This is a genomic window from Maribacter forsetii DSM 18668, from assembly GCF_000744105.1.
GTDB lineage: Bacteria > Bacteroidota > Bacteroidia > Flavobacteriales > Flavobacteriaceae > Maribacter > Maribacter forsetii.
This window is the reverse complement of the sequence record NZ_JQLH01000001.1, coordinates 2,422,201-2,479,721: the sequence shown is the minus strand read 5'-3', so window position 1 is coordinate 2,479,721 and position 57,521 is coordinate 2,422,201. Positions and strand designations below refer to the sequence as shown.

Genomic DNA, 57,521 nt, shown 5'->3' with positions numbered 1-57,521 from the left:
TTCATCAAAATCTTGTACAATATGATCTGTAACATGCCATTCCCAAACTACCTCTTGGGTTAATGGGTTCATTTCTATAATAGCATCTGGATAAATATCAAAATTTCCAGAAAATCCCATTTCCGCAGCATCATCCTGGCTAACCTGTTCCCAAATAGGGAAAATGATATTTCCGTTAGAAAGGTAATTTACATCATGGTGCGATATATAGGTATCACTAGAGTAATCAACATTCCAAGCAATAGTTTGATCTGCGTTGATTTTTCTAAAACTACCACCATAACCACCATAGGTGATTTGTGGATTATCAACCTTAATAGTAGCTACTAAACTACCATCGCTAAGTAGCTCGGCATCATTACCCAGTTGGTCTCCATCAAAATCCCAATCGTACAGGGTATTACCATCGTGGTCAATTAAAAATACACCATTATCCGGAGCAACTGCTAGTATATAAGAATTGGAATCTACGGTACTACTAGCCTCTTCTGTTTCGTCGCTGTCGGTTGTGGTAGTATCTTCCGAAAGGGTTAAATCATCGCTATCATTACTACAAGAGGTTAATAATAGGATTGATACGCAAACAGAGGTAAAACTTACTTTAAATATAGATTTTCTCATAATTGGTTATTTTAAAAATGTGAATAATTTGGGTATGCCGTTTTAGCAACAGGATAAATATAGAATTTGGATTCAAGCAGATTTTAAACAATCAGTGTATTCGAATTAACAATAAGTGAAAAGGGGATTATTCACGGTAAATGCTTTAAGCCGAATTTATAAAACTGGTTTATGCACCTAAATTGAGCCACAGAGGAATCATTAAAAGTAAAACCTAAAAAAAGCAATATCTTTGAGAATAGAATTTGCAATTAAAACCTTACTTCAAAAATGGCAACTGAATCTCATATATCTGTAAACGGACACACGCATGTACTTTATAAAGAAAATGCATTGTCTAAAGAAGAACTCATTGTCAAAAGTGAGGCATTTTTTAAACATTTAGATGAAAGAAGATCTGTTAGAGAATATGCAAATACACTTGTACCAAAAGAAGTAATTGAAACTTTAATAAAAACGGCTTCTACGGCTCCGTCAGGTGCGCATAAACAACCTTGGACCTTCTGTGCTGTTTCTAATACTACATTAAAGGCAAAGATCAGAGAGGCTGCCGAAGCAGAAGAAAAGGAAAGTTATGAAAGTAGAATGAGCGACCGTTGGTTAAAAGATCTTGAGCCGATGGGTACAAACATGTATAAGCCCTTTTTAGAAGATGCACCTTGGCTTATTATCGTTTTTAAAAAAGTACATGATTTAGATAGCGATGGTAAAAAGGTAAATAATTACTACGTTAATGAATCTGTAGGTATTGCGGCAGGTATGTTGATTACTGCGATACACAATGCAGGTTTGGTAACATTAACTCATACTCCTAGCCCAATGAATTTTTTAGCAAAACTATTGAATCGTCCAAGTAATGAACGTGCATTTTTATTGTTACCGGTAGGCTACCCCAAGACACCAACATATGTGCCAGATATTGAAAGAAAGCCATTGGAATCTATATCAGAATTCTATGAGTAATACTTTAAGTAATGATACTTTAAATCCTATTTAATAATATTTTAGATAGGATTTTTTATTAGCACATTAGAAAGCAGGCATATTAATTCTAATATTTTTGGTAGATGGTTTAATATTCTGATTTACTCTAAATAAATTCTGTGGGTCATAGCTATTTTTAATTTTAACCAGTCTCACATAATTGTGTTTGTAACTAGCTTTAACACGCTCTTGACCTTCATTCATCATGAAATTTGAATATGCCCTAATTTAGAAATAGCCAATATATAAATTGGGTTTCTTATTACTTCATCAAACCTTCTAAGGCGTCAGGGGTTCTTGGTAAATCACTACTTAAAACTTCACAACCATCTTCAGTAATAAGAATCATATCTTCAGTAAATACTGAAATGTTTTCATCATGATTGTAGTACCAAGGCTCTACAGTAAAAATCATACCAGGTTTTAGCACTGTGGTAGATATATTAGGATCTCCGGTTGAGAGCCCTAAATGATGACCAAAAAACAAGCCTACTTGCATATATTTTTTTGCATCATCAGGAATAATACTATTAGTTAGTGTCTGTACATCTTTAAATGTAATACCGGGTTTTAGAAACTTAATTATCTCATCTGCTATTTTAGTTTCCATGACAAGAATCTCTTTCTGTCTATCGGTAAATTTACCAGATACGGGAAAGGTTCTACCAATATCACTAACATACTGCTCATACTCACAACCAACATCAAAAATAACCAAGTCGCCTTTTTCCATAACCCTATTTCTACGGTTATAGTGTGTAGCTAATATTCTCCAAGGCCAATGAGAATTTGGTCCTGATTTAATTATGGAACCAAAAGCAAGTCGTTGAGAACCGTTAATTTTGAAATCACCTTCCAAAATACCTTCTAGGTAACGCTCATCTACCCCAGGTTTAATCTTTTTAGCAGATTGCTTAATACCTTCTGCCGTAATGGTAGCAGCCTTTCGAATAATTTCAATTTCAGCTTCAGATTTAATCATACGAACATTTGCAACTGCATCGTACATATTTTCATGTTTCAATTTGGGATGTTTTTTGATCAAGGCCTGTAGCAGAACTTGAACAGGAGAATGCGTAGCTATATAGGCATCAGATGCATAAGTAATGTCACCCTTTCGTCCACTATTAATTAAAACGGTGTTTTCTTTTTTACTTTCAGCATCCATTAGAAAGGTAAAGTCGTCAATAGATGCAAGAGTTATTCCGGTTTTTTCTGTAATATTCTTATCATTCAATAAAGGTCTACCTGGAAAATCATTTATTCGAGAGCCATTTTCAAATCGTAAATCTCGTTCAGGGGTGTATATAGTTACTGATTTGGTGGCTACATTCATAACCAAAATGGCATTTGGTAATTCTAGTCCGGTGAAGTAATAAAAATCATCTGCCTGTCTAAATGTTTCTCCGAATGAAAATCCGTCATTAGCAGGTACAATCACTATTCCTGTTTTACCGTGTTCCGTTAAAATATTCATTAGGTTATCTCGTCGTTCTCTTAACTCTTCTTTTGCAAAAGGTAATGCTGTCCATTCAAAATAAGATTGCACGGGAGTTTGGCTAAAAAGAAAGCTTGTGTAGAAAAATAAGATAATGATAGAAGAGGTCGTTTTCATCTTGGTTTGTTATGGTTAGTCCGAATTTCGAGCTTTTTTCTAGAGGATCAACCACTAGGGATAACTATTGTCTAAGTATTAAAGATTTGATAAAATATAATCAAAATATCATATAATTTTAGATTTAATTAATCAATTTTTAGAATCCATTAAAATAATTACAACAAATACTTGATTTCATTAGGATATTTTTAAAAAATTGCTTAAATTATAACAACGATAAAAACTAAAATAATATATGAGGCAACTAAAGATCACTAAGCAAATTACAAACAGAGACACTAAATCATTAGAAAAGTACTTTCAAGAAATATCAAAAATTGATTTGATTACCGCAGATGAGGAAGTGGAACTAACTAGAAGAATACGCGAAGGAGATCAAAATGCCCTAAATACCTTAGTAAATGCTAACCTACGTTTTGTAGTATCTACAGCAAAACAATATCAAGGTAGCGGATTACGACTTTCAGATTTAATCAATGAAGGAAATATTGGTTTAGTGAAGGCTGCAAAACGTTTTGACGAAACCAGAGGTTTTAAGTTTATTTCATATGCCGTATGGTGGATCAGACAATCCATACTACAATCTATTTCTGAGCAATCTCGTATGGTACGTATTCCATTGAATAAAATTGGGGAAATAAGTAAGATAAATAAAGTATTTTCTACGCTAGAGCAATCTTTACAAAGACCACCAAGTACTACGGAAATAGCTAGAGAACTTGATATGAGCAGCACGCAAGTAAAACTTGCTTTAAAAAATTCAGGAAGACACTTGTCTATGGATGCCCCTTTTCAAGAAGGAGAATCATCTAATTTATATGATGTGGTTAGCTCTAAAGATGCAAACAGACCAGATGCCGGTATGATGATGGATTCACTTAAAACAGATCTTAATCAGGCATTAAATACATTACCAAGCAGAGAAAGTGAAATAATTAAACTCTACTATGGAATAGGTGAAAGTCACCCTAAAAGTTTAAGTGAAATTGGTGAGCTTTTTGATTTAACTAGAGAACGTGTTAGACAGCTAAGAGAAAAGGCTGTTCGTAAGCTTCGTAATAAATCACAAAACGAAGTACTAAAAGCATATTTGTAGAAGACAGTTTAAAATATTAAAAAAAGCCGACTTATTTAAGTCGGCTTTTTTATGCATTAAAATGTTGTAAATGAAAACTATTAGTTGTTCCCATTTTGATTTTTTTTCCTTTTCGGCTCTTCAGATTTTATATGTAGACTTGTGGTTTGGGCTATATGGTTTGCCAATATTTTCTCTACCAATTCTTCTTTGGTCAAGTGATGGAAAATGGTTCTTACTTTAGTTTTAAATTCTTCAGATACTTCGCGATTAGGCTTGGTTTTAAAGATTTTTTTAGCCCAAAGTAATGTGTTGTTTTCTTCGATACTCTGTGCATCTGCTTTTTGGTATTTTGAAAAAGAAATACCTAATTCCTTTTCAAAATCAAATACTTCCGCAACTTCTTCTTTTTGTAAAATGGTTAATGAAAGTCCCTTCGCTCCTGCTCTAGCTGTACGTCCGCTTCTATGAACATATGCATCATAGGTGTCCGGTAAATGGTAATTGACTACATAACCCAATTCTTTAACATCTAAGCCACGAGAAGCTAAATCTGTCGCTACAAGTATATTGATATTCCCTTCTCTAAACTGACCCATTATACGATCACGAATTCCTTGAGATAAACTACCGTGCAAAGCACCTGATGAAAATTTATTTATAGCTAATTTTTTAGCCAACTTGTTTACTGCCGCTTTTGTTTTACAGAAAATGATACCACGTTGCCCTTCTTTTGTATTTAAAAAGTGCATAAGCACATCTAATTTTTCAATAGGCTCAACTACCACATATTTATGATCAATACCTTTATGTCCAAGGGTTGCCATATCAGCCTCTTTATGTACTACATGTTTAGACATGTAGTTTTGAACCAGTTGTTTAATAGCTCCAGACATGGTAGCGGTAAAGAGAAAAGTACGTCTAGCTTTAGGTATACCGGCAATAATAGTATCTAGGTCTTCTTTTAGGGCAGTGACCATTTCATCAGCTTCATCTAAAACCAAGTACTTTAAATTTTTAATATTAATAGCCTCACGTTTTACCAAATCAACTAAACGACCAGGCGTAGCTACTACAATATGAGTATCTTCTTTTAAGCGTTCTATTTGAGGTTTTATAAGTATACCACCGCATACTGAAGCAATTGATATTGCAGGACTATGTTTGGCATATGAAATTAGGTTGGCATGTATTTGTTGTGCCAATTCTCTTGTTGGTGCTAAAATAACAGCTTGTACTGCTGTATTTTTTGTATTGATTAATTGCAGTAATGGTAAGCCAAATGCAGCAGTTTTACCAGTTCCTGTTTTTGCTAATGCAACAAGGTCATCTTTTTTATTTAGGACAACAGGAATACATTTTTTCTGTATATCTGTAGGTACTGTAATTTGTAATTCCTCTAAACTCTGTTGAATTTGTTTATTGATTCCTAAATCTGAAAACTGATTTGACATAAAATAATTTTCGGCAAAGATAGGTACAGTTATTCAGGGAGTAACAACAATCTATTTATAAGTGATGTAGATTCCCGGTAATGATTCATTTAATCTTCCCAACCCCACGGAGCTTCTGGTTCTTCAATCGGCTTAGTAATATCCATTACCACTTTAAAAACTCGGTCAGTTCCTAGTCTTCTTAAATTATAAGTAAAAGTAGTATCGTTTAATGTAATCCACCAAACATTGGTTGCAGCACCAGGTATCATTTTTTGAGTTGCGCCATCTGCTGAGAAAAACTGAATATCAGCTTTACCTGCATTACTTGCTGTACCACCATAAAAATTCACATCATCTTCAGCGCCGTCTTCATGCCTATGGTCATGTTTTAAGGTAAGTATACCATCATTTTTAGTTAAGACCCATGTTCTAGATTTATCGTCACCAACATAAAACGGAATCTTAATTTTGTTATCGCTACATGCTCTAACATGCATAACAAGTCTTTTGCCACCAAAATTTTCATCTTCTTCAGGTAAAGCTAAACTACCTTCGTATGCTTTACCGCAATGAGATTTTAAGTTGTTCCAAAATACTTCAGAAGGGCTAGTTTCTTGAGCTATAAGTGGTAATGCAAATAAAAAAGTAATGATGTAAAGATGTTGTTTTAGTGTCATGTTGCAGGGTTATCTAGTTTCTCAAAAATAGGTAAAAGGATTTATAAACTATACAACGATCGCAAAGCTGAGTATTCAATAAAATATGTTAGCTAAAACTAGGAAATTTAAAGATGGAAATTTATTCAGTAGCTTCCCAACTCCTCCACCTATCCATCCCCTCTTGATACCATTTATCGCCTTTAATAAAAGATAAATCGTTATTGCGCTCTACTTTAAATTCTATGGGTTGATTATATAATTGTCCGCTTTTCCAAGCGTAAAAACAATTGATTAACGTTTCAATTTCTTCATCTTTGGTTAGGTCCATATCTAATTTATATAAATCTTGAACTAAAGGAATTATTGATGTTTCGGTTTGTTCATCATAATGAATTAAGGGCGATAAGCGAATAATTTGCTCGTTAAGTAATTTGTCCGTAGCTACCTGTAAAAACATCATAGCAATATAGTTGGCCGTATCTGGTGGTTGGTATAAAATTGTTTTTGCTTGGTGTAACACCGTTTCTTTAAAGAAGTTGAATTGCGGTTTCCATTTAGAGAAAGCAAATTTCTTTCTTCTGAAAATTAGTGCAATCTGTTTCCAATCCCAAAAGTTTTTTTTCGCTTCAGACGACATTAATGAATTACTGGTGCCTAGAGATATAATCTGAACCGTTTTTAAGTCAACACCTAGTTTATAGGCTTCTATGATTCCAGCTAGAATAGGATTATTGAATCCGCCTAGAGCACCATCCCAAAGCTCATAGAATATATCGCTACCCTTTGCCTTAAAGCGTGCCGGAAAATCGAAATATTGAACAGGAGCGTTAGATGATCCGTTTATAGCTTGAGTAAGTCTAACGGAGTCATAAGAATCAAGGTTTGTTGAGAACGATTTAAAGAATTTAGCACGATTATTTAAGGCATCATATGTGGCAACTACTATTTTAAGGGATGCTTTACCAATCAGTTTTGGAATTTCATCCATCTGTATTTCATCAATCTGAGGAAATAGATTTTCAAAAGCTTCCTTTTTTTTAGTTGTACTATATTTTGGTCCAAATCCCGCATTAAAAAGTCCTAAATAGTCAACAGGAAAATAACGATCTTTAAAAGAGTTCTTATGAAAAATAAGTTCTCGGTTTTTCTTTTCCTTAAAAAGGGAAATGGCTTTGTCAATGGTATAATTTTCAGCTAAAGCAGCAAGGACGATACTACCACCCGAATTGGCAATTACAAGATCAAATTTCCTTAAAATATCGTGACCCGTTAAATTGCCATATCTATCTTTTAAAGTAAGTAATTGAATAATAGCCCAACTGCCACCACCGTCTAGAGATAGAATTTTGTACATCTTAAATAATAATTTAGGAAATTAAGTTAAGGGATTCAATTTAAAATTGAAAAGGACGTGGGAACTACCTGTATTGTACTTTTTAAAATTAGAGAATTAAGAAATAAGTTGTTTGTAGAATGTTCTTAGAAATTATAAGGATATTATGTTTTTTTTGATCCCTCCCCACTGTTTAAATTAAAGTTCTGTTAATAAAAAAGAATGAACGTTCATTTTTTGTAAATTTGTACCAAGAAATCATAGTTATGGCAGCATTACAGAAAAGCATAGACAAACGAAACGCATTAATTAATGCAACTATAGAGTTGGTAAACAATGATGGATTTCATGCCACACCAATGAGTAAGATTGCAAAAATGGCTTGTGTATCTCCCGCCACCATATATCTATATTTTGAAAACAAACAAGATCTGGTGAATAAAACCTATATAGAGGTTAAGGCTAATTATACGGCTTATGCATTTGCCACATATGATGAAACCATGCCGGTTGAAGAAGGTTTTAAAGTAATTTGGAAACGAATAGCTGAGTTTAAGTTAAAGGAAAGCGCCGATGCCATGTTTTTAGCGCAATGTGATAATACCCCAATGATAGATGAAGCTAGCAGACAAGAAGGCATAAAGCACTTGCAACCCCTACTAGATTTATGGGCACGTGGTAAAAAAGAAGGTGTTATAAAACCATTGTCAGATTATATGTTATATGCCTATTCAATTAATCCGCTTTCATTTTTAATGATTACTCAAAACCGAGGTTCTGTAACATTGGATAAGGAGCATTTAGACCAGGCCTACGAAGCTGCATGGAGCAGCATTAAAACGTGTAAGTAGAATGAAAAAGACAGCCATCATATTAGGAGCTTCAGGTTTAACAGGAGGATTATTGATGAAGAAATTACTTATTGACGATAGGTACGATACTATAAAATTATTTTCTAGATCAAGAATTGAGGGTTTGCCAAGTAAAGTACAGCAGTTTATAGGAAACCTTTTAGACTTAGAACAGTTTAGAAAAGAATTTACAGCAGACGAAGTGTATTGTTGTATAGGTACTACTGCAAAGAAAACTCCAGATAAAAAACGTTACAAAGACATTGATTACGGTATACCTGTTGCTGCGGCAAAATTGGCAAAAGAAAACGGAATATCCACCTACTTAGTGGTTTCTGCAATGGGTGCAAATAAAAAAAGTAAAGTGTTCTATAATAGAACAAAGGGAGAAATGGAGCAAGATGTTGTCAACCAAGGCATACCCCATACATCAATTTTAAGACCGTCATTAATTGGAGGAGAAAGAGATGAACAACGAACACTTGAAAAAATAGGACTAATAGTATTTAAAGCCATTCAGTTCTTATTTATTGGTCCGTTGAAAAAATATAGAATTATCAATGCAGAAAGCATTGCTCAGGCAATGTTGAATTTAGCAAATACAACGAGTAATACCGATGTTATCATAACATCCAACGATATAGAACAATTAGCAAAACGCAACTTAAAATAGAAAGATTAAAATGGAATTATTAGATAAATTAAATTGGAGATACGCCGCTAAGGCTATGAACGGTGAAAAAGTAGCCGAAGATAAAGTAGAACGTATTTTAGAAGCAGCGCGTTTGGCCCCAACTTCAAGCGGCTTACAGCCTTTTGAAATTATAGTGGTTAAAAACCAAGATATTAAGGAACAGATAAGACCTGTTGCTTGGAACCAATCTATGATTACAGATTGTTCACACCTACTTGTCTTTGCAGCTTGGGATACCTATACCGAAGATAGAATCAATTACATGTTCGATCTAACCAATGAAATTAGAGGTTTTAAGAACGAAGGATGGGAAAACTATCGTAAGATGTTGCTAGATTCTTATCCACAAAAAGATGAAGAAGAGAACTTTAACCATGCTGCAAAACAAGCATATATTGCTTTTTCACAAGCGATAACGGCAGCAGCTTTTGAAGAGGTAGATGCTACCCCAATTGAAGGTTTTGATCCTGCTGCAGTAGATAAAATTTTAGGCTTACGCGAAAAAGGATTACGTAGTGCTGTTTTGTTACCACTAGGTTATAGAAATGAAAGTGAAGATTGGTTGGTTAATCTAGTAAAGGTTAGAAAACCAATGAAAGATTTGGTAACGGTTATAGAGTAATCGTTTATCAAACCATAAATAGATATTACAAATTAAAAAGAAGAGAGAAAATGAACAATTTTGAATTTAAGAACCCTACCAAGATTATTTTTGGAAAGGATACCATAGCGAAATTAGAAAGTGAAATTCCTGCAGATGCTAAAGTATTAATGCTTTACGGTGGTGGTAGTATCAAGAAAAACGGTATTTACGAACAAGTTACCAAAGCATTGTCTAATATAGATGTAACAGAGTTTGGCGGTATACCTGCTAACCCTGAATATGCCTTACTTATGGAGGCCTTACAGGTAATAAAAGATAAAAACATTACTTATTTATTAGCAGTTGGTGGTGGGTCTGTAATAGACGGAACAAAATTTTTATCTGCAGCAGCGGTATATGATGGAGATACCCCTTGGGATATACTTACCAAAAATGTGAGAACCAAAAAAGGAATGCCTTTTGGGACCGTATTGACCTTGCCGGCAACAGGTTCTGAAATGAATTCAGGTGCTGTAATTACAAGAGCGGAAACCAAAGAGAAATTAGCCATGGGTGGTCCAGGATTGTTTCCTGAGTTTTCAATTTTAGATCCACAGGTTATTAGTTCAATTCCTGAACGTCAATTAGCAAACGGAATAACAGATGCTTTCACACATGTATTGGAGCAATACATGACCTACCCAATAGGTGCATCTTTACAAGATAGATTTGCAGAAAGTATTTTGCAGACATTAGTAGAAGTTGCTCCTAAAGTATTGAAAGATCCTACCGATTATACACCTGCCGCAGATTTTATGTGGAGCTGTACAATGGCATTGAACGGATTAATTCAAAAAGGAGTTCCTGGTGATTGGGCTGTGCATATGATGGGTCATGAGTTAACCGCATTGTTTGGTATTGACCACGCACGTACCTTAGCGGTAATTGCACCAAGTCACTATAAGTACAATTTTGAAGCTAAAAAAGAAAAATTAGCTCAGTACGGTGAACGTGTTTGGAATATTATCGAAGGTAGTATCGATGACAAAGCATATGCTGCTATTGAAAAGACCGAGGAATTCTTTCATGAATTAGGTATCGATACTAAGTTATCTGATTACACAAAAGAGTATGAAGGCACTGCCGAAGAAATATCTAAGCGATTTACAGATCGTGGATGGAAATTAGGTGAACGTCAGGCTTTAATGCCAGAAGATGCACAGAAAATTGTGAAAATGGCTTATTAGGTTAAGCGAAGTATTTTTAAAAAGGGCTGTCTAATTTAGACAGCCCTTTTTTATTTCCGGTTATACCAATTACAAATCACATATGAATGACTTATCTCGAAGGCAGAATAATCAAAAACCAATATCTTCGCGCGCATTATGTGGATGTACCTCGGACTTTTAGCAGCGCTCTTTTTAGGATTACACAACTTATGTAAAAAACATGCCGTACAAGGTAATGATGCCTTTTCTGTTCTTTTAGGCACCTTAATCGCTGGCTTTCTATTGTTTTTACCATTATTTATCGGTTCAAAATACTATCCTGAAGAATTACAAGAAATTGATTTATTTGTATCTGATATATCCTTGAAGACACATGGGTTTATAGTTATAAAAGCCATGATTATGGCTTCTTCTTGGATATTGGCATATCAAGCTTTAAAACATTTACCTATTACCATTGTAACCCCAATACGTTCTGCAGGTCCGTTTTTTACTTTTATCGGTGCGATTTTCATTTATCAAGAACGCCCTGATTTCTGGCAGTGGATTGGATTTTTCCTAATTATTTTTTCCGTATTTCTTTATTCTAGAATTGGCAAAAAAGAAGGTATTTATTTTAAAAGTAATAAATGGATATATGCAATTATTGGCGCTACTTTTTTAGGAGCTTCAAGTGGTTTGTATGATAAGTTCTTAATACAAAGTTTAAATCTGAATCCCCCTACCCTTCAATTTTGGTTCTGTACCTACACCATGTTGATTATAGGAATGGTAGTGGTCATTACAAGAGCTACCAATGCTAATTTAAAAGGATCTTTTAAATGGCGGTGGACGATACCTATGGTGGGTATACTTTTACAAACGGCAGACTATTTTTATTTTAAAGCATTACAAGATCCAGATGCATTGATAATACTACTTTCAGCCATAAAGCGTAGTCAAATATTGATAGCTGTAGTCGTTGGCGGTTTTATCTTTAAAGAACAAAATAAGCGTAAAAAATTAGTGCCGTTAGCGGGTATTATGCTTGGTGTCTTTCTTATTCTTTATTCATAAGAAATTCTGTATTGCTTTCTTGTTATAAGAAAATAGAGTGTTAAAATGGGGTTAGCCCGTTGGTAGGCTGTATCTTTGTAGCATTATAGTATGTTTAATTAGTTTAAAGTAGTATATGTCATTTAAGAAACTGAATCCACACTTATTAGAAAGACTAGAATACCTTTCCATTACAGAACCAACTTCTTTCCAGAAGAAAAGTATTCCCGTAATTAAAAGCGGAGCAAATGTATATTGTACAGCTCCAAAGGAAAGTGGTAAAACTACAACCTTAATATTGACAACATTACAGAAACTAAAATGTAAAGCCGAAGGCAATGCGCCAAGAGCTGTTGTTGTGGTTGAGAATAAAGAAAAGGTACTGGAACTTTATGATAAGTTTTTTGAATACACCAAGTATACGGATATGAGACTATATGCCAGTTATAAAGAATTGCATATCGATATTCAAAAATCTGAAATATTTGAAGGCATAGATATACTTATTACAACACCTACTACCCTACACAAGTTGTTTTTATTGAATGGGGTAAGTACATCACAATTGAAAATCTGTAGTATTGATGATGGTGATTTTTTAATTCAGAAATCGGATTATACAGCAATGATTACGGTTGCACAAAGTATTATGAAATGTCAATATGTGATATACTCAGAAAAAATGCATCCTAAATTAGAACGTTTTGAAGATTATTTTATGGAACGAGCAAGTCATGTAAAGCTATAATATGAGTTTTTATTGCTTAGAATATCCTTGTTTACGTAGCACGTCTATAGTACTATTATAGCCAATATCAAAAATGGCATCTATAGATCTCATATCAAAAGTTGCATATTCACAAAGCTCTTCGGGAGAAACTACAAACTCGCATTCTGAAAATTTTGCTATGGATTCTGATGCTGATTTTATTTTATACGCTCTTTCCAATACATTGTACGAATGTTTTAAATCTTTTATTTTAATAGATTTTAGTGCGTTTACATAGCTGCCTATTATTTTATCGCAGTGTGGTTGTAAAGGCTCAATAGGGAAATTGTTCAATACACCACCATCTACGTAGAAAGACCCATTAATATTGATAGGTGAAAAAACACCGGGAAAAGTTGCAGATGCAAGCACTGGTTTTATCAATTCTCCAGTATTAAAAATCTTTAATTCCCCTTTAACGATATCCGTAGCTGTTATAAAAAGCTCCTTAGGAAGTGATTCAAATTTATCGGTAGGAAAAAACTTTTTAAACTCATCATAAAACTTCTCGGTGTCTATAAAACCGGGTTTTTTACGGGCGAATCTGTTGGCATGAAAAATAGGAATTACTTTGAAGAATTCTAAAATATCTTCCCATTTTACACCACCTGCATATAAGGCACCAACAATAGCACCTGCACTAGTACCCGAAATATGAGTAGGGTAAATACCGTTTTCCTCTAAGGCTTTAATAACACCAATATGCGCTACTCCACGTATGCCACCGCCTGAAAGTACTAATCCGGTATTTGTCATAACTGTTTTATGTTATATTTTTTAAAAATCATTTTTGGGCAACAATGTCAAATTTTATCAACCCTCCATTAATTTCTGCTTTTTCTAAAAAGCCATCTTTATAATGATAAATATTCTCGTGGTTTTTAGCATTTATTTTTTTGTACGAATGATTGCCTAAAGGTATAATCGTATTAAAACTTCCATCTTGTTCAGAATAGCACCGTTCTATGTCTACTGGTTCCACAAAATATAGCAATATGGTAGCGTACTTGATATCTTCTTGTACCACTAACTCGTTTTTATCGTTTTTTGAAATCTGGTAATAATCTATTTCCCAATTGGTAAGAATGTCGGCATAGGGTTTATCGTTGACATCTATAAGTACATTAGCCCTCTTCAATTTATTATTTTCATAGATAACATTGTACAAATAATTTACATCTATTTCTTTGATAATGCGCGTGTTTATAGTAGTTACACTTTGATAATGAATTTTAGTGTCTTTAATGGTTTTAGAAGCTTTTAAACTACCTATTACATTGTCTTTATGTACAATATCAAAGAAAAGAGTGTTTTTTAGAGGCTTTACATCTTTTGATATAGAACCAATTGATCCTAAAAAAATAAACGTACATACTATAATGAAATGATTTATTGATGACATCTTTACGTGTAAAGGGGTTCTTGATTGCAATCTACTATACTAAGGTAAAAGTAAGTAATTCGGTTTTTTATAAACCTAACGAATATCATGTTTTATTGATTGGAATAAAAAAAGGGCTTACGAATATTTTCGTAAGCCCTTGACTTTTAAAACGTTTGTTTAATTACTCCATATCAATAATACCAACAACCTCATAAGCTCTTGATCCATTTACTTGTATTTTTTCATACAGTATATTAGAGTATTCATAATATGTAAATCCATCAATAGTAACTTTCTCATATCCATCAGGTAATTCGCTAACTACTGTACCAATTTCAGGATCTACAACTTCATATCCAGAATTGGCTTCAACATAGAAGGTGCCACCAACATTAAAATACAAATGGTTATTGAAACGTACCCTAGCATAGTTTGGAGGTAGGCTATTTATTCTAAATCCAATTTTAGGCGCTATGGCAATATATCTACCACCAGATGCTGTATAGTATTTATTATTTGAGTAGTAATAATTTTGCCCATTATGTTTTACTACAGTTTTATTAGGTACAGTCCTAACTGCTACTACTTTTTTCTTGGGTGTTTTATACTGAACTCTTTTACTTGATACTCTACCTGGTGTTTTTGTTACTGTAGTAGTCCTAGTAGTAGTTGTTTTTGTTGACGTTCTTTTACGTGTTTGTGCTGTACTTGGCAAAGCGAATGCCATTAAAAATAATCCTAGTACTACATATGTTTTAGTATTTGTTTTCATCGTTTTAAATTTAAAAGGTTAAACTTTTATTTTTACGTTCAATACTTTGACATGTAAATGCACTTGTGGTTTAATCGATATACTAGTTATTAAGTTAGAAATAGACGAATTGGCATATTCTGTCTATGAATTAGCCTATTTTATAGAAGTACAAAATAGGCTTTTAGAAGACTTTAGTTGGTAGATGAAGAATTGTTATTTTGTTGGTCTTTTAATACCTCTCTAATAGATTCACTGTCCCAATGATTATCGTATTCGACGATACCCCTTTTAAAATCTTCTTCCAATAATCGTTCCTGTTCCTCTAATTCTTTACGGACTTTAAATATATAATCTTCATTTCCCTTAGGTTCAGCTGCCAATCTTCTTAAGCTGGTCTCATCATATTTAATGAAATTCTGTACTTGTCTGTTCAATGTGTATTTTCTAAAGCCGAGTTTGCTTAATACGTCTTTTGCTAGAGATAAAGAGGTGTCCAATGATTCTCGGTAAATGTTTTCAAAGCCCATATTCAGCAATTCATAAGCGTCATTTCTATTTTGGGCACGTATCATTAATTCTACATGAGGATATTTTTCTTTAACAAGTTTGGTGATTTCTAGTGTTACCGGCGGATTATCTATGGCACATATCAAAATTTTAGCTTGAGCAATACCCGCAGCTTCAAGAAGTTCTAACCTAGTAGCATCCCCATAGTATACTTCAAATCCCATTTTACGTAGCACATCTACCCTATTTGAATCCTGGTCTAGAATAGTTGCCTCTATACCGTGAGAACGTAAAAACCGACCAACGGTACTACCAAAGTGACCAAAACCGACCAGAATAACATTTTGAGATTTTGCAATATGGTCCATGGGTCTTTTAATGGACTCTTTTGTGCCAATTTTTGGTAATATAAATCGTTCGTTTATAATACTTATGATTGGGGTAATGGACATGGTCAGGGCTGTTATTACAAGCATAATATCCATCTGTTCCTGATCTAGTATATTCAATTGAAATGCAAAGGATAGCAGAACAAATGCAAACTCCCCAATTTGTGCCAAGCTAAATGTTAGTAGTAGATTTTGGTCAAGCTTAAGTTTAAATACTTTACCTGTACTAAACAGTATTAATGCTTTAATCAATATTACTGCTAGTAATATACCGCCAATGGTCAACGGAATTTTAGCAATGACCACAAAATTAATAGATGCGCCAACAGCTATAAAAAATAAACCTAATAGCAGGTTTTTAAAAGGCTCAAGATTACTTTCAAGTTCATGTTTGTATTCGCTACTAGAAAGGACAACGCCACCTAAAAACGCACCTAAAGCAGGTGATAGACCAACGTATTCCATTAAATAGGATATACTGAATACAATTAACAAAGCAGAGGCGAATAACAATTCCCTAACTCCTGTTTTTGCAACTCTTCGTAACATGGGTACGATCAAATATTGACCTGCACCGATAATTAACACTACAGACAAGATAATAGCCAGTGTTTGGTAGCCCATGGGCAAGCCGTCTAAAAGATTACCGGATGCTTCATGACTGTCTATGGCAGCTTCACTATCAGAATTTGAAAGCAAAGGAATTGCACCTAACATGAATATTACGATGATATCTTGAAATAGCAATATAGAAAATGCCGAATTACCGAAGGTAGTCTCCATGAGTCCTTTTTCATCAATAGTCTGCATTGCAATGGCAGTTGAGGATAATGCTACTGCCATAGAAATAACCAAGGCAACTTTCCAGTCAAAATTAAGTAGTATAAAAAAAAGATAAGAGAGTATCATAGAGCCGGCAACTTGTAAACCACCCATTCCTGCAATAGATTTACGCATATTCCAGAAGTTTTTAGGCTCAATTTCCAATCCGATCAAAAAAAGCATCACCACCACCCCGAACTCAGCAAAATGAAGAATATCTTCTCCCTCTTCACCTATAAAACCTAAAACATACGGACCTATTAAAACACCGGCAATTAAATACCCTAAAACAGAACTTAGACCTAATCTTTTGGCTATTGAAACGCAAATGATTGCTCCCAATAAAAAAACAATGGCATCAAAAAGTAGACTTCCGGTCATAATTGGTTAGTTGGTTGGTGAAGGGTATTAAACTAAATACCTTTTATGTGGTTACAATGGCTTCTTTGCTTTGTAATTGATCTATTAACATGCTATAATTCTCCCCGTAAATCTTAAGATCTTCATCAGATAATTTGTAAGTGCCCATAACGGTAAATGGCTTTTGATAGTGCATTAAACACAAATTGGCAGTTTGTTCAAAAGGTCTTAAAAACTCGGTAATGGTATAGCTATTTGTTCCTTGGGTACAATATAATTCTTTGTTGCCCCCTGTGGTAATAGTGTTTAAACAAATTTTAGAAGATAATGCCTTTCCCTCTGGACCGTATGCCCAATTGAATTCCAACACCATATCTATCCATTGTTTTAATAACGGCGGACAACTGTACCAATACATAGGATGATGCCAAATAATAACATCATGTTCCGCTAACAGTTTTTTCTCAAAAGGAACATCTATATGAAAATCTGGATACTCTTCATATAAGTCATGAAAAGTAACACCTTCTTTATCTTTGATATAATTCACCAATACATTGTTCGCTCTTGATTTTTCAAACTTCGGATGGGCAAATAAAACAAGTACCTTCTTCATATTCCAATGCGTTTTAAAAAAAGTATCCTTTAATTTAGGTATTTATTTTGTAATCAGGTTAAAGGAAATTTTTATTCCTTCGATAATCATACCCGTTCCTATGATGGCAATAATTAAACCCATAATCTTACCGATAACAGAAATAACGTTGTAACCAACCAATCGTACAATTAAGTTACTAAGCCTAAAAGTCAGATAAGTAAGTATACTCATGAAACCGAAAACAGCGATAACGATTGCTATATGAACAGGTTGCGAATTAGAAACAAAGTTCATAGCGGTAACTATAGTACCAGGACCAGCTAGAATAGGAATTGCCAATGGTGATACAGCAATATTTTCATCAATATTTACGTGTTTTATATTCTTTACATTAGATTGTTTTGATTGCAGCATGTCAAAACCGATATAAAATATTAAGATACCACCTGTAATTTTAAAGGCGGGAATACTAATATTAAACAATTCGAAAATATATTTTCCTAAAAGGACAAATACCAATACAATGATAAAGGCAATAAAATTTGCTCTTTTATTGATATCGGCTTTGGTTTTTTCATCTGCCCCTTGGGTTAAAGATAGAAAAACGGTCATGTTAGATATTGGGTTAGTAATGGCAAAAAAACCAGTAAAAACAGCAATAGAAAACGTAATTAAATCATCCATTATTTTAAGCGAAATTTAATCGTGCAAGAACTTGATTTCTTACTGAAATTCCAAGAATATTTTGAAACTTTTACCAATTGTTAGAATATAAGAAAAGCTGAGACTAATTGGAATTAATCTCAGCTTTTAAAAATGTAACTTAAATTACTTTTGACTACTGAAAATCAGCTGCTTTAAAAGGATATTTCCTTGGTGTTTTTTGAATGGTAATCCAATGAGCTACTGTAAACGATTTTACACCCCATTGTCCATTAAAACGTCCTAGACCTGAATTTTTAACTCCTCCAAATGGTGCATAGGCACTATCATTAACTGGTTGGTCATTAATATGTGTCATACCAGCTTCAATACCTTGTGCAAATGCCATTCCTTTTCCCTCGTCTCGTGTAAATACAGAACTAGATAAACCGTAGTCTGTAGCATTTGCTAAACGTAAAGCATCTTCTGTATCTTTTGCTCTAGCAATAGACACTGCTGGTCCAAATATTTCATTTTGAAATAATGGGCAATTTTCGTCTACATCTACAAAAACGTATGGCGGCATATGTAAACCTTCTGCTTCTCCACCTAATGCCATTTTGTAACCTTGTTCTTTTGCATCGTCTATTAACCCTTTAACAGTATCAAACTGATTTTGATCAATAATAGGACCTACAAACGTATCCGGATCATTCATATCCAATCGTTTTAAGGTTTTTACTTTTGCTATAAACTTTTCTGTGAATTCATCATAGACTTTATCTTCAACGATAATTCTGTTGATAGCCATACAGATTTGACCTTGGTTCATAAATTTACCCCAAGCAGCAGCTTCAACCGCTTGATCAATATCTGCATCTTCTAGCACCACAAACGGACTGTTACCACCTAATTCTAACTCGATGTTTTTAATGATATCTGCCTCCAGAGCATTTTTACCAACTTGACGACCAACTGGTGTTGAGCCTGTAAACGAAATTAATTTTGATATTGGGTGTTTTGTAATTGCAGTACCAATAGTACTTCCTCCACCTGGTAAAACGCTTAATAACCCTTTCGGGAAACCTGCCTCTTCTAAAAAAGAAGCGAAAATTAATCCGCCTGTTACTATAGACGTTGATGCCGGTTTTAACACCACCGCATTACCTACTGCCAATGCTGGACCTAAAGTACGCGCGGTTAATTGACCCGGAAAATTCCAAGGAGAAATTAAACCAATAACACCTAATGGTTTTCTAACAGCCATAGATTCTTTGCCATCAATATCTTGTGGTAATATTTTACCTTCTACTTGTAATGGTAAATGCACAGCACTTTCAAAAACGCTAGCTACTAATTCTGCTTCAAAATACCCTTTTGCTAAGGTTGCTCCTACTTCTTTTCTTGCCCATTCTGCAAACTCTTGCTTTCGGCTTCTAACTACTTCGGCTAGTTTAAGCATCATTCTACTCTTTTCAGGAGGTAGTACAGCTGCCCATTTTTTCTGCGCAACTGCTGCTTGTTCAAAAGCTTCATTTACATCATCTGTAGTAGCTCCATTTAAAGAGAATAACTCCTCTTGGTTCCAAGGGTTAATATCCTTGATTGCTGGTCCTTTTCCGTCTTTCCATTCGCCACCAACAAATATTTTTCTCGTATAATGCGGTAATTTATCTTGTGTTTTCATTTTCATTGTGTTTTAATAATTGATACTAAAGTGTCACGATTACTTTACCCACTGTTCTTCCTTTTTCAACTTCGGTATGGGCATTAGCCATATCTTCAAAAGCAAACGTTTTGTAAATGTTTGGTCTAATGCTACCGTTTTCTAACATTTCTTTTAAGGTGTTCATATCTTTAGCACTAGAGTGTACTAAAATGTCTGAAACGGTTTTGTTCTCCTTTTTGGCTGATGCTTTTAAGTCATCTAAGTCCATACCTACTGTTGTGTAGGCTGTTCCACCGCTTTTTAAAACTTTTACTGCATTTTCTAATACTTCACCACCTTGCGTATCTAACACAAAGTCGATATCGGATAAAATTTCTTCAAACTTTTCAGTATGATAATCAATTACGTTATCTGCTCCAATAGAGGTAACAAATGCACTATTTTTTGCCGAGGCAGTAGTATTCACAAAAGCTCCCATTGCTTTTGCAATTTGGATAGCAAAATGACCAACACCACCAGAACCTGCTTGTATTAGTACTTTATCACCTTTATTAATCCTTCCTTCTAAGATTTGTAATGCAGTTAAAGCAGCTAAGGTTGTAGCAGCAGCCTCTTCAAAAGAAACGTTACTTGGCATTATAGCTAAATGTGCTTCTGGAGCAGCTACAAATTCCGCGTAAGCATTACCTACACCAGGAAAATTAACCATTCCGAAGACCTTATCTCCTACATTAAAATTGGTAACTGCTGCGCCAACTTCGGTAACTATACCGGCAATATCCCAACCTAAAATAACAGGTCGTTCTTTACCATACATCATACTTAACATCTCGTCGTTATACTTTGGTTTTACATCTGCAGGGTTTAATGAAATTGCCTTTACAGTAATTAACACTTCGTTCTCTTTTATAATCGGTTTTGCTATTTCTACTAAATGAAGGTTTTCGGGTCCTCCTGCTTTTTCTAATACTATTGCTTTCATAGTGTTTCTATTTTTAAATTATTTTTTATTATAGACAACGGTCATTCCCTTGCCTTGCTTAAGTGTTAAGCGCATTTTGGTATCTGTAACTTCAATTACAAGTTCATCATACCCTAAATCCATATCTCCGATTTTGCTGGTTCTGGTGAAGAAATTATTTTTCCAATCCCAAGTACCTGTCAAAACTTTACCTCCAAAAACTCCAAATATTTGTCCGTCGTGAGTAGCAACAGATTGCCCGTCTTTGTCACCATAAAAATTATCGGCAGCTATCTTTAAATATTCTTCTTTTGTGTTTATTCGTTTCCAATTTTCATCTACAGGTATAGCTTTACTAATAGTTGATGGAAGTGTGTAAGATGCTATTGAATTACTAAATAGAACCGGAGTAAATAACACATTGTTTTCTATGGTAATATCTGCTAAACCTTTCGGGAAGTTCCCAATTAATTGTCGCGTATTCTCATTTATAAAAAACAAGTCACTAACCGTACCTCCTGTTACTAAAAAACCATCATTAACAGCAGTTAAACCGTCTAAAGCTCCTAGTTGATAACTGCTTTTAAACCGTGTTATCCTTTTATCTTTTAAGTTGACTTTATATAGACTGCCAAACTTATCTGGTGAAATTTCTAAAGTCAATTCTTCACCAAAATTTGCAATAACTAAGTCTTCATTTTGAATATAAAGTCCGTTTGGATGCTTAATTTCTGGGGATTGAAACCAAACCTCTAATTTGTTATTTACTAATGTGAAAATCTTACCACTTGCTATATCAGAAATAAAAACCTGTCCGTTTTTAGAAACCACGACATCATTTAATGACACAACATCTGGAGAAGTAATGCTATTTACGACTTTACCATTTTTAACATTGATAATATGAAGCTCCTTACCATCGCCAACGTATAATTTGTCCCGATATAATGCCAAGCCTGCAGGCGAATTTAAACCAGTTACCCATTTATAATTATCAACTTTTCCGTCCTTTGAAATTCTACTTATATACCCTTTGTTATTTTGATTTACATTAGAAACATACAACCAATTCTCTGTTGGTGATGCCACAATAGACTCAGGCATAGAAAAGCCATCTAACTCCCAGTTTTTAACTAATTGTTGTGTTGTATTTATGTATTTAGATGCCGTATAGTTTGTTTCTTCTAAAACTTCCTTTAAAGTAAAAATGCCATTATTTGCAGCAGGAAAGCCCGTATACAAGCTTAATAAAATCATAGTTTCTGAAATCTCATTTGGCGTAGCACCTAAATTTAAGGCAGCCTTTATATGCGACTTTAACTGCGATTTTGCATTAGCTTGTGTAGTAAGACTAGCAATTATTAATAATTCTTTGGTTTTAAAATCTATGCCTTTTCTGTTATAAATTTCTCCAAAACCATAGCGAATAATATAATCTGCCATATCTGGAGAGACACTTTTAAAAGCTGCTTCTAATCCTTTTGAAGCGCCTTCACCATTAACCTCGTTAACAATTTTTACGCCTGTTTTATAGTTGTCTTCTTTAGTGTTTTGGGCATTACTGGAGTAAGCTAAAACTAAAGTGTATAATAAAATTAATTGCTTTTTCATAATCTTTGTTTTTAATAAAGTTGGGTATCTTTTAAATTTCTCTAACGAAATTCATATACTGCTTTAAATCACCAATGACAGCATCTTCCATTAGTTTGCCTGTTTTTACTGCATAAGGTTGATTAAAGTGAATGTCCCAAACATCAGATTCTTTTCTCCAATGCTCGTAAACTGCTAGGGTATCTTCTTGATTATCTACTGTATATAAATCAAAAAGAATGTTGCCTTCTTCCTCGTTTCTTGTGTGGATAATGTGATCTTCAAACTGTTCAAGAAGTGCTTCTCTAAATTCCGTTTTTAGTTTAAAAATGAAGAAAATAATAAATACGTCATCTTCAGGATTTTCAGATTTAGAATGGTCTGGAAGCGGATTTGTATCGCCTAAAAAGTAGAAATCAGGAGCCGACTGTAAGGCGGTCTGTCCTACTTCCATTAACTTCTTGGTATGTGGCTCGTTATCGTGAGCTGTAATAGCAGCTTTGTCTGCCCAACGTTCGTAAACAAAAAACACATTGTCTTCTGCTTTAGACACAAATACTCTAATCTCTTTATTACCAGCCTCTTTTTGTGTTGCCGCTTGTGCTTCTTTAAGCGTTGCTGCAAACGTGTATTTATGTTCTGGTTTTGCAGTAAATTTTACTATTGTACTTTTCATAATAATGTTCTTTAGAATTGAAGTACCTTTTATTTTAATGGAGTAAGTGGTACTTTTTGAATGATTGTAACCTCTTTTATTTTTGCAAATCTGTCATTTGGATTATCCTTTACAATCCAATGGTGAGAAGTAGTTGCGGTTAATTTTTGACCCTCTTTTGTTATCCCTTTCCAAACAAAATCTACATTGACTTCATATTCATTTTCTGAAATTACTTTTACTGTAAAATTCTCTGGAAAATGACTGCTTTCCTTCAATTGCTTTGGCGTTCCGTTTAACCATTGTTCTAATTGTTCTATGGTAACAATAGGCTCGCTATTTGTTGAAAAATTAAGTTTAAAACCATCTGCTAATACCTCTTTAAAAGGCGCAACATTACCATCTAACTGTTCCATATTTAAGAGCCAGTAATGCATAAGAGATAACATTCGGTTTTCTGGATATGCATCCTCAAACGTTGGGTCTTTAATCTCGCCAGTAGGGTTAATATTGATTTCTGTAAACACAGGTAAAAGCGCACCAGGAACCTCTTTTAAAAATGTGCTGTAATGCAAAGGATAACTGTCATTAGCACCGTCTGACTTTAAATTTTGATATATAATATCAGCTTCTAAATTAATAGCACCGTTCTCTAATTTATTTACTGTTATATTTTGAATATGATGCGCATTCTTCCATCCTTTATAAACTTTTAATCTTTCAGGATAATTTTCTTTGCCTTGCATTTCTCCAGCTACAGATTTCATTTTTATATCATCTGCTAAAATTTCTAACTGATTTTCTAGTCGTTGTTTATTTTCAAAATCACGTTCATAAAAAAGATACCAACGGTGATATTGTACGATAGCTGCGTGAATAATTTTTGTGTTAGTTTTCATCATTATTGGATTTTAAGACTGATTATAACTGTGTGATAACTGTTTCTTCAGGAAATCTAGATTTCGGTAATTTTGCATTAAAGTCACTGTCTTTTCTATAACCTAAAGACACAACCGCTAGAGCGGTGAAGCCTTTTTCGCGTAAGCTAAATTCTTCATCTAAAGCTTTTACATCTACACCTTCCATTGGGCAAGCATCAATACCTAAGGCAGCTGCACCTAATAAAAGTGCGCCCATATTTAAATACACTTGCTTTTCCATCCAGTGTGGTAAATCTTTAAGGTCGTAGCGGTGAATGTTTGCAAATAGCATACGACCACCGTGCATTTGATCTTTAAACTCTTGTGCTGCAAAGCGACCATCTTGGTCTTCTTGTTCTAGAACGCTGTTCATATAATCATCGTCTGCATCTGTGCGAGCTGCGATAACAATTACGTGAGATGCATCTAAAACTTTTGGTGTGTTGAAATGAAACGCGCCTTCTGTACCTTTTGCAATACGGGCTTTACCTTCTTGGGTATCTGCAATTAAAAAATGCCAAGGTTGTAGGTTTACACTAGAAGGACTTAAACGCAGTACATCTTTTATCTGTTGAAAATCTGCATCTGATATTTTCTTAGTTGCATCAAATTCTTTTGCTGAGTAGCGGTTGTTTAATATTTCTGTTAGATTCATTTTTGTTATTTCTTAACTTGTTGATTTATAATACTATCAAAATTATAGTACAAATGTAAGTGTAGAGTTGGTACGTGTCAATAACGGTCAAGAAGTATAGTATACAAAATAATTTGTAATAATCTGAATATCAATTATTTGAATACATAATATTTTACTATAAAAAGTATAGTTGCATACTATATTAAAGCTTATTATCTTTGTCATATATTTAATTTTAAAGAAATGGACAGAAAAGAACTGTTTGAAAAGAAACCAAAAATTAAAATCAATAATAAAATATCATTCTGCCCAACGAGCGCAGCAATGGAATTGATAGGTGGAAAATGGAAGAGTGTGATACTAACGCATTTAATAGGCGACAAAAAACGCTACAACGAGTTGCGTAAAGAAATTCCTGGTATTACTGAGCGCACGTTGAGTTTACAGTTAAAACAATTAGAAGCAGATGGTATGGTAAACAGAAAAGTGTTTACTAAAAAACCACCTTTAAAAGTAGAATACACTCTTACGGAGTTTGGACAAACATTGGTTCCAATTCTAAACCTAATTGTTGATTGGGGATTACACGCAGCAGAAACAAAAGGGGAGTTTTTGTTTGAGGAATAGAAATTCGGTTAAATAAGAGCCCTTTCTTATCATGAAATAAGAAGGGGTCAAAATTGATTCTCTGTATTTATTTCTCTACTTCAAAAAGTATAAACTGATTAAGTTGTGGACCATACAGGCTAAAATTATTATCGGCCACCACTATTAAGGAGCGATTACCGTTTGCAAAGTCAGGACCAAAAGAGATTCCTTCAATATTGTCGACAATACCGTTGGTTAATTCATTTCTAATATCCTCAAAATTGAATAAAAGCTTCTTTGTTACTTTGGTATAGCGCTCAACTTTTAAACTATTGATACCACTTACATCAGTCGCTTTATTTGCATCAACATCATAAATTTTAACTGTATTTCCTCCGTCCTCATATCCCATGGAATAAGAACGTTCTAGTACAAAAAATCTATTGGTATCGTACTCTAGAATCTCAACAATACCATTTAGTTCAAATGTAGCTCCGTCAATTGCAGGACGGGAAACTTTGTCCAATTCATACACTATTTCCTTTTCGGAATGCCCTGTTTTTTCATTAATATAAACTATTCTTACAGGTGAGTCTGTTTCTTCTAAAGTAGGTTCAACTCCGTCTTCTTTCAATGGTAATTCCATGGCAACCCAATACCCTTTTTTATGTTTACTTACAGATATTCCCTCAAAAACACCGTTATGGCGAGGTCCCAAATCTGGATTCTCATTAGGTAAGTAGCGACTAGCAAGATTCAATTCTTTAACAAAATTTCCGACTGAATCTGAAATGCGTACGAAAGGTCTCAGACCTTTCTTTATATTTCCTTCACTTGTCCAAATAAAACATCCATCATCATATCTAATAGATTCGGGATCGACAAATCCTTTTGGTATTACTTCGTCAATTGAATCTTTAAAATGAGTAACGGATGTTATTTCAATCGAATCAAATCCGTTAATATCATAAGAAATATTGGCGCTATAAAAGCGTGGAAAATCACTGTCATCACTAATGGCGTACCAAATTCCATTTGCATAATCTATACCTGATAACCCACCTACCCTAGTGTTGGCAAATGTTGTTTCATCAGGCAAAACATATTCATCTATAAAACGCAAATTGATATCGGTGTCATTTGGTGGTGATTTTTTAATATTACCACAAGCAGAAACAATAAATAATCCTATAATTAAAAGAAATGTTCGTACTGTAAAGCTCATGTATGAATTTTGAACAATAAATTTATACTTGCAAAATTACATCTATTTCTATGGTGATTTTAAATTATAGCAAGTGAAAATTATTTAATCAATTTCTTCGTTAACTCAACCAATTCTTTAATTTTTTCATCATCATAGGCATCTGGGTGTGCTTGAGAATAACCTCCTTTATCATTATCAAAATAAGCGTTTGTTTTCGCTTTGTCGGTCATACTTAAATCATAAAGAATATCTACTCCCTTTTCTGCAGGAGACCAATGTTGACCGTAGGCTTCCTTTGCCATCTTAGTATTCAATAACGAACCTGGGTTCACGGCAACAACCAAAATACTTGGTTCTTTTTTTGCTAAATCAAAACTCCACATGGTCAACGCTAATTTACTTTGTGCATAGGCATCATTAGCCCCTAAACTCATTTCACCTTTTAATGCACTTAAAGAAACTGGGGATTGTGCCGCAGAACTAAGATTTACAATTCTAGGTGTATCTGACTTTTTCAATAACGGTAATACCGCATTTGTAAATTGATATGGTGCTAAATAGTTTACTGTTAAACGAACATCTACTCCGTTCGAAGCAGTATCAGTTTTAGTTTTCAAAACACCGGCATTGTTTACCAAAACATCAATTTTCGGCATTTTTTGAGCAACTTCTTTTGCCATCTGTTTAACCTCTGACAAGTTTGAGAAATCGGCTAAAAAACCTACTATATTGTCATTCTTTGATTCCGCTTTGATTTCGGTTACAGTAGCCTTTAACTTAGTATCAGTTCTACCATGAACGCCAACTAAATGACCTTCTTTCGCCAAACGAAGCGCCAGTAGCTTTCCTATACCGTCTGTGCTTCCCGTAATTAATATATGTTTCATTTTTTAGACTTTAGTATTTTATAAATGGAATTTTGGCAGAATATGTTCTGCCAAAATTCTGTTTTCTTTTATTTTTAAAACGGTGCAAAGGTATCTTTGGGACCTTCTGGTAAACTCCAACGCTCGCGAGCCGTAATATTTTCTGCCGCAACAACTTTTGATGTTGAATTATCAACGCTGCCATAACTACTTGCACCTCCTCGTGGTATTTGCATACGATCTCCATACAGCCATACAACCAAGTTACTACGTTGTCCACTTGTAATTGGATGGGTAGCATGAGGTACTTTGCCAGTATGAATTATTGCCTTACCGGGTTCAAAGATAGTTTGAACCACTTTACCTGTTGATCGATCATGAAAATCGACTTGTGAACCTGTAAATTTTTCTTCAGGTAAGTTAATATTAATATTCAAGGTAGCTGCGGAAGCATCCGTATGGGCATGCAAATCTTTATCTTTATCTGGGTTATACTGAATAGAAAAACCAAAGGTTTGGTTATCGTAGCCATAAGTACCTAGTAATAAACGGGCGATCGGACGCATATAGTGATCCATGATTTCGTTGTAAAATGCCTGAAAATTGGGTGCAGCAAGATGACCTTCTGAACGTGGGTCTAACATAACGCCATAACGATTCAACTGAATGCCATAAGGTGCACGTCTTGGAATTTCAGAATTTACCGTAGCTTCTAGATATTTACGAAAATCTGCTAGACGTTCCAAATCAAAAAACTGAGCAGAATATACCCCAGGAATAATCTCTTCCCATAAATCAGCAACAGCATTTTCCTTTTCTGGATTTTCCCAAGCATCGTTTATAGCTTTTCTTAATTTTGGGTCAAGTAAGGTTTCATCAGGTACTAGCAAACTGTCTTTGTTTTCAATTTCCCATTCGCTCCAAGCATCTTTAAGCAACTCTCGGTTACTATTCCAAAATTGTGACACAGAAGGATCACGATTTAGTGAAGCTTCGCGAGTTGGTAGTGTAAGCGCACGAGCTTGTGCGAGTGCATTTGTATTTGTTATTGTTTTCATAATATATTTGTTTTTTACCAAAACCTCTTTAAAAGTATTTTTGGTTTTATTTACTTATTCTGATAACAAAGGTAGTATGAGACAGCAGTAATTTTTTGGTAGTAAAAACGGTTGTTTAGGTAAATTTCAAGGTTTTGTTTTAAAGCAAAAAAATGCCCCATTTCTGGGGCATTCAAAAGAACATATTCATCGACATGATTAGAGCGTGCAACTCTAATCCTACTACATATTTTATTTACTATTATTTAGTTTTCAACCACAACTTTACCAATAGCTGTACCACTAGCTAAGTGTGCATAAGCATCAACAACTTGCTCCAATGAAAATTGATTTTCATCAACAATCGGAGTTAAATGACCTTCGTTAGAAATTTCAGCTAATTTTTTTAAAATACTACCGTGATTTTCTCTTTTGAAGTTATGTAACATCGGAATCAACATAAAGACCACGTGTAATGATGCTCCTTTAAAGTGCAACGGAGTTAAATCGATTTCCAACAAGGAAACCGTTGTAGAAATGTGTCCGTTTAAGGCAACCGCTTCCATAGAATTGGTTAGGTTTGAACCACCAACGGTATCAAAAACAACGTCAAAACCTCCATCGGTATATTTTGCTGTATAATCTGCTACCTTTTCAGTTTTAAAATCGATAAACGTTGCCCCAAATTTTTCAACAATTGCTTTCTGCTTGTCACCAGTACCAGTAGCAAAAACCTCTGCACCAAAATATTTTGCCAATTGAACCGCTAAATGACCAACACCACCAGAACCACCATGTACCAATACTTTCTGACCTGCTTTTACGCCTGCTCTTGTCAAACCTTCATAAGCTGTAATTGCAACTAAAGGTAAAGCTGCAGTTTCGCGCATAGTCAATTCTTTTGGTTTGTGACCAATTAAACTACTATCGGCTACAATGTATTCTGTCAATGTTCCAGGTAAATCTGCTAATCCACCAGCACAACCGTATACTTCATCGCCTACAGCATAACCCTCTACACCTTCTCCAACAGCTTCAATTACTCCGGAAAAATCCATACCTAATAAAGCTGGAGTAGCAGGAGACAATGGTAAATCTGTCCCCATATTTTTAATCATCATATCAATAGTATTGACACTAGATGCCGCTATTTTCACTAAAACGTGATTTGCTTTTACTGCTGGTTTTGCTATTTCTGAAACTTCAAAATTTGCGTTTTCTCCGTAACTGTTTAATAACATTGCTTTCATAATCTTTCTTCTTTATTTATTTAGTTAATTTTTAATTGTTGTTCGTTGTTCGTTGTTCGTTGTTCGCTGTGCGCTATGCGCTCTACATAAAAATTGAAAAGCGATATGCGAAATGCGCTTGGCGCAAGGCGTATGGCGCTCAGCGCCTTAATTCACTTCTTGAATATCCATAACCATTTGTTCCCAGTTCTTCTGGTTTTCGTGGTCAAATTGTGCTCCGTTATCATCTGCATAGGCAAATCTTTTTATTGCAGGAGTTTTACTCGTAGCTTGAAATAATTGGTATGCTTCTTCTTTTAAAGCTTCTTTTATTGGTAAATCTATAGATGCATATACTGCACGTTTACTAGCGGCAATAGAATCTGCTGGAAATTGAGATATACGTTCTGCCAAAGCATCAACATAAGCACCAATTTTATCGGCATCTAAAGCTTTATTGATGGTTCCGAATTTTTCGGCTTCATCGGCATCCCAATCTCTTGCTCCTAGAATAATTTCTAGTGCTTTTCCTAATCCTGTTTGTCTAGCCATACGAGACGCTCCACCTCCACATGGTAAAATTCCCATGCCAACTTCCATCTGCATGAACTTAGCCTTTCCTCTAGCTGCAAAACGCATATCTAACGCCAACGCCATTTCATGTCCGCCTCCTCTTGCAAAACCTTCAATTTTTGCTATAGTTGCTTGTGGTACGTTGCTTAAGCGTTCTAATACAGCTTGTAAGTCCAATAACTGTACTTCGTTTCTTGGAACAGCTTCTGTAGACATATCTTTTAATAAGTTCGTATCATAATGACATACCCAATATCCTGGATTTGAAGATTCAAAAACCACAACTTTTACGCTTCTATCTCTTTCTAATCGTAAGCATAAGCTGCTTAAATCTGCTAGCATTTCTTGTCCCTGTACGTTTACTGGTCCGAAGTTGATGTCTACGGTTAAAATTCCGCCTTTTTGTTCTGCTTTAAATGTTTGAAAGTTCTTGTAGTCCATAATATTTGTTTTTGGTTGATATTCGTTCTGTATTAATTACAGTACAAAGGTATTTGGGGACACCAGCTTAAAATGGGTAAAAAACAAAGTGCTTTAGGTAAAAAAAGAGGTAATTGATGATTTTTTAAGTTTATGTAAGTAAATTACTCCAATATAATTGAGACTAACATGAGTACATCTTGCGAACCAGCACCTCAGAATAAAAAAGAATTCATTTCTGATATTGGAGAAATACTAGTCAAGGATAATGGCAAGAAAAAATTTTACACACCTGATGAAGTGAAAAAAGCCCATAGAAAGAGTAAGTGGTATGATTATGTGGATTTATCATGTTAGGCAATGTCCGTTTTTACATCTCATGAAGCCTTTGATTTGTATCATGAATTAGCGGGTGAAGCTTGTGATTATGTTGCGATGAAAACTGAAATGCTAAGCGGAATTTCTGCCTCTACCGTCACAGATTGGACCGATATTCCAGCTATTGACTTAGATGCTTCTTGGTTAGATTTTGGAGATGTGTTTGATGGTTTGCTAGAGGGTGTTGGAGAATTTGTTTCAGGAATTTTTGATGGTATTTAATTATGCAGAAATACTAGCCTTATAAGCACCTATAGTCATCCCTTTATAGCTTTGGAAAGTCTTGTTCAAATGACTAGAATCTGTAAAGCCCAATTCCATTGCTATTTCTGAAAACTGCATATCGGTATACTTTAATCGGGTTTCTACAAGTTTTAACTTGTAGTTGATGATGTACTTCTTTAATGAAACATCGGTATGCTTTTTAAAATATTCACTCATATAATTATCTGACATATGAAATTCCTCTGCCAGACTTTTGGTGGTAAGCAATTCGGAATTGTAAATATTGGCGTGAATGTAGTTGATGATTTGTTGAATTTTAGATGACTTCACATTCTTTACAGTATCTGCCGTATTAATGAATTGAATATTTCTGGCAATAAGATGTAGAATAACCGATACGGAATTTTGAATAATGAAAATATCAAAAGTTTGCTCGCTCATATATTCAGTGGCAACCATGTTAATAAGAGATACTAAGTGTGACCGGTCAGATTCGGTTGCAAATTGCATTTCACGAAGCTGGTGACTTTCGCTATTTAGTATTTCTTCGATTTTTCGAAACCAATCATTAACCGGTAAGGTTTCGTTTAGCGCAGATGTTTTTCTAAAAAAGCTCTTTAAAAATTTTATAGCCACTGTAGTGGTCGCAGAATCAGGGTTTACGATATAAATATCGTCAGGAATAAAAACAAAAACACTGTTAGAAGTATAGGGTACCGTATTACCGTTTATTTTAATAGTTCCTGTTCCTTTTTCAAAATATACAATTTCAAAAAAACGAATGGTAGTATACTTACAGAACTCAAAAAATGTTTGGTTCTTGTATTTCGCAATAACGATATTCTCTATAATAGTTCTAGCCATGAGTATAAAAGGTTACTTTACAGTTTTTACTTCGTTTTCCAGGGCTAAAAACTTATGGATATCACTCACCACAATAGACCCCTCGCCTACTGCCGATGCCACACGTTTTACCGAACCTGAACGCACATCGCCCACAGCAAAAAGTCCGGGTAAACTGGTCTCGAAAGTATAAGGTTTTCTATTGTTGAATACAGATTCGCTTTTAAGGGCATTATCGCAAATGGTGAGACCCGTGTGCACAAAGCCTTTTTCATCGGTATCGATAATATTGTCTAGCCATTCGGTACAGGGTTTGGCGCCAACAAAAGTGAACAGGTAATTGATGTTATTCTCAATTAATGTATCATTCTTTTTGATTTCAACCTTTTCTAAATACGTATCCCCGTCAACTTTAACCACGTTACTACTGGTCAATACTTCAATATTTTCGCAAGCGATGATGCGTTGCACCAAGTAATCGCTCATTTTGGCACCAATATCCTCATTTCTGATGATTACATAAACCTTGTGCGCATAATTGGCTAAAAATAATGCTGCTTGTCCCGCAGAATTACCACCACCGACAATTCCAATTTCGCTGTTTTTACACATATTGGCATGCATAGATGTGGCGCTATAGTATATACCAGAGCCTTCAAATTTTTCAATTCCCTCTAAAGGCAGTCTTCTATATGCAGCGCCGGTTGCAGCAATTACCGTTTTGGCTTTTAAGGTTGAAGTGTTGTTAGAGTTGATTTCATAGTAACCTTTTTTACGTTCAATGCCTTCCACTCTATGCGGTACCGAAATAGTACAGCCAAACTTTTGAGCTTGAATGTAGCCGTTGTTCGCTAAATCCCGACCGGAAATACCTGTAGGAAATCCCAGGTAATTTTCAATCTTAGAGCTCTTGCCAGCTTGTCCGCCAGGAGAATTACTGTCAATGGTCAATACACTCAGTCCTTCTGAAGACGCGTATACGCTAGCAGCCAAACCTGCAGGTCCAGCGCCTACGACCAAAACATCATAGATTTCATCATCTAGTTCTAACCGAACTCCCGTACACATACCAATTTCATCAATTGATGGGCGAATAGAAATTTTATTCTGACTATTGATCAATACGGGTAAATCTGATTCCTTTAAGTTGAAAGTATCTAACATTTGTACCAATCCATCCTCCTTGTCAGAATCTATAAAATTGTACCAGATATCATTCTTATCCATAAAATCTCGGATAGCATACGTTTCATTAGAATGTTCAGAACCTATTAATTTTATACCCTGAACGTTGTTTTTTAATGCATCTTCCCGCAATAAAAAGGCATTTAAGAGTACATCGCTAATATCGCTGAATTTAGCAATGGCACTTTTTAGCTTTTCGGGACTAATTCGTATAAGTTGTGTATTTTCTAAAGTTTCACCACATACACCAACCGTTCTATGAGATAAAATACTACTTGAACCGGAAAATTGATGCCTTCTATGTATGGTAAGGCTATCATCTTTTTTATCAGGATCAATAATTCTAATTCCGCCAGTAAGCACTACGAAAAAATCGTAATGTTGATCACCAAAGTCCAACACTACGGTGGGCTCTTTATAAAATTCGATTTCACCGTAAGATTTAAGTTTCTCTACTTGCAGATCGGTAAGTTCTGGATATTTAGGATCTATCATAATTGGTTGGTTTAATACGATACAAAAGCTTCATCGGCATAGTTTTCAAACATTACATGCACGTTTTTGAAATGGTCACCAAAAAAGCCTTATTCTTTACAATTTCGTAAATGTTTGCTTAATTCATGGTGTTTATCAAAGTTATTTTATCTCAAAACTACCGTTACTTCTTATGTATAGTACCGTTTCTTTTTCTGCTGAAATGATTGAAGTTGCATTTTCTTCTGCTCCAAAATAAGATGGTGCGTTTAATTCCTTTTTATCTTCTTTTTTAGAAAACTGGTGTGAAATTCCACCAGAAATAACTACTGCTCTAAAATTTGAACTTAAATTTTTAATTTTACCTTTAAAACCAGCTGGTAATTTTATTAAAGAAGCTCGTAATTGATTTTTTTCGTGGCTTCCCATAAAAAAGTAGTTTCTACATTACTTTTTTCTGAAACCCATTCTATATCATTAGCGTTTAGCCATACTAAATATGTTTTATCTACATTAATTGGTCGTTCACCATTATCAAAAGCTTCGTCTGTTGGTTGTACTAAATACGGTCCTTCTTGAATATCTAAAAAAGCCATATTTTCTTCACCATCTGCTGCAGTAATATGCGCTTCTCCTGCTGGTTGCTGCCAATAGGATCCTGCTGGCAACCACTGTTTTTCTGCTTTTTCATCGTCATTGTGTAATAATCCTTGAATCACCACTCCACGATATGTAATGTTATGAATATGTGGAGGCGAAGAAAACCCTTTATTGAATTTCACTAAAAATCCTGCAGGTTCATTTTTTGTACGATCTCCCCAAAGTTTTCCTGCTGCTGGACTTTTATCGCCTCGTAACGGATTTAACCATCCCCATTCTACATTGTCCGCCGTTACCACCTCATTTACAGATTTGGCAAGATCTGTTGTTGGTGTTTGAGCACTTGCATATGCCGTTGTTGCTATCGCTAATGCAAGTAGTATTGTTTTTTTCATTTTGATACTTTTTATTTTTTTTATTAATAATATTTTTAAAGTGCTTAGTATCGAAAAGCAAGCGTGTTCCCAAATTCTCGATACATTTTTATTTCCATGCTATTTCAATAAAAATACTCGAAGTGACATTTATGATAATGGGTTTAAAATCCTTCTAAAACAATTTTACCTTTTGCTTTACCTGTTTCTAAAAAAGCGTGAGCTTTTCTAAGGTTTTCAGCGTTTATAGTTCCAAAATTTTCTCCTAACGTAGTTCTAATAGTTCCGTTGTCGATTAATTCAGAAGCTTTATTTAAAATGTTATGCTGCTCAATCATATCTTCGGTCTGAAACATAGAGCGTGTAAACATTAACTCTATGTGCGTAGAAACCGCTTTACCTTTAAAAGGCATTACATTTAGCGATTTTGGGTCGTCTATAAATCCGAATTTCCCTTGAGGTTTTATCAGTTTAGCAATTTCATCTACGTGGTGTTCCGTAGCATTTAAGCTTACTACATACTCCGGAGCCGGTAAATTGTATTTCTCGAACTCTTCGCTCAATTTATTTCTGTGGTTAATAACCGTGTCTGCACCTAATTCTTTTAACCAAGACGTAGTTTCTTCACGAGAAGCCGTACCTATAATGTTCAACTTGGTCAGTTTTTTAGCCAATTGCACCAAAATAGAACCTACACCACCAGCGGCACCAATTACCAAAATAGATTTGCTGGCATCGTCTTTAGATACCTCTAACCTATCAAACAACATTTCGTAGGCTGTAAGTGTGGTTAATGGTAATGCAGCAGCTTCAGCATAAGATAAGCTTTGAGGTTTTTTACCAACAATACGCTCATCTACAATTTGGTATTCTGCATAACTACCTTGACGAGTAAAATCGCCTGCATACCACACTTCATCTCCTACATTAAACAAGGTTACATCTTCTCCAACAGCAGTTACAATTCCCGTTGCATCCCAGCCAATAACTTTCCAGTTGTCACCTTCTGCGGGTATTCCTGCACGTACCTTATAATCTGCCGGATTTACAGAAATAGCTTTTATTTCAACTAAAATATCTCTTCCCGTAGCTTTTGGAGTTTCCAATTCTACATCCTGTAAAGACTTTATATTGTCAATTGGAAGATTCTCTTTGTATCCTATTGCTTTCATACTATTTCTTATTTCCAAGTTACTATGTCCTCCAATGGTCTTCTAGATTTTGGAAATTCTGGGTCTGCCTTTCTGTATCCGAATGCAGCCATAAAAGCTAAACCGTATTTATCCGTATCTACATCAAATTTCTCTTTAAGCAATGCTTCTGCTTTCTCTTGGTGAAAACCTTCAATAGGACAAGAATCGATTCCTGTAAGTGCAGCAGCAGTCATCATATTACCTAAAGCAATATAAGTCTGCTTTGAAGACCAATCAAATAATTTTTTATCTGAATCTAAGTTAAAATCACGCTCTTGAAACTCTCGGTAAAACTTAGAGTATACTTCTACAACATCTTCGGGCATTTGTTTAACCTCTTTCATCATGTGTTCAATATATGGAGCATCATGCTTTACCATAGGGGCTTTCATTGCCAGACCTAAAATAAAGTGACTTGCAGTATCTAATTTTACGGGAGCGCCCCAAGCTACTGGCTTTAAAAGTTCACGTAATTCTTTATCCTGTACAACAATAAAATGCCAAGGTTCAAAACCAAATGAACTTGGAGATAAATTTGCTGTTTTTAAGATGAAGTTGATTTGCTCATCGGTTAATGTTTTTGACGCATCAAATTCTTTGGTAGCGTGTCTGTAGTTAAACGCGTTTAAAATATCTTCCTTTGCAATGTTTGGTGTATTCATTATTATGTCTTTTTATAATTGATAGATTTATTGACGACAAAGATAATTGGAGAACACACCCTAAATAGTGTACAAAAAAAGGAGAATAAGGTATAAATGGAGGTTTTTAAGTGGCGAAATCTTAAAATATTGCCAAAACGAGCTTATTACAGGTAAAATTACCGGTTTTTAATACATTAATTTAATGTTAAGCCTTGATAATTACAATGCTAATTGGTAAGCTCTGTCATTTTATAAGCAGAAACATTCTCAAGCTTATCTTTAGAGGCAAGTCTATAGGCAGCAATGTGATCACTTTGTGAATGTTTGGTCAAATAATCTTGATTCACCCATTTCTCGTGGAATAAAAATAGATTCGGGTTATCGTTATCTTGATGTAAGTCGTAAGCAATACAACCTTCTTCTCCTCTAGTGGGACTAATAAGTTTTAGCAATTCGGCTTTTATTTCTTCTCTAAATTCTTCTTTTACTAAAATGTGTACCACTAAGGTTAAATACGATTTTTTCATAAGATGCTGTAAATTGGTTCTAAAGTTAGAACTATAAAAGTAAAGATTGATGCCGAATAAATTAACCGACCCACCTAAAGGTTAGGTTAATTCTTGGGGAAATCTGTTTTGCGGTCTTCGGTATTTTATGTTTCCAGTTTTCTTGGGTGGCGCCTTGCATCAATAAAAGACTGCCATTTGCTAATGGAATATCTATACGTTTTAAATCTGTTCTTGATACGTGTTTTAATTGAAAAGGTCTGGTTGCACCAAAGGTAACAGAAGCAATGACCGCATTTTTTCGTTGTTCTCCTTTATAATCTTGATGCCAGTCTACGCTATCTTTTCCATCGCGATAATAATTGAGCAAACAGCGTGTAAATTTAATAGGTACTTCCTTTTCTATACGTTCTTTAATGAAAAGTAAATCATCATTCCATAAATGCATTTTACTTTTTATATTCGTGTGTTTAATGTCTTTGTCAGCATCTCCGTACCAAGCTGTCAATCTAGGATAATCTACCAATTTACCGTGAATGGTAATTTGTTCTTGCTGCCAAGGCGTATTTGCTAGTAAACTTTTATATAGCTTGTTACTCTCTTCAATGCTGAAGAAATTTTCGAACAACGTAATGTCCGCTCCTGGTAAATCAAAAGAAGTTTTACGAACTTCTCCTTTTGAAAATAAATTGGTTTGATTAAATAAATCCATTTGAAAATAACACCTAGTAATTATCTATTCTTGCAAAGATACTGGCTTTGATAGTACTATGTAAGTAGTTGCAGTGGTTTAAATTGTATAAATAAAGGTTAATATTTGTAACGAGTATTTGTTTTACACTATTTTCGTTCATATATCACTTAATTATCCTAAAAATGCAAGTAATAGAAGCATATAAACCTTTTGAAATACAAGAAATTGAGTTGACGGATTGGAAACAACGACCTGTTAAAAATAATTTTTTTGAGCTGGTATTAATAAAGGAAGGAGAAGGTACCCAGTGCATCAACTACAATGATTATGCCTATGGCAAGAATAGTGTGTTTTTGTTACCTCCGTTAAAATGCCATTCTTTTACCATTGAAAAACCGACACGTTTTGTCTTTTTAAAGTTTACCGATTCTTTCTTTAAAAATGCGAACAGAATCACTATTGATAGAAATGAGTGGTTTAAAGAGGCATCGTACATCTTATCCAATTACAATCAGTTGCCGGGTGATATCATTAAGAACGAATTAGACCGTAATTATCTTGAAAACCTTATTGAGATGATACTTCAAGAGTCCAGAAATTATGGGGAAGAGTCTATAAATTTAGTGACTAGTTTAATGACTAGCATATTGGAAATTTTAATCCGTAATATTAAAAAGAGCAGTTATTTTGAATTGGCAAAAAGTAATTCAGATGATAGAATTACTAAAATGCTTACCTATATCAATACCAATATTGACAAGACGGAATTGCTAAAAGTTGAAAATTTAGCCGGTGTTTTTCAAATGTCGCCAACCTATGTAAGCGAGTATTTTAAAAAGCAGGTGAATATGTCTTTACGCGAATACATTATAAAGGGAAAGCTTAAATTGGTAGAAATTCGTTTATTGAATTCCGACTTCCGTTTAAATGAAATAGCCGACGAATTGGGCTTTACAGATGTAAGTCACTTATCCAAAACCTTTAAACGCTATACCGGTACATCAATACGGGAATTTAAGAATAACGGTGAGTATATGTTATTGAAAAGAGCATCGTGTACACCAACGCCAAGTGCTTAGGCGATCATTTCCATTTTTTTGGATTCTTTTATTAACGCGCTAGCTAAAACGGTAGTGGCATCAATAATTAAGCTATCCTCTATTTTTTCGTATTGTATAGCAAGCGGAATCTCGGTGCAGCCTAAAATTACGGCTTGTGCACCTTTTCTTGATAAGTACGTTGCCGCCATACCCAAATTTTCTTTTGCTTTTTGATTTACAGGATTTGAAAATGCCTTTATACCATATGATGTATCGTAAATGGATGGATGCACAAACAAATCTTGTATATCTTCTGATGGTTGTATTACTTCAATATTGTACCTGGACAATACTTCTGGTTATACTTTGACAAGAATAGTACCTGTAGTACCTAAAACCCCTACCCTAGTAATTTCCGGATGCTTTTCAGCAATATATTTGCCCACTTCTTCAATAAGGTTGACCAAAACACACGATTCTGGTATGCTTTTCTCAATTAAACTTAATATTGGTTTAGCATGTGCCGTGTTACATGGAATACCAATAATACTTGCTCCGCTAGCGATTAAAGAAGCAATTATTTCAGATATGGCTATACCAGGGTTAATTTCTGTTTCACCCAAAAGGTATTTGGTTCGGTCAATGATCTTATGAGGAACAGAGAGCATAGATACCGGTAAATGATCTTGATCAGAACTCGCTTCGGTAAGGTCGTAGACTTTTTTAATTAAATCGATACCTGCGTAACTACCCACACCACCAACAATGCCTATCATTTTATTTGTCATCATACCTTCTTTAATAAAATCAAGCAGACAAAATAAGAGCATTCGACCGAGTAACGGTCTTAATAAAACTATAATTTATAAATGATCAATACCACATTGGTTATTCATTGCATTTTTGACTCACAACCTAATTGTTCTTGCTTAAATGCATATCGGTCAATTCTTGAATTCATTTAGTCAAAACAAATAGTTCTTGACTTGTAATTTTATGGTGAATCAAAAAAAATAACAATGAACATAGAAGATAAAGTAATTATAATAACAGGAGCATCTAGTGGAATTGGTAAAACAACAGCACTAAAATTAGCAGATAATGGCGCTAAGGTTGTATTAATGGCAAGAAGCGAAGATGAACTTAATGATTTGAAAACTGATATTACCAAAAAAGGTGGTGAGGCTTTAGTTGTTACAGGTGATGTGACAAAAAAAGAGGATTTCGAAAATGTAGTTTCTAAAACCAAAAGAGAGTACGGTAAAATCTCCGGATTGATAAATAATGCAGGATTAATGCCACTTTCATTCGTTGAAAAATTAAAAACAGATGAATGGGAAAAAATGGTAGATGTTAATATTAAAGGTGTACTTAATGGTGTTGCCGCTGTTTTACCAGAATTAAAGGAGAATAAGGGTGGTAATATCATCAATATTTCTTCTATGGCTGCCAATAGATATTTTCCTGGTGGAGCGGTGTACTGCGCTACAAAATCTGCCGTAAAAATGTTTTCGGAAGGATTACGTCAAGAATTGGCACCTAAATACGGAATCAACATTACCTCTATTGAACCAGGTGCAGTTGCTACAAATTTAACCAGCACAATTACCGATGAGGATATCAAAGAAAAAATGGAAGAAATGCAAAAAATGGAAACGTTAGAGGCGGAAGATATTGCAAACTCCATCTATTACGTGCTAACACAGCCAGAAAGGGTAAACATCAACGATGTTTATTTGGTGCCAAGTGAACAACAATAATAGTAATTTAAAAAAGATAACATATGTCTACGACAACAAAACAAGATACATTTAAAACAATTAACCCTACTACAGGTAAAGAAATTGCGTCACACACTTATATGACAGATGCCCAAGTGGAAGAAAGTATACAACAATCTCACAAAGCGTTTCTTAAATGGAAGATGAAGAGCGTTGAGGAACGTGGCGAAATTATTAAATCTATTGGTAAAGAACTTCAGAATTACAAGAAAGAACTTGCTGAGTTAATGACCGATGAAATGGGAAAATTGCTAAAACAAAGTAATCAAGAAGTTGATTTATGTACGGCAATTTGTAATTATTCGGCAGAAAATGCGCCAGAGTTTTTAAAGAGCGAAAAGCGTGAACTTTCCAATGGAGGAAAAGGTATTGTAGCCTATTCACCAATGGGAATTATCTATGGTATACAACCATGGAACTACCCTAGTTACCAAGTATTACGCTATACGATAGTGAACTTGATGGCTGGTAATAGTATTTTGCTAAAACATGCATCGAACGTAACAGGAACAGCCAAGTTGCTGAAGAACATTTTTGAGACAGCAGGTTTACCCGCAAATCTTTTTAATGTAATGGTGATAGAACATGAACAATCTAATGCCATTATAGAGCATAAACTTGTACGTGGTGTTACCTTAACAGGTAGCCCGGTGGCTGGAGAAAAAATTGGAGAGAAAGCAGGTGCACAATTAAAGAAAACGGTATTGGAATTAGGTAGTAATGATGCTTATTTGGTACTGGATGATGCAGATATAGATTTAGCCGTAGAAAAAAGTGTAATGGGGCGTATCTATAACAACGGAGAAACTTGTATTGCGGCAAAACGATTTATTGCTACGGAAAAAGTTTATGACGAATTCAAAGAGAAATTCGTAAAGGCTATGGATGCCTTAAAAGTAGGAGATCCCAAAAAAGAAGAAACTGAATTGGGACCTATGGCGCGTGAAGATCTTAGGGATAAAATTCACGAGCAAGTACAGGAAAGTGTAGAAAAAGGAGCCGATGTATTGTGTGGAGGAAAAATTTCTGAAGGGGAAGGCTACTTCTACCCTGCTACAGTCTTAGGTAATGTTTCACCAGGTCAGCCAGCGTATGATGATGAATTATTCGGTCCTGTTGCTTCTTTGATAAAAGCGAAAGACAACGAAGATGCTATGCGTATTGCCAATGATAGTAGATTTGGTCTAGGTGGCGGAATATTTTCTAAAGATGTTGAAAAGGCTACAGAACTCGCAGAAAAACATTTTGATACGGGAATGGTATTTATAAACTCCTTCGGATTGGCAGAACCAAGTATGCCTTTTGGCGGAGTAAAGGATTCTGGTTATGGACGCGAACACGGAGGATTCGGTATGAAAGAATTTGTCAATGTGAAGTCCATCATGATTATGGATTAACTATTTTAACATTAAAAAGCACCTGTTTAGGTGCTTTTTTTAGACCGTAATTATGGTCCATTCTATAAACCTTTGTTAAAAATGAATGTTCATTCTTTTTTTTGAATACCTTTGAACTGTAGTTATAGTCAAACATAAATACAACGGAATTTTCAATAGATCAATACCTTATTTAATGAGTGTTGACCAAAATTCCAGCTAGAAATTATTATAAAAATTAAAACATAAATTATGAGTAAGTCAATTAATTTAAAACAACGTCCGGTAGGTACTCCTACCCTGTCCGATTTTGAATTTAAAGAGTTGGACAATGATTTAACCGTCTCTGATGGTAAAGTCTTTTTAGAGGCAAAATATATATCAGTAGACCCATATTTACGTGGTAGAATGAGCGATGCTAAATCTTACGTTCCACCATTTAAAGTAGGCGAACCGATCAGTTCTGGTATTGTGGCCGAGGTATTAGAATCTAAACATGAAGATTATAACAAAGGTGATTTTGTTTCTGGATTATTAGAATGGAAAGAACAACAAGTTTCTAGTGGGGAAGGCTTACAGAAAGTTGATAAAAGTAAAGCTCCTTTAAGTGCTTTTTTAGGCATTGTAGGTATGACCGGCTTAACAGCTTATTTAGGTCTTCATGAAATTGGGAAGCCTAAAAAAGGTGAGACTTTAGTAGTATCTGGTGCTGCAGGTGCCGTGGGTAGTGTTGTAGGCCAGATCGGGAAAATTCTCGGTTTAAATGTTATTGGTATTGCCGGTACAGATGAAAAGATTGACATGTTGAAATCGGAATTCGGTTTTGATCACGGGATCAATTATAAAACTACTGACGATATGAAAGCAGCCATAAAAGAAGTTGCACCTAACGGAGTAGATATTTATTTTGATAATGTAGGCGGATCAATATCCGATGCTGTTCTCTTCAATATCAATCAGTTTGCAAGAATTATTATTTGTGGTGCTATATCAGTTTATAATAAAACAGAAATTCCTATGGCAGTAGCGGTACAACCATTCTTAGTTAAGAATAGTGCATTGATGCAAGGTTTTATAGTTTCTAATTACGCGGACAAATTCCCAGTAGCTATGAAGCAATTATCTACTTGGTTAGGTGAAGGTAAATTAACGTACAAAGAAACTATTGTAGAAGGATTTGAGCATACACCACAAGCATTTTTAGATATGATGGATGGAAAGAATAAAGGCAAAATGATAGTGAAAGTCTAATTTGTAGACTACAAATAAATCTACAGTTAAATAAAATAAGATGAAAATATTATTCGTATTAACCTCTCATGATGAATTGGGAGACACAGGAAAGAAAACCGGATTTTGGGTTGAGGAGTTTGCTGCTCCCTATTATGCCCTGTTAGACAAAGGTGCTGAAATTACGGTTGCTACACCAAAAGGTGGTCAAGCACCAATTGACCCAAGTAGTGATTCTGAAGACGCTCAGACAAAAGATACAAAGCGTTATAAGGATGATAAAGATGCACAAAGCGTTATAAACAATACAAAGAAATTAGCAGACGTAAATGCTTCTGATTTTGATGCGGTATTCTACCCAGGTGGTCATGGACCGTTATGGGATTTAGCGAACGATGTAACATCAATTAAATTGATAGAAACATTTAATTCGCAAGCGAAACCAGTAGCATTTGTATGTCACGCGCCTGCAGCCCTAAAAGGTGTTAAAGGAACTGATGGAAATCCTTTAGTAAAAGGTAAGAAAGTAACTGGATTCACAAATAGTGAAGAAGCAGCTGTACAGTTGACAGAAGTTGTTCCTTTCTTAGTAGAAGACATGTTACAGGAAAATGGAGGAATCTATTCTAAAAAAGAAGATTGGGCAGCGTACGCCATACAAGATGGTAATTTAATTACAGGTCAAAACCCTGCATCATCTGAGTTGGTGGCAGAGAAATTATTGGCAGCACTGAAATAAGAAGTTTAGTTTGGTTGTTAGGTAATAGTCCAGAAAATCACTTGGTTTTCTGGACTATTTTGTTTTAAAATATTACGAATTATAATTTATAGAATACGTATTAAATACCAGTCCACCATCATAAGATTCGGTGTCCGTGAGTACTAATTGATAACCAGATGTAGATTCCCCAAATAATCGTACACCAGCTCCTAAGATCAAGGGGTTGATTTTTACCTTAATGACGTCTATAAGTTGATTATCAAAAAGCCATCCGGCAAAAACGCCACCTCCACATAAGTAAATATCTGTGGTTGAGTTTTGTTTCAGTTCTTTAATTTTATCTAAGTCATATTCAGAAATAATATGTACTTGATCACTTTTATTATCGAACTGTAAAGATTTAGAGAAAATATAATGCTGCATGTGCGCATACGCTGGCTGCCCAGGTTTTAATCCGTAGGCATATCCAAATTCATAAGTGTCTTTACCCATGATCGTAGTTTCAAATTCCTTTAAATCTGACCTATATTTTGTGATCCCACTACCCTCACCTACAAATCCGCTAATATCACCATCAAGTCCACAGATAAATCCGTCAATAGAAATAGCTACGTAATAAACTATCTTGTTCATTATCATTGTTTTGTAGTTGTAAGTTACACTTTTAGAATGATAGCAAGAATATTTTTGTATTTTAGAAATAGCAGAATTTAAAACTATCTCCAGTATTAGATTTCGTTAAGTAAAGCCTCAGTGTCCGTTATCAATTGCGCTATAGATGCTCTATTTAATCCGTTATAAATACCTCGTATATGCTTGTTTTTATCAATGAGCAGAAAGTTTTCTGTGTGTAGAAAATCATTAATATCTTTTGGAATTCCTAAGTCGTTTTCTACAAAATATTCGTTTCTTCCTAAATTATAAATTTCGTTCTTATCACCGGTCACCAAGTGCCATTTAGAATCAATAACTCCGTTTTTTTCAGCATATGTCTTCAATACAGAAACGGAATCTATTGAAGGAGTTACTGAATGTGAAAGAATAGCTACTTCATCATTGTCTAAAAAAGCCTCTTGTACCTTGGTCATATTATTTGTCATTTTAAGACAAATACCAGGGCAAGTAGTAAAAAAGAAATCAGTAATATAAATTTGGTTTTCGAAAGACTTCTGGGTCAATGTATCTCCTAACTGATCAACCAGCTTAAAATCAGGAATTTTGTGAAATTGTTTTTCTTCTTCAGTATTAGGAGTTATCCAATGTGGGGTAAATGATTCATCATTATAATAAGGCAAGTGCTCTACCCTACTGGTCTCTTTAACCTGTATGTTCTCTTTTTTCACTGTTTGTTTACAAGCAGCAAAAAGAAATACAACAACTATAGAAAGTACTGTCTTGTTCATAATAATTCGTTTTCTGATCTAATTACAACTTCATCCTCTAATTGATAGCAAGAATTGGCTCTTCTCAATCCAAAAATACGTCCGTTTTTAGCTTCGTAATTAACATACAAGGTTCCGTTTTTTAGCCACGCTTTTTGTAATCCCTCCTCTTGTCCATTTACTAAATTGCGTTCTTTTGCCAATTGACCGTCTGGATACCATTTTTTCTCCTTACCATGCATTTTGCCATTTACATACATGGCATCTTGCGCCAATTGTCCATTTTCCCACCATGATTTATAACTGCCTTCTATTCTGTTATCTTTATAATAATACTCTACCCGCAATACGCCGTTTGTGGAAAACCTTTGTACAACACCTTGTCTTTTTCCTTCAATAAAACCCACCTTTTCAGCCAGTTGCCCATTCTCATGTAAAGCTAATGAATAGCCATCATAAGGTGAGTTTTTATAATACCATGTACCTTCTAATTGATTTAGTTCTAATTCTTCCTTAAACTTAGTTACATTTTCAATAACCAATTGCTCTTCCTTACTTTCTGTTGTTTCAGGTGCATGTTTACAGCTGTTCAATGAAATGAACAAAAGCGAAACGAATAAATAAAGAGAAGTGAATTTCATAAATATTAGTATCCTTGGTATGGACCGGCAAAAGCCAAGTACGAACCTGTTGTTGAATATACCTCATTAATGATATGGTAGTGATATTCCTCTTCACCATCGGTATATTGTGTAGTGGAAGTATGTCCGCCAGAAGCATCTAAATCCGTAGGATAATCTCCGGTTGCACTACATTTTCTTCCGTAAAGAAAAACGCCATCCAATAATATACCTACTAGGTTATCATCATCATCCGTAAAAGCTTTAGGCTCTAAATGATAATGATAAACTCCAGGACCAATATGAGCACCTGTCCAGTCTAAACTACCTGCAGCTTGGTCTAACGCCCCACCACCTTCTTGATCATTAAATATTGAGGAACCACTTACTGCTATACCAATAGTATTCAATTCTGTTTCTACAGTGCTCCCCGTTAAATTAGGGGTAGCATCTACACGAATAGTTGTTGCATTATTATTGCTGGACATAATGCTAGGGGTTTTATCCACATCATCTTCCTCTCTATAAAGAGAATTACCCTCTCCCCAATAAACAGTTTCATGATTAGGCAAACCTGTGGTCTCAATGACTACCTCAGATCCATCTAAATAAATGGTAACTGCATCTGTATTAAAAGCACTGTATGCAGCATGCAGTTCAGTAGCAATTTCTTCATCTTCCTCTTCACTATCAGAACTTACAATATCTTCAAGAACATCATCATCTACACTATCACTACTACATGCTAAAAGTGTTATAAATGACAAGGCTATAACTAGCGAAGATTTTGGTATTCTATTTAAACTGTTTTTTCTCATAATTGTTAATTTAATGGAGTTTTATAAGTGTCGCTCAATGTATTCTTAGTTGGATAAATATGTGTTTTTTTTATGACCATTTAAGTTTACGGCACAAGTATAATCATATGTTTATATGGAATTTTCAATAATCAGTGAACTACCGACTGTATTAAGCGAATGACCGATGTTTTAAAGTTGATGAATTTTTGATAGGTTGTAAAAATCAAAAAATCTAACCGCTAATTGTAATAGTTAGGTTATTCAATAGGAACTTTTGAAAGAATGGTCTTTTGAACGATAAAGCTAAATACCAAAAGACTAATTACGATTATTATGGCAAAAGTAGAATTGAAGCTTGCATTCTGTTCGTTAGGCTCAATAAACTTATTTCCGCTTGCTATAAGTTCTTGTGTATGACCATTCTCGTTATTTAAAACAAACTGGTCTTTTTGAAAACCGTCTTTAAATAAAAACAGCGCACTTTGGCTTCTACCAATATCCTTAAAGGTGGTGTTTGTTACCTGTAAGGACTGTAAATTAGAAGGTATTCCAAATACTTCGAATACGACTTTAGTTTCATGACCTAGCTTTACTATACCTTGACCAAAGTTGATTTTTGAGCCATTGTTATAACTAATTTCAAGGTTATTCTTAATATGCTCTAAAACCATTTGTTGAAACTCCTCGGGGGAATTATAAGGAGTTTCGGTAAAATGGGTTCTAACCTCTTGTTGAAAAGCAGTTAATGAAGAACTGATCTGTAGTATCCATGTGCCATCTCCTTTTTCTACCAGCATTGTGGTAGAGATATCTGGGTTATGAGCATAACCTAGCATGGAACATAGCACTACGATACAAACTGATATATACTTTTTCATATCCTTGATTTTTAATTTACGTACGCACCCTTTAATCCATCGATAAAGTTATTGTTCCCTGCTGCATCTACGTGGTAATGATAACCTCTGGTGTCATCTTCATGGCCTCTTAATTCATCTAAGCCAGTAGCCTCTTCACCACTACTGTCCGATAGTTCGTAAATACCGAAACCGTCTAGAGCATAACCTATTAATGCGGCATGACCATCTTCTTGAACAATCTTGGTACTAAAACCGGTAGCAGCATGATAATGATATCCTTGGTGTACGTTGATATGACCACCGGCATCGTCAAAAGGTGCCAAGGTATAGGCGCCAAGAATATTATCTACAGGTGCCGGAGCAGAAAATTCGATACCGTTTAAGGCAACACCACGGGTAGATGGTGCAGTGGTTGTTTGCGGACCTTGTGCAGCGGTATTAAAAAGTACTGAAGTATTTTGAGCCACTGGAGTGATGGGTATGGTCCAAGTCTGACTTAGATCGGTTATATAGGAAGGTAGGCATTCAACACAAAAATTTTCGTATTCAGCACCAACGTTTGGGTTGGCTGCATTAATACAATCATCTTCGGTTTCTGTAATATAAATGTCTCCGTTTTCATCATACATCATCCAATTATCATCGTTATAGAATTCAGCTAAATTCTCTACAAAGGCACCATCAACATCATATACTTCACCACCTTCTAACCAAATACCACCTTCTGTAGCGTCATCTTCAATATTACCGGGGCACCAAGGTCCCATTTCATGATCACCGGGCAAGCTCGTTGTTACTATTTCATAGCAATCGGTTTCTGTACCATCTGATAGTGTACATGGTACCAAGGTTATGGTAACCGACCCATCTTCGGTATAAAAATATGAAGCATCTACGCTTACCACATTTGTGTCTTCATCTGTAGAGTCGTTAGTGGTAACCGTATCTTCACCATCTTCGGTCACCAAATCATCTGAAGAGGCATCTTCGTTACTACAGCCAACAAAACTGATAATGACAAAGGTGAAAATAGAGAAAGCTAAAACGTGATATTTACTTTTCTGTATCATAGTTCAATGGTTTAAATTGATGTTGTTTTAAAGTGTTTAGGATCTGTTCAGTTCTTGATTCAATTTTGTGGCAATTATTTTTGTTTTATTTCTTAAGTTCCTAGCAATTGTAAGCTGATCTTTGGTCTGCAGCAATCTATCTATTACACTATTTTGATATTCCCTACTAACAAGTAATTCAGAATAGTTAGACGAATTGCCATAATTTTTTATCCGCTGATAATTATAACTGTCTTCCGGTAAAATTTCTATTAAAGAAATATGCTTTTCTATAACCGGTTTTAATCGCTCGGTAATAATATTCTCAATCTTACCCTGTTGTATGTTGAAATTATCAAGTTCGTTCGGGTAAGCAGCAATAAGCTTTTTAAGGGAATCACTTTCAATAAATTCAAACTTATTGGTGGCGTTTATAGAGTTTATCGCTTCATCTCTAACGATGGTTTTATGATAGTTTAAATTAACAATCATTGATTTGGCGTCCGATGTTAGGTCCGTGGGTTCCACACCTAAGTAGTTGATGGTATTTTGTAAGGTTTGAATATTTTTAGTGTAATCTGCAATAGCACTATCTAATACTCCCAAATTGGTGTTTAGCTCTTGACTTAAGCTTTTATAGATTTTTACTTCTACGATTCTATTTTTTCTAGATTCATTTAAATCATTGATTTTCCATGCAATTAAAAGACCAATTACGATCAGCAGAATTTCACCTAAAGCATATACTAAATAGGTTTTGAACTTTTCTAGTTTTAATAGTTTACTTCTAACCTTTCTGAATATCATTAAATAAAATATTTCCCTTTTGGTAGTAAAAGCTTCACGAATTATCGTGAAGCTTCAAGCTAACAAACAAATTATTGAAATTATAATTCTCTTCAATATTGAGGAAAACTTAGTTTCTAGGTCTTCCTTTTGGTTTTGGAGCCTCGTCGAATTCTTCTTCAGAAATAAAACCATCTTCATTGGTATCTATTTCAGAAAAATTATCCTTTAAAGGACCTTTTACTTCATCTTCAGAAAGCTGACCATCTTCATCTGCATCCATCTCTTCTAAAAGTTTGGCATATGTAGGTGGTTCTTTTCTTTCTCCTCTAGATTGTGCGTTAACAGCTACAGTTCCAAATGCAACTAACATTGCAAAAAGTAATCCTGTTTTTAAAGTAATACGTTTCATATATTTTAATTTTATAGTTAATATTCGAATACAAAGATGTAAGAAACTTTAATGTAATATGAGCGTATTAAGTATTTGCTGTTTACTTTTAAGTGAATGCCATATTATAAACAGCGAACTCTTTAGTATAACCTGTTTATCGCCATATTTACGGGGTATGTTTGAATTTTTATTCCTTTTATTTGCATCATGAACAGACATAAGAATTTTATATTTCATGTAGCCCTATGGTTACTGATTTGGTCAACTGCTTGGATTTTTAGTGGCAGTGATATTCAATTTGCAGTTGAAAATGGATTGGCACTCTTGTTCCAGATTGTAGTAATTGCGATATTGATTTACTATACGGTTCCACAATTATTACTTAAAAAAAAGTATGTAACATTTACTATAGTCTCTATAATTACGGTTTTTGTGGTCACGCTAATTTTAACCAATATTGTTCCTGATCAAATACTAGGGTCTGAAAATACGATAAGACAGATGCCTGGTCCTGGATTTGGACAGAGACCCGGAGCTGGCGGACCAGGAACGGGACCTAGATTTGAAGATGGACCTCCATTAGATATTAATCGTAGACCACCTTCAAGATATTTCATTAATTTGTTATTGATTGCTTTAGCCTATGTAATTGCTACCCTTGTTGAACTATTTTTATTTGCTCAGCGAAAAGAGGAGGAAATAGTAATCAATAAAAATGAGGCTTTACAAACAGAATTGAAGCTATTGAAATCACAGATCAATCCGCATTTTTTATTCAATGCTTTGAACAATATATATGCATTGTCTGCTATAGATTCTGGAAGAACACAACAGAGTATTAGCTACTTGTCAGATATGCTTAGGTATGTTTTATACGAGTGCGAGCAAGAAATTGTGCCACTTTACAAGGAGATAGATTACATTGAAAATTACATAAAACTATTTTGTCTTAAGAGTAGTAAAACATATCCTATAACGACGACTTTTTCAATTGAGAATCAAAATGTTGAAATAGTACCTATGTTATTGATTCCTTTTTTGGAAAATGCCTTAAAGCATAGTAATATTGAAAAAGTAACAGGAACCTTTATTAATCTTAAAATTACTGCTACCGAAAGTAGTATTGATTTTGAGCTAGAGAACAGTAAACCTGAATTTAAGGTAATAAAGGATGATGTTGGCGGTATTGGGATAGATAATGTAAAGAAACGATTGGCAATTCTATATCCTAACCGTCATGAATTACTAATTAATGAAACCACAGAGGCTTTTAAAGTGAATTTAAAACTGCAGTTGAATGAATAGTATAAATTGTATAGTCGTAGATGACGAAGAATTGGCACGAGCCCTACTGATAAGTTATATCGAAAAATTAGATTTTTTGAATTTGGTGGGAGAGGCTGAAAATCCGTTAGAGGCTTTACAATTAATGAAAGAACATGATGTAGATGTTTTGTTTTTGGACATTCAAATGCCCGAGATCAAGGGGACTGATTTTGCTAAAATGGTAGATTCTAATACTAAGATAATTTTTACCACAGCATACTCTCAATATGCTTTGGAAGGATATGAATTAAATGCAGTAGATTATCTATTAAAACCAATAACGTTTGAACGTTTTGTTACTGCTGTAAATAAGGTGAAAAGCAATAAAATAGTAGAAAAGTCCGATTCATTTACTATTAAATCCGGCTATGATTTACATAAGGTGAAATTTGAAGATATTCAGTATATCGTAAGCGATAGTGAGTATGTTACCTTCCATATGGCTGACAAGAAAATTATAAGCAATCAACGTTTAAAAGCCTTAGAACAAGAGTTGCCAAGTGCTATGTTTATGAGAGTGCATAGATCATATATCATTAATAAAAACAGTGTAACCGGCTTAAAAGGTAGAGATTTACTACTGTCAGAGGTTATGATACCCGTTAGTGATTCTTATTATGACCGGGTAAAAGATGAATTGTTTTAATTCGTAATTCTTTCCAATTTTATATTATACAATTGTTCAATATTTCAGAAATTATTGAAAGACTTCTAAGTGTCTAATTTTAAGTAGACTACACTCATCACCCCTAAATTGTGAATATCTATTGCATTTTTTGGCTTTTCAAACTATGACTAAGAAGTATATTTAGCACCCCAAAATAAAAGCAAATTATGAGTGCAACGTGGTACGAGTGTAAAATAAAATATAGAAAGCTAGACGAAGCTTCAGGAATGTTAAAGGTGAAAACAGAGCCTTTTTTGGTTGATGCCATTTCCTATACCGAAGCCGAGAGTAGAATTACCGAAGAAATGTCAGCTTACTTAAGCGATACGGAAGAAATTAAAATCACCAATATTAAGGTCGCAAATTTTGCCGAGATTCATCCGTTCGAAAATTCGGACAGATGGTTTAAATCTAAAGTTTCTTTAATTGCCTTTGACGAAGAAAGCGGTAAGGAGCGTAAGACCAATATGTATTTGTTGATTCAGGCAAACGATGTAAAGGAAGCTTATGACAATACCATAAGTGTAATGAAAGATACCATGGGTGAATACTCTGTACCGTCAATATCAGAATCTCCTATAATGGACGTATTCCCTTATTTCTCTGGTGAAGAAGATGATATGGAGCGTGTTGAGAAATTCAACATATTGAAAGATTCAGTACCGGTTGACGACACTATGGATGAAGAGCTGGAGCTAAGTGATGTCATGAGCAGCGAAGAATAGTTGTTATTTTAAAACATAAAAAAAGAGGACCAATTTGGTCCTCTTTTTTTTAGCATTTTTCTTTTTTTTACTTCATTAAAAGCACATCATTAATAACGTGTACTACTCCGTTAGAAGCTTTTACATTCCCTAAAACAACTTCGGTTTTATTTCCTTTCTCGTCTTTTAGCTCAATCTTATCATTTTTAAGACTTGCCGTCAAATCCTTACCACCCACAGTTGTAAATGTATATTTACCGTTAGCTCCTTTAATTGCGGCTACCAATTTATCACTAGTAATTACTCCCGATACTACGTGGTATTGTAACACCTTGGTCAGCATCTCTTTATTTTCAGGTTTCCCTAGTTCTGCAATCGACATTTTTTTAGGTAATTTTTCAAATGCATTATTAGATGGTGCAAATACGGTATAACTACCAGGTTCTGATAACATTTTATCTAAATCGGCTGCCTTTACTGCAGATACTAGTGTTGATAATTCCTCATTTTTACTGGCAACAGCGGCAATACTGGTAGCCATCATTTCTTTTTTCTTAGCTTCCTCTTTCATTTTCATTTCTTCAGCCTTAACGTTAGCCTCTTCCATGGCTACTTTTTCTTCCATAGCTTTTTTGTCAGCGTCCATTTTTGCTTGGTCTTTACAAGATCCTAATGCTAGTGCGGCAAAGGCGATAAGTGCTAAATTTTTAATATTTCTAGTTTTCATAATTTTTTGTTTATACAGATTTATTCTAAGATAATTCCTTGTTAATAAATGACATTCTACGTTTTACCCTTAAGGTTAAAACTGTCATTTTTTTCAAAACTAGATGTAATATTCAATTAAGATTGACCGTGAAAAAAGAAAAACAGGCTCAAAAAGAAATTATAATTAAAATATTAGAAAGAAATAACTTATTTTAATTAACTGATTAACAGTTAGTTTTTGAAGTGTTAAGTTGTGAGAATGAATTGTTTAATTCTTGGACTAAGAGTATAGAATACCTACAATTTTAAATGTACGGTCGGTTTGTCCAATTTGAAGTACAGCAATTTCATTTACTTTTTTGCCAATTAGCACTCTTGCAATGGGTGAAAGAAAAGAAATTTTATCATCTGCAATATTAGCCTCATCTACCCCTACAATTTGAAACTCTTTAGGTGTTATAGCATCACCTATTAATAAAGAGACTATAGCTCCAAAACGAACTTCGTTTAACGGTTGGTCGTTTAGTTTTACAACTTTTGCCGAAGAAATACGCTCATTCAATAGCTGTAATTTGGCATTTATTAAATTAATGGCAATGCGTTGTTCCTTTTCATTATCTTGATGGGACAATTCCTTATCGGTAATCAGTCTGTTCTTCTCACTTAATAATTTATGTAAACCTATTTCGGTTACATAGTTGGTGGCGCCTAATGGCAAGTCCGCCCTTGGTGGTACCATTGGTATTTCTTCCTGATCCTCTTCTTTTACAAATCCTCTGCTCATAACTATCAATTTCGAATAAAATTAATAGTTACCGCCAAGTAGACTTAATGAGAAGAAATATAAAATTACCTCAATTAATAATATAGCAGTAACGCATCAATCTAACCCTTAAGAATTCAAAGAGTTGTCGTTAATATATTCTAGAAATCGGGGCTTGTATTGTTCAGATACCGTAATGCGTTGTTTGTTGATTATGATTTGGCTACGCTCGATAATTTCAACATATTTTAGAGATACAATGAAAGATCTATGTACACGCATAAAATTAGATGTGGGCAATTCTTCTTCCAAACTTTTAAGGCTCATCAATGTTAGAATTGGCTTTGGGTTGTCTTTCAGCCAAATTTTAATATAGTCTTTCAACCCTTCAAAATACAGCACATCGGCAAGTTTAATGCGTAATTGTTTGTATTCAGATTTAACGAAAAGAAACTCTTTTTCATCCGAAACAATTTTAGCAGTAGTAGCTCCTTTTCTGACTAATGAAAACCATTCTAACGCCTTATTTGCAGCGGTTAAAAATTCGGCATAATCAAAAGGTTTAAGTAGATAGTCCAAAGCTTCTACTTTAAAGCCCTCTAAAGCATATTGGTCAAAAGCTGTAGTGAAAATTACCCGAGATTCTTTTGGTAACATTTTGGAGAATTCCAGTCCCGTTAAATCGGGCATTTGAATATCCAAAAAAAGTAGGTCTATCTTTTCCGTATTTAAATATTGCATGGCTTCAATAGCACTACTACACTTTTTTTTGAGCGTTAAATACGGGGTCTTCTCTACATAGCTTTCAACTAAATTGACAGCCATAGGTTCATCATCAACAATCATACAGGTAATTTGAATAGCTTCCATATTAGTTATTAAGATAAATTAAAGAACAGTGTTTTCTTGTATTTAATCAGTTACTTTACAATCAGATATTTATTCTACAGTATACCTAACAAGCACTTCGTTATCCAAAATTACATTAGTAGACCATATAAACTGGGCATCAGCAGAATTATTATCGAAAATATCTGTAAAGTTGGTATATGACGGTTTGTTGTCGACTCCAATAACATCATTTGCATATTCAGATGCATTAGGCCATTGACTATCATCAAAGCTTGTTGATTGCCAATCTGATGGAGTTTTCCAGTGTAAGGCAAAGTAAGAGGTTCCATCATCTGAATCTTCGGTACTGCAATTATCACTTAATCTCAAAGCACCTTCTTCAGAAACGCATGATAAATCTTTTATAGGTGCGGTATAATAAGTCTGTGCTTTCCAATTTGAATTTGTAGTGGCAATAATTTCATTGTTGGCATCTTTAAAAACGCCAACCATACCACCATCTCCAGGGTGAAATGCTTTTCCCCTATTGCTTTCTGATCCTAGCCCACTATTCTCTTCCCAATCCACTAATTTCATAGCTATAGTAAAAGGGGTGTTTACTTTAAACCGAACAATGTTAGAATTAAATTGAGTAAAAGGCACATTGTCTTTACCAACAGGCATACCGTTTATGTACATTTCAAAATAATTGTCAGCAAATATGTAGGCCGTAATTACTTCGCCATCTGCATCTACTTCAACGATATCTTTACCATCTAATGCTGCTAAAGCCTCTTCTGCAGAAGCATATTCAACTTTGGTACACGGGTTGAACAAATCTGAAGCCAAAGGGAAATTATCATCCGTAAAATTAACTATTGACGGTACAGTCCAGCTACTACCATCTATTGCTGTAGATGTTCCAATAGGTGCTTTTCTACCTCTATCACAATCGTATATGTTTTCAGTTTCAACTGTTGCTAGTCCTTGAGAAACTGAAGCTGTACCTTTGTAAATACTAATATCTGACTGTGGTGTTGTCTCTGTTTGTGCAGTTTTGTTACTATTCTTACAACCAATTATTGTAAAAGAAATAAGCGTAAGTATTACTAGTGAAGTTTGTTTCATTATTTTCTAGTTTTGTACGTTTCTATAGTTGATGTTCCATCAGGATTTAAGAATTCGTAGGTGTAAACATTTTCCTTATTCCATCCATAATTTATAATATAGTCTTTAGAATCTAAGTGATAAGTTAAAGAGTACGCGTTAGTACTTGTAGATTCAAAATTTATAATTTCAGCTCCGCGTAAAGGTCTTAATGCAGGTCTAAGTTGTTGCGTTCTAGGTTGTGGATAAACTTGGTTTTCAGGAGCTTTGGTTTTAGGATCTAGCACTACTTCACCTCTCATACCTGCAATAAAATAGGGATATTCATCAATAGTGTGGTATTCATAAGATCCGTCTGAGTTTAATATACCTAAGTATTCGTCTAGAGTCTCCGTTGTTTTTCCATAAACAGGAAAACCATCAACGGCATAGGCTACCGGGTTGCCTTCTCCTACTTGATTTTGTAAATGTAACGGTGGTAAATGATAATGGTAATCATCTGCACGACCACAATGTCCGCCCCAATTATCTAATTCTCCAATAGCATTAGCATCTTCACCTCTATTGTTTAAAGGATTAAAAATTGGAATACCATTTACAGCAACCGCAATTGCACCTTTTAAGAGATTCGTTTTTGTAGAAAGTGGATGTTCTGCCATTTTTGGATGCGTAGGTATAGCCCAACTATTATCACCCGTATAATTTTGTTTGATAGGTACTTGTTGCTGCCAGTTTGTAATACCAACCATCATGTCATGATCTGGTAATCCATTTGATGAAACATAGAGGTAGTTCTCATCTGCATATGTTGTAACACCGTCAAATTTTTTAAAAAAGGTTTGCATCAGCGAAATGTCATTTGCCGGTACTTGTATTGTGTTTGATTTAGTATTACCGGTATTCTTACATGATATTATTAAAATTACACTTAAACCAAGTACTCCGTGAGTCAAGTACACGATTTTTTTTCGTTTTAAAAGCTTAAAAATGGAAAAGGACATAAGGAAACCACCTAAACCAATAAGTGCCCATTGAAAACTTGATAATGATTGTGAATCAACCTCAATAGTTGCGCTGCTATTTAAAGAATGAATGAATTCATTCTTAGTTTTAATAAACTTTTGATCAGCTTCTGTAAAGTCTGTAATTTGAAAAGTTTGAATAGTATGATTACCGTCCATAAGCCAAACTTCACCGTTTTCATATGATATAAAATTAGCTTTGATAATTTTATTATTGGCTGGTAATTCCCACTGTCTTAAAGGGTCTCCATGACCACCTTCGTGTGCAAAAAGGTGAATTTGTACTATGAGTGAAATAATCAGTAATAAGTTAATTTTCATATGATTATAATTACAAATTTGTAATTAATTCTATTCAAATCGCTAGTTAAGTCTCTATCTGCAAATTGACCTTGTAGACACCATCTCTAAGTTCTTTTTTGAAAGAATGTTTATTTGGATATAATAATTGTAGTCGTTTTTCCAAGTTCGGTAAACCAATGCCACTACCACTTTTGTCACTATCTTGTTTTGGAAAATTATGATTTTCAATAGTGAAATCCA

64 protein-coding genes and 1 pseudogene (2 of these 65 only partly in view) are annotated in these 57,521 nt (G+C 34.5%); 19 read left to right on the top strand and 46 right to left on the bottom strand.

Going from position 1 to position 57,521, the window contains the following annotated elements; translation table 11 throughout:
• Positions 1 to 621, bottom strand: the 5' end (the start) of a protein-coding gene (locus P177_RS10490) for an arylsulfotransferase family protein (RefSeq protein WP_036154556.1). The gene continues 654 nt to the left of window position 1, outside the view; 621 of the gene's 1,275 nt are visible here — the first part of the coding sequence; it begins with the start codon at positions 619 to 621; its stop codon lies beyond the left edge, outside the window.
• Between the two features lie 270 nt (positions 622 to 891).
• On the opposite strand from P177_RS10490, the gene P177_RS10485 reads away from it, so the two are divergent.
• Positions 892 to 1,584, top strand: a complete 693-nt coding sequence (locus P177_RS10485) for a nitroreductase family protein (protein ID WP_036154553.1) — start codon at positions 892 to 894, stop codon at positions 1,582 to 1,584.
• 66 nt (positions 1,585 to 1,650) lie between these two features.
• On the opposite strand, the gene P177_RS19800 is transcribed toward P177_RS10485, so the two are convergent.
• Positions 1,651 to 1,833 (bottom strand): BBE domain-containing protein, encoded by a 183-nt coding sequence (locus tag P177_RS19800; RefSeq protein WP_316930801.1) that lies wholly within the window; start codon positions 1,831 to 1,833, stop codon positions 1,651 to 1,653.
• A 34-nt stretch (positions 1,834 to 1,867) separates the two neighbouring features.
• The gene (locus P177_RS10480; protein WP_084684667.1) at positions 1,868 to 3,220 is read right to left on the bottom strand and encodes a M24 family metallopeptidase; all 1,353 of its coding nucleotides are present in this window, start codon (positions 3,218 to 3,220) and stop codon (positions 1,868 to 1,870) included.
• Positions 3,221 to 3,458: 238 nt separating this feature from the next.
• Between P177_RS10480 and P177_RS10475 the strand changes: the two genes are divergently transcribed.
• Positions 3,459 to 4,319 (top strand): sigma-70 family RNA polymerase sigma factor, encoded by an 861-nt coding sequence (locus P177_RS10475; RefSeq protein WP_036154549.1) that lies wholly within the window; start codon positions 3,459 to 3,461, stop codon positions 4,317 to 4,319.
• A gap of 80 nt (positions 4,320 to 4,399) precedes the next feature.
• Here the strand turns inward: P177_RS10475 and P177_RS10470 are convergent, their stop codons facing one another.
• From P177_RS10470 to P177_RS10460, 3 genes are all read right to left on the bottom strand, one after another.
• Positions 4,400 to 5,752, bottom strand: a complete 1,353-nt coding sequence (locus P177_RS10470) for a DEAD/DEAH box helicase (protein WP_036154547.1) — start codon at positions 5,750 to 5,752, stop codon at positions 4,400 to 4,402.
• Positions 5,753 to 5,841: 89 nt separating this feature from the next.
• Entirely contained in the window at positions 5,842 to 6,411 is a 570-nt protein-coding gene (locus tag P177_RS10465; RefSeq protein WP_036154545.1) for a hypothetical protein, read from the bottom strand.
• Positions 6,412 to 6,532: 121 nt separating this feature from the next.
• A complete protein-coding gene (locus P177_RS10460) occupies positions 6,533 to 7,747 on the bottom strand; it encodes a patatin-like phospholipase family protein (RefSeq protein WP_036154543.1) in 1,215 nt (404 codons plus the stop codon).
• Positions 7,748 to 7,992: 245 nt separating this feature from the next.
• On the opposite strand from P177_RS10460, the gene P177_RS10455 reads away from it, so the two are divergent.
• From P177_RS10455 to P177_RS10430, 6 genes are all read left to right on the top strand, one after another.
• Positions 7,993 to 8,577 carry a TetR/AcrR family transcriptional regulator gene (locus tag P177_RS10455; protein WP_036154541.1) on the top strand — a complete coding sequence of 195 codons (585 nt, stop codon included), beginning with the start codon at positions 7,993 to 7,995 and terminating at the stop codon, positions 8,575 to 8,577.
• A 1-nt stretch (position 8,578) separates the two neighbouring features.
• The gene (locus tag P177_RS10450; RefSeq protein ID WP_036154540.1) at positions 8,579 to 9,250 is read left to right on the top strand and encodes an NAD(P)H-binding protein; all 672 of its coding nucleotides are present in this window, start codon (positions 8,579 to 8,581) and stop codon (positions 9,248 to 9,250) included.
• A 10-nt stretch (positions 9,251 to 9,260) separates the two neighbouring features.
• Entirely contained in the window at positions 9,261 to 9,893 is a 633-nt protein-coding gene (locus P177_RS10445; protein WP_036154538.1) for an NAD(P)H-dependent oxidoreductase, read from the top strand.
• Positions 9,894 to 9,943: 50 nt separating this feature from the next.
• Positions 9,944 to 11,101: an iron-containing alcohol dehydrogenase gene (locus P177_RS10440; RefSeq protein ID WP_036154536.1), complete on the top strand. Its 1,158-nt coding sequence runs from the start codon at positions 9,944 to 9,946 to the stop codon at positions 11,099 to 11,101.
• A gap of 138 nt (positions 11,102 to 11,239) precedes the next feature.
• A complete protein-coding gene (locus P177_RS10435) occupies positions 11,240 to 12,139 on the top strand; it encodes a DMT family transporter (protein ID WP_036154534.1) in 900 nt (299 codons plus the stop codon).
• Positions 12,140 to 12,254: 115 nt separating this feature from the next.
• Positions 12,255 to 12,866: a DEAD/DEAH box helicase gene (locus P177_RS10430; protein WP_036154532.1), complete on the top strand. Its 612-nt coding sequence runs from the start codon at positions 12,255 to 12,257 to the stop codon at positions 12,864 to 12,866.
• A 9-nt stretch (positions 12,867 to 12,875) separates the two neighbouring features.
• Here P177_RS10430 and P177_RS10425 read toward each other — a convergent pair whose 3' ends face one another.
• The 12 genes from P177_RS10425 to P177_RS10370 form a co-directional block, all read right to left on the bottom strand.
• Entirely contained in the window at positions 12,876 to 13,643 is a 768-nt protein-coding gene (locus P177_RS10425) for a patatin-like phospholipase family protein (RefSeq protein ID WP_036154530.1), read from the bottom strand.
• Positions 13,644 to 13,671: 28 nt separating this feature from the next.
• The gene (locus tag P177_RS10420; protein WP_157486531.1) at positions 13,672 to 14,289 is read right to left on the bottom strand and encodes a DUF6134 family protein; all 618 of its coding nucleotides are present in this window, start codon (positions 14,287 to 14,289) and stop codon (positions 13,672 to 13,674) included.
• 163 nt (positions 14,290 to 14,452) lie between these two features.
• Entirely contained in the window at positions 14,453 to 15,043 is a 591-nt protein-coding gene (locus tag P177_RS10415) for a DUF6515 family protein (protein WP_036154529.1), read from the bottom strand.
• Between the two features lie 173 nt (positions 15,044 to 15,216).
• Positions 15,217 to 17,124 (bottom strand): monovalent cation:proton antiporter-2 (CPA2) family protein, encoded by a 1,908-nt coding sequence (locus P177_RS10410; RefSeq protein ID WP_036154527.1) that lies wholly within the window; start codon positions 17,122 to 17,124, stop codon positions 15,217 to 15,219.
• Positions 17,125 to 17,167: 43 nt separating this feature from the next.
• Positions 17,168 to 17,719 (bottom strand): NAD(P)H-dependent oxidoreductase, encoded by a 552-nt coding sequence (locus P177_RS10405; protein WP_051941801.1) that lies wholly within the window; start codon positions 17,717 to 17,719, stop codon positions 17,168 to 17,170.
• Positions 17,720 to 17,761: 42 nt separating this feature from the next.
• Positions 17,762 to 18,385 (bottom strand): MarC family protein, encoded by a 624-nt coding sequence (locus tag P177_RS10400; protein ID WP_036154525.1) that lies wholly within the window; start codon positions 18,383 to 18,385, stop codon positions 17,762 to 17,764.
• 154 nt (positions 18,386 to 18,539) lie between these two features.
• Entirely contained in the window at positions 18,540 to 20,030 is a 1,491-nt protein-coding gene (locus P177_RS10395) for an aldehyde dehydrogenase family protein (RefSeq protein ID WP_209435188.1), read from the bottom strand.
• 25 nt (positions 20,031 to 20,055) lie between these two features.
• Positions 20,056 to 20,994 (bottom strand): NADP-dependent oxidoreductase, encoded by a 939-nt coding sequence (locus tag P177_RS10390; protein WP_036154521.1) that lies wholly within the window; start codon positions 20,992 to 20,994, stop codon positions 20,056 to 20,058.
• Positions 20,995 to 21,012: 18 nt separating this feature from the next.
• Positions 21,013 to 22,584 (bottom strand): carboxymuconolactone decarboxylase family protein, encoded by a 1,572-nt coding sequence (locus P177_RS10385; protein WP_036154519.1) that lies wholly within the window; start codon positions 22,582 to 22,584, stop codon positions 21,013 to 21,015.
• Positions 22,585 to 22,615: 31 nt separating this feature from the next.
• Entirely contained in the window at positions 22,616 to 23,239 is a 624-nt protein-coding gene (locus tag P177_RS10380; protein WP_036154517.1) for a putative quinol monooxygenase, read from the bottom strand.
• Between the two features lie 29 nt (positions 23,240 to 23,268).
• Positions 23,269 to 24,120 (bottom strand): hypothetical protein, encoded by an 852-nt coding sequence (locus tag P177_RS10375; RefSeq protein WP_157486529.1) that lies wholly within the window; start codon positions 24,118 to 24,120, stop codon positions 23,269 to 23,271.
• A gap of 19 nt (positions 24,121 to 24,139) precedes the next feature.
• A complete protein-coding gene (locus P177_RS10370) occupies positions 24,140 to 24,793 on the bottom strand; it encodes an oxygen-insensitive NAD(P)H-dependent nitroreductase NfsB (protein ID WP_036154514.1) in 654 nt (217 codons plus the stop codon).
• A 225-nt stretch (positions 24,794 to 25,018) separates the two neighbouring features.
• Between P177_RS10370 and P177_RS10365 the strand changes: the two genes are divergently transcribed.
• On the top strand, positions 25,019 to 25,402 hold the full coding sequence (locus P177_RS10365) for a winged helix-turn-helix transcriptional regulator (RefSeq protein ID WP_036154512.1): 384 nt from the start codon (positions 25,019 to 25,021) through the stop codon (positions 25,400 to 25,402).
• A 67-nt stretch (positions 25,403 to 25,469) separates the two neighbouring features.
• Here the strand turns inward: P177_RS10365 and P177_RS10360 are convergent, their stop codons facing one another.
• The 5 genes from P177_RS10360 to P177_RS10340 form a co-directional block, all read right to left on the bottom strand.
• A complete protein-coding gene (locus P177_RS10360; protein ID WP_036154510.1) occupies positions 25,470 to 26,588 on the bottom strand; it encodes an esterase-like activity of phytase family protein in 1,119 nt (372 codons plus the stop codon).
• Positions 26,589 to 26,668: 80 nt separating this feature from the next.
• Positions 26,669 to 27,457 (bottom strand): SDR family NAD(P)-dependent oxidoreductase, encoded by a 789-nt coding sequence (locus tag P177_RS10355; protein WP_036154508.1) that lies wholly within the window; start codon positions 27,455 to 27,457, stop codon positions 26,669 to 26,671.
• A gap of 74 nt (positions 27,458 to 27,531) precedes the next feature.
• A complete protein-coding gene (locus tag P177_RS10350) occupies positions 27,532 to 28,494 on the bottom strand; it encodes a hypothetical protein (RefSeq protein ID WP_036154505.1) in 963 nt (320 codons plus the stop codon).
• Positions 28,495 to 28,739: 245 nt separating this feature from the next.
• Complete coding sequence (locus P177_RS10345) at positions 28,740 to 29,723, bottom strand: zinc-dependent alcohol dehydrogenase family protein (RefSeq protein WP_036154503.1); 984 nt, start codon at positions 29,721 to 29,723, stop codon at positions 28,740 to 28,742.
• 147 nt (positions 29,724 to 29,870) lie between these two features.
• Entirely contained in the window at positions 29,871 to 30,716 is an 846-nt protein-coding gene (locus tag P177_RS10340; RefSeq protein WP_036154501.1) for an enoyl-CoA hydratase/isomerase family protein, read from the bottom strand.
• Positions 30,717 to 30,884: 168 nt separating this feature from the next.
• Here P177_RS10340 and P177_RS20365 point away from each other — a divergent pair, with 168 nt between their 5' ends.
• Entirely contained in the window at positions 30,885 to 31,052 is a 168-nt protein-coding gene (locus tag P177_RS20365; RefSeq protein WP_245233024.1) for a hypothetical protein, read from the top strand.
• 3 nt (positions 31,053 to 31,055) lie between these two features.
• Positions 31,056 to 31,295 carry a hypothetical protein gene (locus P177_RS20360; RefSeq protein WP_051941800.1) on the top strand — a complete coding sequence of 80 codons (240 nt, stop codon included), beginning with the start codon at positions 31,056 to 31,058 and terminating at the stop codon, positions 31,293 to 31,295.
• Here P177_RS20360 and P177_RS10330 read toward each other — a convergent pair whose 3' ends face one another.
• The 7 genes and pseudogenes from P177_RS10330 to P177_RS10300 form a co-directional block, all read right to left on the bottom strand.
• Positions 31,296 to 32,162: an AraC family transcriptional regulator gene (locus tag P177_RS10330; protein WP_036154499.1), complete on the bottom strand. Its 867-nt coding sequence runs from the start codon at positions 32,160 to 32,162 to the stop codon at positions 31,296 to 31,298.
• A 12-nt stretch (positions 32,163 to 32,174) separates the two neighbouring features.
• A complete protein-coding gene (locus tag P177_RS10325; protein ID WP_036154497.1) occupies positions 32,175 to 33,821 on the bottom strand; it encodes an FAD-dependent oxidoreductase in 1,647 nt (548 codons plus the stop codon).
• Positions 33,822 to 33,962: 141 nt separating this feature from the next.
• A pseudogene (locus tag P177_RS10320) lies at positions 33,963 to 34,795 on the bottom strand (DUF4437 domain-containing protein).
• Positions 34,796 to 34,938: 143 nt separating this feature from the next.
• On the bottom strand, positions 34,939 to 35,946 hold the full coding sequence (locus P177_RS10315; protein WP_036154496.1) for a zinc-binding alcohol dehydrogenase family protein: 1,008 nt from the start codon (positions 35,944 to 35,946) through the stop codon (positions 34,939 to 34,941).
• A gap of 8 nt (positions 35,947 to 35,954) precedes the next feature.
• The gene (locus tag P177_RS10310; protein WP_036154494.1) at positions 35,955 to 36,629 is read right to left on the bottom strand and encodes an NAD(P)H-dependent oxidoreductase; all 675 of its coding nucleotides are present in this window, start codon (positions 36,627 to 36,629) and stop codon (positions 35,955 to 35,957) included.
• A gap of 209 nt (positions 36,630 to 36,838) precedes the next feature.
• Positions 36,839 to 37,138: a putative quinol monooxygenase gene (locus P177_RS10305; RefSeq protein WP_036154492.1), complete on the bottom strand. Its 300-nt coding sequence runs from the start codon at positions 37,136 to 37,138 to the stop codon at positions 36,839 to 36,841.
• Between the two features lie 61 nt (positions 37,139 to 37,199).
• Positions 37,200 to 37,829: an alpha-ketoglutarate-dependent dioxygenase AlkB family protein gene (locus tag P177_RS10300; protein ID WP_036154490.1), complete on the bottom strand. Its 630-nt coding sequence runs from the start codon at positions 37,827 to 37,829 to the stop codon at positions 37,200 to 37,202.
• Between the two features lie 164 nt (positions 37,830 to 37,993).
• On the opposite strand from P177_RS10300, the gene P177_RS10295 reads away from it, so the two are divergent.
• Complete coding sequence (locus P177_RS10295) at positions 37,994 to 38,890, top strand: AraC family transcriptional regulator (RefSeq protein ID WP_036154487.1); 897 nt, start codon at positions 37,994 to 37,996, stop codon at positions 38,888 to 38,890.
• Here P177_RS10295 and P177_RS20555 read toward each other — a convergent pair.
• Positions 38,887 to 39,201, bottom strand: a complete 315-nt coding sequence (locus P177_RS20555; RefSeq protein ID WP_394330705.1) for a hypothetical protein — start codon at positions 39,199 to 39,201, stop codon at positions 38,887 to 38,889. The two genes, P177_RS10295 and P177_RS20555, sit on opposite strands and share 4 nt — an antisense overlap.
• Positions 39,202 to 39,210: 9 nt before the next feature.
• Positions 39,211 to 39,642 (bottom strand): aspartate/glutamate racemase family protein, encoded by a 432-nt coding sequence (locus P177_RS20550; RefSeq protein WP_394330704.1) that lies wholly within the window; start codon positions 39,640 to 39,642, stop codon positions 39,211 to 39,213.
• A 228-nt stretch (positions 39,643 to 39,870) separates the two neighbouring features.
• Between P177_RS20550 and P177_RS10285 the strand changes: the two genes are divergently transcribed.
• The 4 genes from P177_RS10285 (at position 39,871) to P177_RS10270 (ending at position 43,977) form a co-directional block, all read left to right on the top strand.
• Positions 39,871 to 40,611: an SDR family oxidoreductase gene (locus P177_RS10285; protein ID WP_036154486.1), complete on the top strand. Its 741-nt coding sequence runs from the start codon at positions 39,871 to 39,873 to the stop codon at positions 40,609 to 40,611.
• A 23-nt stretch (positions 40,612 to 40,634) separates the two neighbouring features.
• Entirely contained in the window at positions 40,635 to 42,029 is a 1,395-nt protein-coding gene (locus tag P177_RS10280) for an NAD-dependent succinate-semialdehyde dehydrogenase (protein WP_036154484.1), read from the top strand.
• Positions 42,030 to 42,260: 231 nt separating this feature from the next.
• Positions 42,261 to 43,259: an NADP-dependent oxidoreductase gene (locus P177_RS10275; protein ID WP_036154482.1), complete on the top strand. Its 999-nt coding sequence runs from the start codon at positions 42,261 to 42,263 to the stop codon at positions 43,257 to 43,259.
• Between the two features lie 40 nt (positions 43,260 to 43,299).
• Positions 43,300 to 43,977, top strand: a complete 678-nt coding sequence (locus P177_RS10270) for a type 1 glutamine amidotransferase domain-containing protein (protein WP_036154480.1) — start codon at positions 43,300 to 43,302, stop codon at positions 43,975 to 43,977.
• A 72-nt stretch (positions 43,978 to 44,049) separates the two neighbouring features.
• Here P177_RS10270 and P177_RS10265 read toward each other — a convergent pair whose 3' ends face one another.
• The 8 genes from P177_RS10265 to P177_RS10230 all read right to left on the bottom strand — a co-directional run bounded on the left by P177_RS10265 (position 44,050) and on the right by P177_RS10230 (position 49,868).
• A complete protein-coding gene (locus tag P177_RS10265; protein WP_036154478.1) occupies positions 44,050 to 44,592 on the bottom strand; it encodes a dihydrofolate reductase family protein in 543 nt (180 codons plus the stop codon).
• A 95-nt stretch (positions 44,593 to 44,687) separates the two neighbouring features.
• Positions 44,688 to 45,362, bottom strand: a complete 675-nt coding sequence (locus tag P177_RS10260) for an SCO family protein (RefSeq protein ID WP_084684666.1) — start codon at positions 45,360 to 45,362, stop codon at positions 44,688 to 44,690.
• The gene (locus P177_RS10255) at positions 45,359 to 45,982 is read right to left on the bottom strand and encodes a toxin-antitoxin system YwqK family antitoxin (protein ID WP_036154474.1); all 624 of its coding nucleotides are present in this window, start codon (positions 45,980 to 45,982) and stop codon (positions 45,359 to 45,361) included. Before P177_RS10255 ends, P177_RS10260 begins: the two co-directional genes overlap by 4 nt.
• Positions 45,983 to 45,987: 5 nt before the next feature.
• Complete coding sequence (locus P177_RS10250) at positions 45,988 to 46,779, bottom strand: YHYH protein (protein WP_036154472.1); 792 nt, start codon at positions 46,777 to 46,779, stop codon at positions 45,988 to 45,990.
• Positions 46,780 to 47,018: 239 nt separating this feature from the next.
• Complete coding sequence (locus P177_RS10245) at positions 47,019 to 47,639, bottom strand: hypothetical protein (protein ID WP_036154471.1); 621 nt, start codon at positions 47,637 to 47,639, stop codon at positions 47,019 to 47,021.
• A gap of 11 nt (positions 47,640 to 47,650) precedes the next feature.
• Positions 47,651 to 48,691 carry a YHYH protein gene (locus P177_RS10240; RefSeq protein WP_051941798.1) on the bottom strand — a complete coding sequence of 347 codons (1,041 nt, stop codon included), beginning with the start codon at positions 48,689 to 48,691 and terminating at the stop codon, positions 47,651 to 47,653.
• A 36-nt stretch (positions 48,692 to 48,727) separates the two neighbouring features.
• Entirely contained in the window at positions 48,728 to 49,477 is a 750-nt protein-coding gene (locus tag P177_RS10235) for a hypothetical protein (protein WP_036154469.1), read from the bottom strand.
• 109 nt (positions 49,478 to 49,586) lie between these two features.
• Entirely contained in the window at positions 49,587 to 49,868 is a 282-nt protein-coding gene (locus P177_RS10230) for an EF-hand domain-containing protein (RefSeq protein ID WP_036154467.1), read from the bottom strand.
• A 189-nt stretch (positions 49,869 to 50,057) separates the two neighbouring features.
• On the opposite strand from P177_RS10230, the gene P177_RS10225 reads away from it, so the two are divergent.
• The 3 genes from P177_RS10225 (at position 50,058) to P177_RS10215 (ending at position 52,568) form a co-directional block, all read left to right on the top strand.
• A complete protein-coding gene (locus P177_RS10225; protein WP_036154465.1) occupies positions 50,058 to 51,155 on the top strand; it encodes a sensor histidine kinase in 1,098 nt (365 codons plus the stop codon).
• The gene (locus P177_RS10220; protein WP_036154462.1) at positions 51,148 to 51,822 is read left to right on the top strand and encodes a LytR/AlgR family response regulator transcription factor; all 675 of its coding nucleotides are present in this window, start codon (positions 51,148 to 51,150) and stop codon (positions 51,820 to 51,822) included. The genes P177_RS10225 and P177_RS10220 overlap by 8 nt, the downstream gene beginning before the upstream one ends.
• A gap of 188 nt (positions 51,823 to 52,010) precedes the next feature.
• The gene (locus P177_RS10215) at positions 52,011 to 52,568 is read left to right on the top strand and encodes a DUF4494 domain-containing protein (RefSeq protein WP_036154461.1); all 558 of its coding nucleotides are present in this window, start codon (positions 52,011 to 52,013) and stop codon (positions 52,566 to 52,568) included.
• A 67-nt stretch (positions 52,569 to 52,635) separates the two neighbouring features.
• On the opposite strand, the gene P177_RS10210 is transcribed toward P177_RS10215, so the two are convergent.
• The 6 genes from P177_RS10210 to P177_RS10185 all read right to left on the bottom strand — a co-directional run.
• Positions 52,636 to 53,274, bottom strand: coding sequence for a fasciclin domain-containing protein (locus P177_RS10210; protein WP_036154458.1), 639 nt, complete (start codon positions 53,272 to 53,274; stop codon positions 52,636 to 52,638).
• 261 nt (positions 53,275 to 53,535) lie between these two features.
• Entirely contained in the window at positions 53,536 to 54,039 is a 504-nt protein-coding gene (locus P177_RS10205) for a GreA/GreB family elongation factor (RefSeq protein WP_036154457.1), read from the bottom strand.
• 108 nt (positions 54,040 to 54,147) lie between these two features.
• Entirely contained in the window at positions 54,148 to 54,888 is a 741-nt protein-coding gene (locus P177_RS10200) for a LytR/AlgR family response regulator transcription factor (protein ID WP_209435187.1), read from the bottom strand.
• A 69-nt stretch (positions 54,889 to 54,957) separates the two neighbouring features.
• On the bottom strand, positions 54,958 to 55,977 hold the full coding sequence (locus tag P177_RS10195; RefSeq protein WP_036154455.1) for a hypothetical protein: 1,020 nt from the start codon (positions 55,975 to 55,977) through the stop codon (positions 54,958 to 54,960).
• Entirely contained in the window at positions 55,977 to 57,299 is a 1,323-nt protein-coding gene (locus P177_RS10190; protein ID WP_036154453.1) for a YHYH protein, read from the bottom strand. Before P177_RS10190 ends, P177_RS10195 begins: the two co-directional genes overlap by 1 nt.
• Positions 57,300 to 57,345: 46 nt before the next feature.
• Positions 57,346 to 57,521, bottom strand: the 3' portion of a protein-coding gene (locus tag P177_RS10185) for a sensor histidine kinase (protein ID WP_036154451.1). It continues 859 nt past the right edge of the window; 176 of the gene's 1,035 nt are visible here — the last part of the coding sequence; its start codon lies beyond the right edge, outside the window; its stop codon occupies positions 57,346 to 57,348.

Bases quoted from the DNA above. Each gene is read 5' to 3' on its own strand.
- P177_RS10470 (WP_036154547.1), bottom strand. From the start codon at position 5,752: ATGTCAAATCAGTTTTCAGATTTAGGAATCAATAAACAAATTCAACAG.
- P177_RS10265 (WP_036154478.1), bottom strand. From the start codon at position 44,592: ATGAACAAGATAGTTTATTACGTAGCTATTTCTATTGACGGATTTATC.
- P177_RS10370 (WP_036154514.1), bottom strand. From the start codon at position 24,793: ATGAATCTAACAGAAATATTAAACAACCGCTACTCAGCAAAAGAATTT.
- P177_RS10405 (WP_051941801.1), bottom strand. From the start codon at position 17,719: ATGAAGAAGGTACTTGTTTTATTTGCCCATCCGAAGTTTGAAAAATCA.
- P177_RS20550 (WP_394330704.1), bottom strand. From the start codon at position 39,642: ATGATGACAAATAAAATGATAGGCATTGTTGGTGGTGTGGGTAGTTAC.
- P177_RS10220 (WP_036154462.1), top strand. From the start codon at position 51,148: ATGAATAGTATAAATTGTATAGTCGTAGATGACGAAGAATTGGCACGA.
- P177_RS10480 (WP_084684667.1), bottom strand. From the start codon at position 3,220: ATGAAAACGACCTCTTCTATCATTATCTTATTTTTCTACACAAGCTTT.
- P177_RS10355 (WP_036154508.1), bottom strand. From the start codon at position 27,457: ATGAAACATATATTAATTACGGGAAGCACAGACGGTATAGGAAAGCTA.
- P177_RS10460 (WP_036154543.1), bottom strand. From the start codon at position 7,747: ATGTACAAAATTCTATCTCTAGACGGTGGTGGCAGTTGGGCTATTATT.
- P177_RS10190 (WP_036154453.1), bottom strand. From the start codon at position 57,299: ATGAAAATTAACTTATTACTGATTATTTCACTCATAGTACAAATTCAC.
- P177_RS10325 (WP_036154497.1), bottom strand. From the start codon at position 33,821: ATGATAGATCCTAAATATCCAGAACTTACCGATCTGCAAGTAGAGAAA.
- P177_RS10380 (WP_036154517.1), bottom strand. From the start codon at position 23,239: ATGAAAAGTACAATAGTAAAATTTACTGCAAAACCAGAACATAAATAC.
- P177_RS10205 (WP_036154457.1), bottom strand. From the start codon at position 54,039: ATGAGCAGAGGATTTGTAAAAGAAGAGGATCAGGAAGAAATACCAATG.
- P177_RS10215 (WP_036154461.1), top strand. From the start codon at position 52,011: ATGAGTGCAACGTGGTACGAGTGTAAAATAAAATATAGAAAGCTAGAC.
- P177_RS10195 (WP_036154455.1), bottom strand. From the start codon at position 55,977: ATGAAACAAACTTCACTAGTAATACTTACGCTTATTTCTTTTACAATA.
- P177_RS10440 (WP_036154536.1), top strand. From the start codon at position 9,944: ATGAACAATTTTGAATTTAAGAACCCTACCAAGATTATTTTTGGAAAG.
- P177_RS10420 (WP_157486531.1), bottom strand. From the start codon at position 14,289: ATGTCATCAATAAATCATTTCATTATAGTATGTACGTTTATTTTTTTA.
- P177_RS10240 (WP_051941798.1), bottom strand. From the start codon at position 48,691: ATGATACAGAAAAGTAAATATCACGTTTTAGCTTTCTCTATTTTCACC.
- P177_RS10435 (WP_036154534.1), top strand. From the start codon at position 11,240: ATGTGGATGTACCTCGGACTTTTAGCAGCGCTCTTTTTAGGATTACAC.
- P177_RS10200 (WP_209435187.1), bottom strand. From the start codon at position 54,888: ATGGAAGCTATTCAAATTACCTGTATGATTGTTGATGATGAACCTATG.
- P177_RS10485 (WP_036154553.1), top strand. From the start codon at position 892: ATGGCAACTGAATCTCATATATCTGTAAACGGACACACGCATGTACTT.
- P177_RS10260 (WP_084684666.1), bottom strand. From the start codon at position 45,362: ATGAACAAGACAGTACTTTCTATAGTTGTTGTATTTCTTTTTGCTGCT.
- P177_RS10375 (WP_157486529.1), bottom strand. From the start codon at position 24,120: ATGATGAAAACTAACACAAAAATTATTCACGCAGCTATCGTACAATAT.
- P177_RS10230 (WP_036154467.1), bottom strand. From the start codon at position 49,868: ATGAAACGTATTACTTTAAAAACAGGATTACTTTTTGCAATGTTAGTT.
- P177_RS10430 (WP_036154532.1), top strand. From the start codon at position 12,255: ATGTCATTTAAGAAACTGAATCCACACTTATTAGAAAGACTAGAATAC.
- P177_RS10310 (WP_036154494.1), bottom strand. From the start codon at position 36,629: ATGAATACACCAAACATTGCAAAGGAAGATATTTTAAACGCGTTTAAC.
- P177_RS10410 (WP_036154527.1), bottom strand. From the start codon at position 17,124: ATGACCGGAAGTCTACTTTTTGATGCCATTGTTTTTTTATTGGGAGCA.
- P177_RS10300 (WP_036154490.1), bottom strand. From the start codon at position 37,829: ATGGATTTATTTAATCAAACCAATTTATTTTCAAAAGGAGAAGTTCGT.
- P177_RS10400 (WP_036154525.1), bottom strand. From the start codon at position 18,385: ATGGATGATTTAATTACGTTTTCTATTGCTGTTTTTACTGGTTTTTTT.
- P177_RS10395 (WP_209435188.1), bottom strand. From the start codon at position 20,030: ATGAAAACACAAGATAAATTACCGCATTATACGAGAAAAATATTTGTT.
- P177_RS10330 (WP_036154499.1), bottom strand. From the start codon at position 32,162: ATGGCTAGAACTATTATAGAGAATATCGTTATTGCGAAATACAAGAAC.
- P177_RS20360 (WP_051941800.1), top strand. From the start codon at position 31,056: ATGTCCGTTTTTACATCTCATGAAGCCTTTGATTTGTATCATGAATTA.
- P177_RS10360 (WP_036154510.1), bottom strand. From the start codon at position 26,588: ATGAGCTTTACAGTACGAACATTTCTTTTAATTATAGGATTATTTATT.
- P177_RS10415 (WP_036154529.1), bottom strand. From the start codon at position 15,043: ATGAAAACAAATACTAAAACATATGTAGTACTAGGATTATTTTTAATG.
- P177_RS10345 (WP_036154503.1), bottom strand. From the start codon at position 29,723: ATGAAAGCAATGTTATTAAACAGTTACGGAGAAAACGCAAATTTTGAA.
- P177_RS10365 (WP_036154512.1), top strand. From the start codon at position 25,019: ATGGACAGAAAAGAACTGTTTGAAAAGAAACCAAAAATTAAAATCAAT.
- P177_RS10295 (WP_036154487.1), top strand. From the start codon at position 37,994: ATGCAAGTAATAGAAGCATATAAACCTTTTGAAATACAAGAAATTGAG.
- P177_RS10305 (WP_036154492.1), bottom strand. From the start codon at position 37,138: ATGAAAAAATCGTATTTAACCTTAGTGGTACACATTTTAGTAAAAGAA.
- P177_RS10340 (WP_036154501.1), bottom strand. From the start codon at position 30,716: ATGGACTACAAGAACTTTCAAACATTTAAAGCAGAACAAAAAGGCGGA.
- P177_RS10245 (WP_036154471.1), bottom strand. From the start codon at position 47,639: ATGAAAAAGTATATATCAGTTTGTATCGTAGTGCTATGTTCCATGCTA.
- P177_RS10385 (WP_036154519.1), bottom strand. From the start codon at position 22,584: ATGAAAAAGCAATTAATTTTATTATACACTTTAGTTTTAGCTTACTCC.
- P177_RS10255 (WP_036154474.1), bottom strand. From the start codon at position 45,982: ATGAAATTCACTTCTCTTTATTTATTCGTTTCGCTTTTGTTCATTTCA.
- P177_RS10465 (WP_036154545.1), bottom strand. From the start codon at position 6,411: ATGACACTAAAACAACATCTTTACATCATTACTTTTTTATTTGCATTA.
- P177_RS10285 (WP_036154486.1), top strand. From the start codon at position 39,871: ATGAACATAGAAGATAAAGTAATTATAATAACAGGAGCATCTAGTGGA.
- P177_RS10450 (WP_036154540.1), top strand. From the start codon at position 8,579: ATGAAAAAGACAGCCATCATATTAGGAGCTTCAGGTTTAACAGGAGGA.
- P177_RS10445 (WP_036154538.1), top strand. From the start codon at position 9,261: ATGGAATTATTAGATAAATTAAATTGGAGATACGCCGCTAAGGCTATG.
- P177_RS20365 (WP_245233024.1), top strand. From the start codon at position 30,885: ATGAGTACATCTTGCGAACCAGCACCTCAGAATAAAAAAGAATTCATT.
- P177_RS10275 (WP_036154482.1), top strand. From the start codon at position 42,261: ATGAGTAAGTCAATTAATTTAAAACAACGTCCGGTAGGTACTCCTACC.
- P177_RS10475 (WP_036154549.1), top strand. From the start codon at position 3,459: ATGAGGCAACTAAAGATCACTAAGCAAATTACAAACAGAGACACTAAA.
- P177_RS10210 (WP_036154458.1), bottom strand. From the start codon at position 53,274: ATGAAAACTAGAAATATTAAAAATTTAGCACTTATCGCCTTTGCCGCA.
- P177_RS10315 (WP_036154496.1), bottom strand. From the start codon at position 35,946: ATGAAAGCAATAGGATACAAAGAGAATCTTCCAATTGACAATATAAAG.
- P177_RS10390 (WP_036154521.1), bottom strand. From the start codon at position 20,994: ATGAAAGCAATAGTATTAGAAAAAGCAGGAGGACCCGAAAACCTTCAT.
- P177_RS10235 (WP_036154469.1), bottom strand. From the start codon at position 49,477: ATGATATTCAGAAAGGTTAGAAGTAAACTATTAAAACTAGAAAAGTTC.
- P177_RS10425 (WP_036154530.1), bottom strand. From the start codon at position 13,643: ATGACAAATACCGGATTAGTACTTTCAGGCGGTGGCATACGTGGAGTA.
- P177_RS10250 (WP_036154472.1), bottom strand. From the start codon at position 46,779: ATGAGAAAAAACAGTTTAAATAGAATACCAAAATCTTCGCTAGTTATA.
- P177_RS10455 (WP_036154541.1), top strand. From the start codon at position 7,993: ATGGCAGCATTACAGAAAAGCATAGACAAACGAAACGCATTAATTAAT.
- P177_RS10225 (WP_036154465.1), top strand. From the start codon at position 50,058: ATGAACAGACATAAGAATTTTATATTTCATGTAGCCCTATGGTTACTG.
- P177_RS10350 (WP_036154505.1), bottom strand. From the start codon at position 28,494: ATGAAAACAATAACAAATACAAATGCACTCGCACAAGCTCGTGCGCTT.
- P177_RS10270 (WP_036154480.1), top strand. From the start codon at position 43,300: ATGAAAATATTATTCGTATTAACCTCTCATGATGAATTGGGAGACACA.
- P177_RS10280 (WP_036154484.1), top strand. From the start codon at position 40,635: ATGTCTACGACAACAAAACAAGATACATTTAAAACAATTAACCCTACT.